This is a genomic window from Yersinia vastinensis, assembly GCF_902726565.1.
In the GTDB taxonomy this organism is placed as follows: Bacteria; Pseudomonadota; Gammaproteobacteria; order Enterobacterales; family Enterobacteriaceae; genus Yersinia; species Yersinia vastinensis.
Window position 1 is genome coordinate 111,434 of sequence record NZ_CACVAF010000005.1, and the last position, 57,671, is coordinate 169,104.

Sequence of the window (57,671 nt, forward strand, 5' to 3'; positions counted from 1 at the left end):
CAGCCAAGGAAGATTTTCGGCTAATTTTGGCCGGTGGTGAAGTCCGCACCCGAGATGGTGGGATTATTGGCGAAGCCACGCTAGATTTTATTTCTCAGTTCCGCCTTGATTACGGCATTCTCGGCATCAGCGGCATTGATATGGACGGCTCCCTGCTGGAGTTTGATTACCATGAAGTGCGCACCAAACGAGCGATTATCGAAAATTCTCGCTGTGTGATGTTAGTGACCGACCACTCCAAGTTTGGCCGTAATGCGATGGTGAATTTGGGGAATATGAATTTGATCGACTATTTGTTTACTGATCAATTGCCACCCGCCAGTGTGATGAAGATTATTGAGCAGCATGAAGTTCAATTAGAACTTTGCTGAAGCTTTAGTTTTCATATTAGTAAAGTTCAGATTATTGTTTCGGTTGATAATCGTTCAGTGGTCATCTTACTTTCATCACCTCAACCGAGCAGGAGGGCAAGCCGGCCCTCCTGCACCTGCGGCTTGCGCGAAATATTGCCCTACGGGTAAACCTCCTGCGTCTTTCGGGCTAACGAGCCAGCGCGATTCGCATCCATGCTCAAGCGCGCTTTTCGCGGGCGTCCATGCCCGCTCACTCTACCCTCCATCCTTGTCGGCAATATTCCTGATTGCGCTCAATATCAAAATCCAAAAACTAGGGTTTTGACCTTAATATTTAAAAGCACATTTGAGCAGCCGAGTGAAGAATGTAACCAGGGCAACCCGCCATGGACGGCGGGTTGAGGCGTCGTGAGCAGGGATGCGAATAAAGCCGTCCCGCCAGAGAAATGATGAATCGAGGGCACCCACGAAGTGGGCTAGCGATACGTGCGTAGGCGCGGGATTGTTAAGGGTGTGCGCTCACACACCCTTGACCGGTTGAGGCGGCGGAGATTAAGTGGACCATGAAGCTTTAACAACCGAACCGCTCACTAATCTCAATTCCAATTCCAATTCCAATTCCAATTCCAATTCCAATTCCAATTCCAATTCCAATTCCAATTCCAATTCCAATTCCCCCCACATCCTGATAACAAAACTGTTACCTCCATCACGGGAGAATGTTTTTTTTTGGTTAACTCTTGGCTTGTTTGTTGGTTTTTGATTACAATCATGAGCGAAAACGAACATTAAAGAGCTGTTTCGAACATCCGGAGGAAGTAAGCATGGAAACCAAAGACTTGATCGTGATCGGTGGTGGCATTAATGGTGCCGGCATCGCTGCGGACGCTGCAGGGCGTGGCCTGTCCGTTCTGCTGCTGGAAGCGCAAGACTTGGCCTGTGCTACGTCTTCCGCCAGCTCCAAACTTATCCACGGTGGCTTGCGCTATCTGGAACATTACGAATTCCGTCTGGTGAGCGAAGCGCTGGCCGAACGTGAAGTTTTGCTGAAACTGGCTCCCCATATAGCTTTCCCAATGCGCTTTCGCTTGCCTCATCAACCCCATCTGCGCCCGGCGTGGATGATTCGTACCGGTTTATTCTTGTACGATCACTTGGGTAAACGTACCAGTCTACCAGCCAGTAAAGGGCTGCGTTTTGGTCCTGAGTCAGTGTTGAAACCAGAACTCGTGCGCGGTTTCGAATATTCTGATTGCTGGGTGGATGATGCGCGTTTAGTGGTATTGAATGCTCAGGAAGTGGTCGAGCGTGGTGGTGAAGTGCGCACCCGTACCAAAGTGACCCGGGCATGGCGCGAGCAAGGCTTGTGGATGGTTGAAGCTGTTGATGTGAATACCGGCAAAACCTTTACTTGGCGTGCCAAAGGGCTAGTCAATGCTACCGGCCCATGGGTAAAACAGTTCTTCGATGATGGCCTGAAGCTGAAATCGCCTTATGGTATCCGCCTGATTAAAGGCAGCCATATTGTCGTTCCTCGGGTTCATAATCAGCCGCAAGCCTATATTCTGCAAAACGAAGACCACCGTATTGTTTTCGTTATCCCATGGTTGGATGAGTATTCCATCATCGGCACCACCGACGTGGAATACCACGGTGATCCTAAAGATGTGAAAATTGACGATCAAGAAATTGATTACTTGCTGAAAGTGTATAACGACCACTTTAAAAAACAGCTGGGCCGCGACGATATCGTCTGGACCTACTCAGGTGTTCGCCCGCTGTGTGATGATGAGTCAGATTCGCCGCAAGCCGTTACCCGCGACTACACGCTAGATGTCGCCGATGAAGGCGGCAAAGCACCGCTGCTGTCCGTGTTCGGTGGCAAACTGACCACTTACCGTAAACTGGCAGAACACGCATTGGAAAAACTGTCAGGTTACTATCCAAATGTCGGCCCAGCGTGGACGAAAACTGGCTCGTTACCGGGTGGTGATATCGGTGGCAACCGTGACAACTATACCGTGCAGTTGCGCCATCGTTATAACTGGTTACCTGAAGCTCTGGCGCGCCGCTATACCCGCACCTATGGTAGTCACAGCGAACTGATTTTAGCAGATGCCACCAGCCTCGAAAGTTTGGGCGAGCACTTTGGTCATGGTTTGTATGAGGCAGAATTGCGCTATTTGGTCGAAAAAGAGTGGGTAGTCGAGCTTGATGATGCCATTTGGCGTCGCACCAAACTGGGTATGGCCTTAGATGATGCGCAAAAACAGCGGATCGCGCAGTGGCTGGCAACAGTACAAGCGGAGAAACAGCAGACACTTTCGCTGGTTTCCTGATAATACCGCGTTTTCCCTCTCGTCAATGAAAACCCCCTCTCTGAGGGGGGGTTCTTTGTTAAAAAACCAATTTAATTACAATCGGATAGGTTTAATATGCCAAATTTCATCGGCATACTCTTCAATGGTTCGGTCTGAAGAGAAATATCCCATATTGGCAATATTGAGTAGTGTTTTGCGCGTCCATTCATCCGGATGGCGATAAAGCCTATCCACTTTCTCTTGGGTATCCACATAGCTGCGATAATCCGCCAGCAATTGATAGTGGTCCCCTAGATTAACGAGTGAATCAAACAAACTAGTATAGCGATTCGGTTCTTCGGGGCTAAAAGCACCTGTCGCAATTTGAGTCAATACCTGATGCAGCTCTGGGTCATCATCGTAATATTTCCGTGGGTTATAACCGTTGGCCCTCAGTGCTTCTACCTGCTCGGTGGTATTACCGAAGATAAAGATATTATCCTCACCCACGTGTTCGCGGATCTCAACATTCGCCCCATCCAAGGTGCCGATAGTCAACGCGCCATTGAGTGCAAACTTCATGTTACTGGTGCCAGAAGCCTCGGTTCCTGCCAGCGAGATCTGTTCAGAAAGATCAGCGGCAGGGATGATCAACTGCGCCAGACTGACGCTGTAGTTCGGGATAAACACCACTTTCAGTAAATTGTTAATCCGCGGATCATTGTTGATCACCTTGGCTACATCATTGATCAGCCGAATAATCTGTTTGGCATTGTAGTAAGCCGAAGCCGCTTTACCGGCAAAAATAACGACCCGTGGTACCCAGTTTTCATCAGGCGCTTCAAGAATGCGGTTGTAGCGGGTAATGACATGCAACACATTCAACAATTGCCGTTTGTACTCATGGATACGTTTGATCTGCACATCAAACAATGCTGCCGGATTCACCACGATATTCAGCTTTTCAGCAATATAAGCGGCCAGCTGTTTTTTGTTCTCTAACTTGGCTTTTTGCAGTGCCTGCAAGAAGCTCGGATAATCAAGATTCTTTTCCAGTTCGCTCAGTTGGTTCAAATTTGTCCGCCAGTTATGGCCAATACTCTCATCCAAAACTTTCGCTAGTGGTCGGTTAGCCAAGCCCAGCCAACGCCGTGGTGTAACTCCGTTGGTTTTATTGCAGAAACGATTAGGGAAAATGCGAGCAAAGTCAGCAAACAGCGACTGCACCATCAAGTCGGAGTGTAAGGCAGAGACACCATTGACTTTGTGGCTGGCAATCACCGCAAGCCACGCCATGCGCACTCGACGACCATTACTTTCATCAATAATGGATACCCGCGACAACAAGTCTGGCTCGTTTGGATACTGTTCCTGCACCAATTTGAGGAAATGATCATTGATATCAAAAATAATTTGTAGGTGTCGTGGCAGGATCTTACCAATCATATCGATTGGCCAGGTTTCCAGCGCTTCGCTCATCAGTGTGTGGTTGGTGTAAGAGAAAACCTGCTGCACCACATCCCAAGCATCCATCCAGGTAAACTTATGTTCATCAATGAGCAAACGCATCATTTCAGGGATAGAAAGCACCGGATGGGTATCGTTGAGGTGAATCGCAATCTTATCGGCCAAATTGTCAAACGTTTGGTGCATCGTCCAGTGGCGACTCAGAATATCCTGCACCGTCGCTGAGACTAAAAAGTACTCTTGCCGTAGGCGCAACTCACGCCCTGAGTAGGTCGAGTCATCGGGATACAATACCCGCGATACGTTTTCTGAATGGTTTTTATCTTCAACCGCGGCGAAATAGTCGCCCTGATTGAATTTACCCAGATTGATTTCGTTACTGGCCTGCGCAGACCATAAGCGCAGTGTATTTGTCGCATCGGTATCAAAACCGGGGATGATTTGGTCGTAAGCACAAGCAAGTATCTCTTCGGTTTCCAACCAACGAGTTTTGCTGCCCTCTTGCTGAATACGCCCACCAAAACGTACTTTATAGCGAGTATTGTGCCGTGGGAATTCCCAAGCATTGCCATATTCCAGCCAGTTATCTGGCGACTCCATCTGTTGGCCATTAACTATTTTCTGGCTAAACATGCCATATTCGTAGCGGATGCCGTAACCACGTCCCGGCAGGGCCAGTGTAGCCAGTGAGTCGAGAAAGCAGGCAGCCAAGCGCCCTAACCCACCATTGCCTAAGCCGGGGTCATTCTCCTCTTGTAGCAGCTCAGAAAAACTGAGACCCATTTCATCCAATGCCTGCTCGATATCTTCATAAATCCCCATCGATAACAGTGCATTAGAGAGTGTTCGCCCCAATAAAAATTCCATCGACAGGTAATAAACCTGCCGGACATCTTGTGATAATTGTGCACGGTTAGAACGCAGCCATCGTTCGACCATACGGTCTCGCACAGCAAATAAAGTCGCATTCAGCCAATCGTGCTGAGTCGCAATCGAAGGATCTTTGCCAACAATAAACATCAGTTTGTAGGCAATGGAGTGTTTCAGCGCATCCACACTGACAACGGGTGAGGTATAACTGAACGGTGATGTCATAGCGGTTTTCCCAATTCGTGGTTACAAGCCATCGTATTTCTAACCAACCAGCAATTAAAGACGCCGATAAAGTGACAGATACTCTGCCGCTGCTACTTGCCAACCAAAATCCAGCCCCATTGCATGGCGTTGAACATGGCGCCAATGTTTTGGCCGACTCCACAGTACAAAAGCACGGCGTATCGCCTGTACCAATGCCTGCGCATCGCATTCATCAAACACAAACCCCGAGGCGCTGCCATCCGCCAGATTTTCTAGCGCGCAGTCCACCACGGTATCTGCCAACCCGCCCGTACGCCGGACCAGTGGCAAAGTGCCATATTTCAAACCATATAATTGCGTTAACCCACAAGGTTCAAACCGGCTCGGCACCAGAATCACATCCGCACCGGCAATAATTCGGTGAGAAAATGCCTCGTGATAACCTATTTGTACCCCAACCTGACCGGAATAGTCTGCTGCTGCGGCCAAAAATGCCTCTTGTAGAATGGCGTCCCCAGCCCCCAAGACAGCCAGTTGACCGCCTAGTTTCAATAAATCAGGCAACGCCTCCAGCACTAAATCCAGCCCTTTCTGTGCCGTTAACCTACTCACGACAGCAAAAATAGGTTTCTTTTCCGTCACCTCCAACCCCATCGTGGTTTGTAGGTGCACTTTATTCACAGCTTTCTTTTGCAGGTTTTCTGCATCATAACGGGCATGCAGTAAAGCATCACTCTGCGGATCCCAAATATCACTATCTACACCGTTGAGGATACCCGTCAATCGTCCCTGATTGGCTCGTTCTTGCAGCAGCCCTTCCATACCGTAGCCAAAAGCTGGCTGTGTAATCTCCTTAGCGTAAGTCGGGCTGACGGTAGTGACATGATCAGCAAAGAATAGCCCAGCCTTCAGATAGGAAATTTGGCCATAAAACTCCAACCCGTACATTTGGAAGAATGCTGCGGGCAGTTGTAACTCAGCTAAATGTTTGGCTGAGAACAATCCTTGATAAGCCAAATTATGGACGGTAAATACCGATCGTGCAGGCCGCCCCCGTGCTGCCAGATATGCACAGGCCAGCCCCGCGTGCCAATCATGGGCGTGAACCACTTCTGGACGCCAGTAACCATCGAGTCCAGAAGCCAGCTCACAAGCCATCCACCCCAGCAATGCAAAGCGGCGATAGTTATCGGCGTAAGCATATAAAGATTGGTCGTGGTAGGGGCTACCTGCGCGATCGTAAAGACCCGGAGCATCAATCAGATAAATACCAATCCCTTGATAATGACCATAACGTAATGAAACACGCCCAGCAAAGGTATCTATCTCCCTGACCAACACGGTATCTGGAATACCTCGACGCAAGTCAGGGAAGCCCGGTAGCATAACCCTAACATCGGCCCCCTCAGCAATTTGAGCGGCAGGTAGAGCACCAACAACGTCAGCCAATCCACCTGTTTTCAGCAAGGGAAATAGCTCGGAACATACGTGTAAGACCCGCATTATCACTCCTGGTCATCCATCTGGTTTCACTCACTTCTCACTAAAAGTGACCCAAATGAGCGTTATTGTGGCAGCCAATTTAGATGCGGCCAGCGCACAAAACCCGGAGCGTACACGTGGTACGTGAAGATTTTTCGCACTGCCCAAGTTCAAAGTGGCAAATAAAATAGCCCTATTTTTCAGCCAATTTGGCTAGCATCTCGCGGGTCACTAATACCACCCCGCCCTCGGAACGATAAAAACGGGCGCTGTCTTCATCTGCGTTTTCCCCGATAACCATCCCCTCTGGAATGTGGCAAGCCCGGTCGATAATGCAACGACGCAAACGACATGAGCGCCCAATATGAACATCTGGCAGCAACACGGAAGAATCAATGGTGCAGAACGAATTCACCCGAACCCTCGGGAATAACACGGAATGCACCACAACCGAGCCGGAAACAATACAACCGCCGGACACCAGTGAGTTCATGGTCATACCGTGGCTGCCTGAACGATCCTGCACAAATTTAGCCGGAGGCAACGGCTCCATATGGGTGCGAATGGGCCAGGAACGGTCATACATATCCAGTTCAGGTGTCACCGAGGCTAAGTCAAGGTTAGTTCGCCAGTAAGCATCTAACGTCCCAACGTCACGCCAATAAGGTGGCAGCTCAGAGTTCGATGTGACACAGGAAAGATCAAACGGGTGGGCATAAGCGACGCGTTGTTCTGTGAGTTTCGGTATTAAATCTTTCCCAAAATCATGGGTAGACTCCGGGGTATTCCGGTCTTCTTCTAATAATTTGAACAGGTAGTCGGCATTGAAAACATAGATACCCATGCTCGCCAGCGCCGTATCTGGGCGGCCTGGCATTGCAGGAGGGTCATCAGGCTTTTCAAAGAAGGCGGTTATCTGGTAATCCTCATCAACTTCCATGACACCAAACTCAGTGGCCTCTTTAATTGGCACTGGAATACAAGCAACGGTGCATTGCGCCCCTTTCTCTACATGGTCAATGAGCATGCGCGAATAATCCATCTTGTAGATGTGATCACCGGCCAGAATGACAATATATTCCGCGTTATAGCGGCGAATAATATCCAGATTCTGGTAAACCGCATCTGCGGTGCCTCTGTACCACTGCTCAGAACTATTACGCTGCTGGGCAGGCAATAAATCAACAAACTCATTCATTTCCTCATTAAGAAATGACCAGCCACGTTGAATATGCTGAACCAGAGAATGAGACTGATACTGAGTAATCACCCCAATACGCCGAATACCAGAGTTCAGGCAATTAGACAGCGCAAAATCGATAATCCGGTATTTACCACCGAAATGTACCGCAGGTTTAGCCCTTTTATCGGTCAAGTCTTTTAGCCTTGTACCCCGCCCTCCCGCCAGAATCAGTGCCACAGATTTATTCGGTAATAATCTGGCTAACATCAGCGGATCTTTGTTTTCATACTTAACCATGACGACTCCTTAAAATTTCTGTGCGAGCACGCAAACGGCATAAGCAGGCCCGTTCCATACGGTTAACGGCTCTGTATGCTCTGACGGCTCAAAAGGAGGAACCACCACCCATTCCCCCACAGGTAAATGCATTTCACAGGGTTGGTCAGTTGCATTGATGACCAACAACCAGCGCCGAGATAACAGAATTTGTAGCTGCTTCTGACAACCCTGCTCCCAGGCCATATCACTCAGCGCTTGTCCTTGACTATCCAACCATTGCACATTGCCATCACCGTCTTCCCACCAAGTGTCTTTAATCAGAGCCGGAATTTGTTGGCGTAACCGAATAAGTTCAGCGGTAAACGCCGTTAATGAAGTATCCGCGCTGCCCCAGTCAAGCCAGGTGAGAATATTGTTCTGACAATACGCATTGTTGTTGCCTTGCTGGCTATGGCCATGCTCATCGCCTGCAAGCAACATCGGCGTTCCCTGTGAGAGTAGCAAGGTGGTCAGTAATGCCCGCTGACACGACTTACGTCGTTGCCAGATAGCTTCATCAGCCACCAAACCTTCACTACCAAAATTATTACTAAGATTGTTATCACTGCCATCACGATTTTCTTCACCGTTGATTTGGTTGTGTTTTTGGTTGAAACACAGCAGATCCTGCAAAGTAAAGCCGTCATGAGCGGTAATTTGGTTAATGCTGGCAGAAGGCAAACGCTCCCGCTGTTTAAACAAATTGCTTGATGCTGCAAAGTGCTGGGCAAAGACCCCTAAAGGTAAATCGCCCCGTAACCAGAAACGACGCATCGCATCGCGATACTGATCATTCCATTCGCTAAAACCAGCGGGGAATTGGCTCAATTGGTAACCTCCCCAGCCTATATCCCAAGGCTCCGCAATCATTTTGCAGGTACTGAGCCGCTCATCAGCGGCGAGAGCCGCAAAGAATGGCGCATGCTGATCGAAACCCGGTGTACGGCCCAGAACAGTGCCCAAATCAAAACGGAAACCATCGATATGACAGCTATCAACCCAATGACGTAAGCATTCAATGACCCACTGCATCACATAAGGCTGATTGAGCCGCAATGTATTGCCGCAGCCCGTCATGTTGTCGTAGTCACCCTCGGGAGTTAGCCAGTAGTAGCTGGCATTGTCGACCCCGCGCTGGCATAGAGTCGGACCAAAAACATCCAGCTCCGCACTGTGGTTGAACACCACATCGAGGATCACTTCAATACCCGCCTTATGCAGTGCCTTAACCGCATCCCGTAACTCTCGCAGAGGAGATATACCCTCACGGCCCGAGGCATAGTCAGGGTCAACAGCATAAGGAGCCAGCACGTTATAACCCCAATAATTACTCAGCCCCATCTTCTGCAACCGTGGCTCATCAACGTGAAATTGCACTGGCAGCAGTTCCAACGTCGTAATACCCAGCGTTTTCAAATAACGGATCATGGCCGGGTGGGCCAGAGCGGCATAAGTACCACGCAAGTCAGAGGGGATATCAGGATGCAGTCGGGTTAGACCGCGCACATGGGCTTCATAAATGACAGTATTGCCCCAAGGAATGACAGGCGAACGATCACCCTGCCAATCGTATTCCTCGTGAACCACAATACATTTAGGTACGACGGCAGCACTGTCTCGCTCATCAGGATGGTTAACCCCGCCATTCAAACTGGGGTCATCCCCTACTTTATGGTCTAGCGCATGAGCACAGGGGTCGATCAGTAACTTGTTAGGATTAAAACGGTGACCTTGTTGCGGGGAGAATGGCCCACTGACCCGGTAGCCATAACGCTGCCCCGGTTTCCCCCCCGGAAGATAGCCATGCCAAATATCCCCTGTACGAGCAGGTAACGGGATACGCAGCTCTTGATTGTTATCATCAAACAGGCACAGTTCAACTTGCTCAGCATTGGCTGAGAAGAGTGTGAAATTTATTCCAGTCCCATCAAAGTGAGCACCACTCGGAGTCGGAAAACCACTTGTCAAACGGACCATCCTACCCCTCCCGCAACAAATAAATTGTCGACAGAGGTGGCAATGTTAGCTGCAAAGAGTGCGCATGGTGATGGCTGGCTACAGGTTGGCTGTCAATCCCCCCCTGATTGCCCAAATTACTGCCGCAGTAAAACGCCGAGTCGGAATTGAGGACTTCACGATAATGCCCCTCATGTGGAATCCCCACACGGTACTCATAACGCGGAACAGGGGTAAAATTACTGATAGCAATCAGTTCCTGACCATTTGAATCTCTGCGCAGGAAGGCAAATACTGAGTTTTCATGGTCATCCACCACCAACCACTCAAAGCCCTCAGGCTGATAATCCAACTCATATAGTGGTGCATTTTTTTGATAACAATGGTTAAGGTCGCGCACCAGTCGTTGCACACCGGTATGCCAGCCATTCTCATCATCCAGCAGGTGCCAATCCAAGCTGGTATCGAAATTCCACTCACGACCCTGCGCAAATTCGCATCCCATAAACAGTAATTTCTTGCCCGGATGCGCCCACATAAAGGCGTAATAGGCACGCAGATTAGCAAACTTCTGCCATGCATCGCCCGGCATACGATCCAATATCGACCGTTTACCATGGACCACTTCATCGTGAGAAATCGGTAGAATAAAGTTCTCGGTATAGGCGTATAACATACCGAAAGTCATTAAATTATGGTGATATTTGCGGTGAACAGGGTCGCATTGCATGTAATTGAGCGTGTCGTGCATCCAGCCCATATTCCACTTGTAGTTGAAGCCTAATCCACCCGCATCGGGGGGTAATGTCACGCCTGGGAAATCGGTAGATTCCTCGGCCATAGTCACACCACCGGGGCGCTCAACACCAATAGTACGGTTGGTATAGCGCAGGAAAGCGATGGCCTCCAGATTTTCACGCCCGCCGTAGTAATTCGGCACCCATTGTCCTTCAGCACGGCTGTAATCGCGGTAAATCATTGAGGCGACAGCATCAATACGCAATGCATCAATACCGAAACGCTCCATCCAATAAAAAGCATTACCTGCCAGATAGTTACGAACTTCGTTGCGACCATAGTTATAAATTAGGGTATTCCAATCCTGATGATAGCCTTCACGCGGATCGGCATATTCATATAAGGCAGTGCCATCGAAAGTCGATAAGCCATGTTCATCACTGGGGAAATGACCGGGAACCCAGTCAAGAATGACGTTAATCCCTGCCTCATGGAATTTGGCGACGAAATCCTTGAAATCCTGCGGCGTACCAAAACGGCGGGTCGGAGCATACAGTCCCAGCGGTTGATAGCCCCAACTCCCATCAAAGGGATGCTCATTGATGGGCAATAATTCCACATGGGTAAAGCCCATGTATTTAACATACTCAACCAATTGGTCGGCTAATTCGCCGTAACTGAGCCAAAAGTTATTCTCAGTATGACGACGCCACGAGCCAAGATGCACTTCATAGATAGATACCGGGGAGCGTAAGTCATTGGCCTTTTGCCGCCGAGGGGTATTTGCCACCACATCGGGCAACGGGCTAATTAAAGATGCCGTTTCGGGCCGCATCTGAGCTTCAAACGCATAAGGGTCCGCCTTTAAGCGCACTTGTTCGTTACAGTCGATTATCTCAAACTTATAGAGCTGCCCCGCCTGAACACCGGGTAGGAATAGCTCCCAAATGCCGTTTTCACGTCGTAATCGCATCGGATGGCGGCGACCATCCCAAAAGTTAAATTCGCCAACCACAGATACCCGTTTGGCATTCGGCGCCCACACAGCAAAGCTAACCCCCTCAACACCGTCAAGACTCATCAAATGTGCGCCTAAACGTTCATAAGGGCGTAAATGAGTCCCTTCGGCTAGCAGCCAACTATCGATATCTTGCAATAATGTACCGAATCGGTAGGGATCTTCGATGATTTGTGTGCTTTCTTGCCAAGTCACGGCTAATTGATAGCGAAATAGGTTTTTACGGCGAGGGAGTTTAGCAATAAAAAAACCACGTGGGTCTTCTTGGGTAAACTGAGCAACATTTCGCCCATTTTTGGTGTCCACCAGCCAGACTTCTTTGGCATCAGGCAGTAACGCGCATACCCGTATACCTTGCGCAGTTTGGTGCATCCCTAACACGGAAAAAGGATCGGCATAATGGCCTGAAATAATTTGATTAATCACCTGACGGTCGGGAAGTACTGACATATCTTCTTCCTTCGATTAATAACATGATTTCATGACAAAATTTGAATAAAGGCCTCAAATTCTAACATTGAGATCATGCAATCCATTTAATGTATGAGACATGATCAAGGTCAATAAATGGATTTAATGCCTTAACCCGTTTTCTTGCTAAAAAGCGCACAGCCTTCAAACTTTTCTTTTCCAATCTATAAGCATAGTCAATGGATGGTAAAAAAATCGGCTTATGATTAATGAAATTTTTTCTCATGCAATTTGGTGAGAAAAGAGGCATTTGAGCTACATAAAAGGCACTGATATGAAGAAAATGTCTTTATGAGTCACGCCAAAAAAAGCGTAACTTGCCAAATGAAATGTACAAAACAAGAAACTGACACGATATTCGGCCCAGAGGGCTTTTTTCTTAAAAAAAGAGACGGGTTAACTTCTCCGCACTGAAATCTGGATACAATAGCAGCAGACATAAATAGTCATAATACTTACAGTGGTCATCTAACATGGGCGTGAGCCAGGTCGAACTGATTTTTTCCCTTTTACAACAGATGTGTGTGTATCTGGTTATTGCCTATCTGTTGAGTAAAACACCGCTTTTTATCCCCTTAATGCAGGTTACCATTAGGCTGCCCCACAAACTGGTGTGCTACCTCACGTTTTCCATGTTTTGTATCATGGGCACCTATTTTGGTTTGCATATTGAAGATTCGATCGCTAATACCCGCGCCATCGGTGCCGTATTGGGGGGGGTACTCGGCGGCCCTTCGGTCGGTTTTTTGGTGGGACTGACTGGTGGGTTGCACCGCTACTCTATGGGAGGAATGACCGCCACCGCCTGCATGTTATCCACCGTGGCTGAAGGGTTGTTAGGTGGGTTCCTGCACAGCTATTTGATTCGCAGAAATCGCCTTGACCTGTTATTCCAACCACTGGTCGTTGCGGGCATTACGTTGGTGGCTGAAGTTCTGCAAATGCTGATTATTTTGGCGGTTGCCCGCCCATTCACCGAAGCCGTCGAGCTGGTAGAAAACATTGCGTTGCCAATGATGATCACCAACACCATCGGTGCCGCCATGTTTATGCGCATCTTATTAGACCGAAGAGCTATTTTTGAAAAATACACTACCGCATTCTCTGCCAAAGCATTGCAAATTGCAGCACGAGCGGAGGGGCTACTTCGGCATGGGTTTGACCAGAAAAATAGCATGCGGGTGGCGCGCATTTTGTACGAAGAGCTGGGGGTTGGCGCAGTCGCTATTACCGATCGTGAAAAGTTACTGGCGTTTATCGGTACTGGCTCTGACCACCATAGAGTAGGGAGCGCAATCACTTCAGAGCATACTCACCGGGCGATTGAGCTAAATCAGGTCGTCTATGCCGACGGCAACGCCGTGCCCTATACCTGTTCAATTTCACCGACATGTAAACTGGGTTCTACCTTGGTTATCCCATTGCGGGGCGAAGAACATCGGGTCATTGGCAGCATCAAGTTATACGAGCCAAAAAGTAAATTATTCTCCAGCATTAACCGTACGTTAGGAGAAGGTATTGCTCACCTGCTGTCGGCGCAGATTTTGGCGGGCGAATTCGAACAACAGAAACAGCTGCTGGCCCAATCTGAAATCAAACTACTCCATGCTCAGGTCAACCCCCATTTCCTGTTTAATGCGCTCAATACATTGTCAGTGGTGATCCGCCGCAATCCAGACCATGCCCGCAAGCTGGTGTTATCCCTATCGACATTTTTCCGCAAGAATCTCAAGCGAAGCCATGATGTGGTCACATTGAGTGATGAAATCGAGCATGTGAATGCTTATCTGGAAATAGAAAAGGCGCGTTTTGCTGATCGTCTGAGTGTCGAAATGGCATTGCCAGACAACTTAATGGAGGCACGCTTGCCTGCATTTTCCCTCCAGCCTGTGGTTGAGAATGCCATTAAACACGGTATATCGCAGATGTTCAGCAATGGACAAATCAGGTTGCACGGCAAACTGGATAACAACGTGCTCGTACTGGAAGTTGAAGATAATGCGGGCTTATATCAGCCGCGACCTAATGGTGATGGGCTAGGCATGAACCTAGTAGATAGACGAATAAAGGTGCGTTACGGCAATGAATATGGTGTGACCGTCATAAGCAAGGCCGAGGAATTCACCCGCATCATTATTAAACTGCCGTTTATTACCGTGAATGAAAGTTAGCACTCACTTTCTCGGCTTATCTCGGCGAGTAATAATGCTCACCATGTTAAGCACGGCGGCTGATCGCTCATGCCGTCGCCATGCCAATGTAATTTTGGTTTTTAGCTGGTTGTCGTCAATTTCATGATAAGTCACGTTGTTGGCCTGAATAGCAGTCAGTGAACGAGGGACCAGAGTAAAACCGAATCCGGCAGCAACCATCCCGATTGCGGAGGCCATCTGTGGTGATTGTTGCCCTAATGTTGGCTGGAATCCGGCGCGGTAGCAGGCACTGATAATGGCATCAAACAGCCCGGGGCCAACTTCTCGCGGAAAAATAATCAGTTTTTCATACTGTAGCGCCTTCAGGTTAACTCTAGGGCAATCTTGTAGCGGATGGTGATGTGGCAGCACCAGCAGCATATCTTCCTCCTCCAGCACCTTACAGGTAAATTCATTGCTGGCATCACACGGCTGACGGATAAAGGCCACATCGATGTGCTCATTATGCAAATCATTCATTAAGACCGGCATCGTCTCTTCACAGGGCGACAATATCACCTCAGGGTATTTCTCCCGATATGCATGCAGTAACTGCAATACCAAGGGCTGAAAAGCGGTCGAACTGGCAAAACCGACCCGTAACTTACCTGTTTCCCCACGCGCGATACTTTTCGCCCGCTCTACTGCTTCGTCTGTGAGCATTAATATATGACAAGCATCTGCATAGAATGCTTTCCCCGCCGCGGTTAGTTCAACTCCACGCGTTAAGCGACGCAACAGCGGTGCCCCAATCTCCCGCTCTAATTTTTGAATTTGCTGACTTAATGGAGGCTGTGAGATACCCAACTTTTCAGCCGCCCGAGTGAAGTGACGGGCTGAAGCCACTGCAGCAAAATAGCGTAGATAACGTAGTTCCATATTTTTTCGATATCAAGAAAGTGAGCCTCCTATATTGGTACTTATGCTCTTTCAGCGTCAACCTTATATATAAATATAATTTATGTTATTGATGAAGAGAGAACAGTATGAATCCATCATTCGCACCACATTGTTCATGTACTCAAGAGGTTACTGACAGCTTTGCTAACTATAAAAAATGGCATCCCGAGTGCATTATTTACCAAACATCACTTATGAGCGCGTTGATAAGTGGGGTTTATGAAGGACATATCACGATGGCCGAATTGCTTAAACACGGTGATTTTGGATTAGGAACATTTAATAATCTTGATGGTGAATTGGTTGCATTAAACAGTAAAATTTACCAATTGCGTGCCGATGGCAGTGCTCAGTCAGCGCCGCCAGAACAGAAAACCCCTTTTGCGGTGATGACGTTTTTCCAACCAACAGAAAAACGCAGCTTCACGCATAAAATGAGCCGCAGCCAACTTCATAATGTCATTAATGACGTCGCCGAATCAGATAACTTGTTTTGTGCGCTACGCATTGATGGCATGTTCAACCATGTTGAAACTCGTACCGTCCCCTGCCAAAAACGCCCGTATAAACCTATGCTTGAGGCTATTGCCGAGCAACCTACATTTGAATTTGAGCGTCTCAGTGGCACCATCATCGGGTTTCGTAGCCCCAAATATACTCAAGGAATCAACGTTGCCGGCTATCACGAACATTTTATTACCGATGACCGCAGTGGCGGCGGCCACGTACTGGATTACCAACTCGAAAACGGCATGCTGACATTTGGCACCGTAACAAAATTGGTTATCGACCTGCCGCAGGACCCCGATTTTCTCCACGCAGACCTCTCTCCTCTAAATTTGAGTCATGTTATCCGCGCCGTAGAGAGTTAATAGGCTGTAATTATTTAATAAATAACGAGTTATAGCTAAATCTATAAAATAAAGGACGCAATATCATGAAGAGAGAATCCAATGTGCAGGTCTGGAAATGCGGTGCCGATCTGGTGGTTAATCATTTAGAGCAGCAAGGTGTGAAACAAGTCTTCGGTATCCCCGGCGCTAAAATTGATCGGATATTTGATTCACTGGAAGACTCCCGTATCAACACCATCGTGGTGCGTCACGAAGCCAATGCCGCATTTATGGCCGGGGCCGTAGGCCGCCTGACGGGCAAAGCCGGTGTCGCGCTGGTGACATCCGGACCGGGTTGTGCCAATCTGGTGACTGGGCTGGCGACGGCCACCTCAGAAGGGGACCCGGTAGTCGCATTAGGTGGTGCAGTCAAACGGGCCGACAGCTTGAAAATAACCCACCAAAGTATGGATACCGTGAGTATTTTCCGCCCAGTAACCAAATTGAGTGCAGAAGTAACCGCTTCTGCGGCGCTGTCTGAAGTGCTGGGCAATGCATTTCGCACTGCGGAATTTGGCAGACCGGGTGCCGCCTTCGTGAGTCTGCCACAAGATATTCTTAATAAACCCATCACCAGCCATGCACTAATCCATCAAACTTGCCCACAAAACGGCAGTGCCCCACGCGATGAAGTTATTGCTGCAGCGAGATTACTCAACCAAGCTAAAAATCCTATCTTGTTACTTGGATTGATGGCGAGCCAACCGGCAAATGCGCAAGCGATACGACGCTTTCTTCGTCACAGCAAAATACCGGTTACCAGCACTTATCAGGCCGCAGGGGTCGTTGAACAAACACATTTTGACCATTTTGCTGGGCGGGTCGGGTTATTTAATAATCAGGCAGGTGACAAGCTACTGCAACAAGCCGATTTAATTATCACCGTCGGATACAGTCCGGTGGAGTATGACCCAGCGCTATGGAATACCGGGCAGGCAACACTCATACATATAGATATTTTACCCGCCGAAATAGACATCGCTTATCAACCCGAAAAAGAGCTGCTGGGCAATATCGCCGCCACATTGGATGCATTGAATGAGCTGATCAACGGCCCATTAATTTTAACTCACCAAACACAGGCAATACTGGAAGATCGAGCACGCCAGCGCCTCGATTTGGCTAACCGGGCCAGCCACATGAGCGGCTTCGCTATCCACCCTCTTCGCCTGGTGCGAGCAATGCAGGATATCGTCAACCGTGACGTCACGCTTTGTGTCGATATGGGGAGTTTTCATATTTGGATTGCCCGCTATCTTTACAGCTTCCGTAGCCGCCAAATTCTAATGTCAAACGGCCAGCAAACGATGGGAGTTGCGCTGCCTTGGGCCATTGCTGCAGCACTTGTGAATCCACAGCAAAAAGTAGTGTCTGTCTCAGGAGATGGGGGTTTTATGCAATCGAGTATGGAACTGGAAACTGCCGTTCGGCTAAAAAGTAATGTGCTGCATATTATTTGGGTCGATAACGGCTACAACATGGTGGAAATTCAAGAACAGAAAAAATATCACCGACCATCAGGTGTCCATTTCGGCCCTATTGATTTCAAGATGTATGCAGAATCCTTTGGCGCAAAAGGCTTTGCCGTAGAATCCGCCGATGAACTCACTCATAAATTACATCTGGCGATGGATATACAAGGCCCTGCTGTCATCGCTATACCAGTAGATTATTCAGACAATTATCGTTTAATGGAAGAGATGAATATTAGTCAATTGCTATAAGTAGGTTCACTAAACAAAAAAGCCCTGACCATAAGATCAAGGCGTTATCATGCATTTGGGGAGATCTGATTACATTAGAATTCGCAGCATACGGCGCAGTGGTTCTGCCGCGCCCCATAACAACTGGTCGCCGACGGTAAAGGCTGAAAGGTACTCTGGCCCCATATTTAATTTACGTAGGCGGCCAACCGGTGTATTCAATGTACCAGTGACCGCTGCTGGCGTCAGTTCACGCATGCTCAGTTCGCGGTCGTTCGGAATAACGCGAACCCAATCATTATGAGTTGCCAGTAATTGCTCAATTTCTGGCAATGGTACGTCTTTTTTCAGCTTCAGTGTGAAGGCCTGGCTATGACAACGCAGTGCGCCGATACGGACACACAGACCATCAACCGGAATTACGCTACCGGTATTCAGAATTTTATTGGTCTCGGCTTGGCCTTTCCATTCTTCACGGCTCTGGCCGTTATCTAGCGCTTTGTCGATCCATGGAATCAAGCTACCAGCCAGCGGGACACCAAAATTATCGGTCGGTAAAGTGCCACTGCGGGTGGCCGCTGTCACTTTACGTTCAATATCCAAAATGGCAGAAGCGGGGTCTTGCAACTCTTTAGCCACACCCGCATGCAGCATGCCCATTTGGGTCAGTAATTCACGCATATGGCGCGCACCGCCACCGGATGCCGCTTGATAAGTTGCAACAGATGCCCACTCAACCAGATTATTGGCAAACAAACCACCCAATGACATTAGCATCAGGCTGACGGTACAGTTACCACCGGCAAATGTTTTGATACCGTGATCCAGCCCTTGCTGAATGACGTTGTGGTTAACCGGATCCAGAATAATAATCGCGTCATCCCGCATACGCAGAGAAGAAGCTGCGTCAATCCAATAACCTTGCCAGCCAGTTTCTCGCAGCTTTGGATAAATTTCGTTGGTATAATCTCCCCCCTGACAAGTGATGATAATATCCAATGCATTCAATGCATCAATATCATAGGCATCTTGTAACGTGCCTTGTTGCCCCGTGAAAGCGGGTGCAGCTTGACCGTGTTGAGAGGTAGAGAAAAAGACTGGGCGGATACCGTCAAAGTCGCGTTCTTCAATCATGCGTTGCATGAGGACTGAGCCGACCATACCGCGCCAGCCGATAAAACCAACGTTTTTCATGTTTACTGTCCTGCCTTGGAAGGTGACACCGATTAATGGATGTCTATCTTGCATCGCTGCACGTTATGTACGGCAAGCTGACGAACATAGACCGGATACCACCTTACAAAATATGGACAAAGTGGCAAGTTAAATTATTCGATACCAGAATGATTCAAAGCAATCTTCCTAATATGTGCCGTTGACTGGCTGGAAACGCCGGTCTTTTAGGGCCTTTTGAGGTAAAAATGACAGAGATGATCGCGGCAACTGTGTTGCTGTTTTTGATTATGGACCCGTTAGGAAACTTGCCGATTTTTATGTCGGTGCTCAAACATCTGGAGCCTAAACGGCGACGAGTGGTATTGATCCGCGAATTGCTGATTGCCCTGATATTGATGCTGATTTTCCTCTTCGCAGGTGAAAAGATTTTGGCATTTCTGAATCTGCGCACTGAAACCGTGTCGATTTCTGGCGGCATCATTTTGTTTTTAATCGCGATTAAGATGATTTTCCCCTCCCCCGAAAGCAATGTGACCGGGTTATCGGCTGGGGAAGAGCCTTTCTTGGTTCCCTTGGCCATCCCATTAGTGGCGGGTCCATCCATTCTTGCGACATTGATGTTGTTATCCCATCAGTATCCTAATCAGCTCAGTCATTTAGTACTGGCGTTGATGATTGCCTGGGGCTTATCCGCTGCTATTTTATTGATGTCGAATCTGTTTCTGCGCTTGCTTGGCAGTAAAGGCGTCAGTGCATTGGAGCGGTTAATGGGGTTAATTTTGGTCATGCTATCAACACAGATGTTTTTGGACGGCGTGCGAGCATATTTAATGAAGTGATTTGTACGGGGCGTTTGGGGGCGTGGCTTGGTGATCCCGTTCGGTTGATCATTGCCCATTAATGAACTTATCTCAGCCACTTCAACTGAGCAGGAAACTGGCCTGCTCAGTTGAAGCTCGGGAGTCAGCAAAGGGGCAGATCGATTTTCAATCGGAACCGATATCATGTAAACCAATCCCACTCACTAATCAATGACTCCCAATCACGAGCCATGTTGTCCCAATGCCAAAACACACCGCGCCACCACTTCATCAATATCTGCATCAATATCCACACAGATAACATCCGGCTCTTCTGAACCTGGCTCTTCGAGAGCGTCAAACTGGCTTTTCAGCAGATCGGTAGGCATGAAATGGCCTGCGCGGGCTTTTAGCCGTTCCATAATCACGTCAAAACTGCCTTTCAGGTATAAAAAAGCCATTTCCGGGTTGCCTTCACGCAGGCGATCGCGATAGCGACGCTTCAGTGCCGAACAGACAATAATTCCGGTTTCGTTCTTATGATTCAAACTGTAAGCCGCATCACTTAAGCGCTCTAACCATGGCATCCGATCTTCATCATTGAGCGGATGCCCACTGCCCATCTTCTGAATATTGGCACGGGGATGCAGGTCATCACCGTCAATAAATTTGGCATGAATTCGGCGAGCCACTGCTTCTCCCACGGTGGTTTTACCGCTACCCGATACGCCCATCACGATAATGCTACGTCCTGCCATAATTTTGATCTCTATCTCAGAATGGGAATTTACCGCTCTCTATGGTTCCGTATTTTACCATGTTACCGGTATCATGATACCGGTAACAAATGGAGATGTGACTGTTATCACAAAGGATAGAACATCACTATAGAACGCAATCGCGCAATCACGCTGGCCGGAAAAGGCTGACTGCAAACTAAAACTAAAAGCGATATATACCCTAAGTAAGCGGAGAAATACTATGCCATTAGTCATTGTCGCAGTTGGCGTTGCCATGCTGCTGTTACTGATGATTCGTTTCAAACTCAATGGGTTCATCTCCTTGATACTGGTCGCACTCGCGGTCGGCGTTATGCAAGGGATGCCCGTTGATAAAGTGGTCGGCTCAATCAAAGCTGGGGTCGGTGGAACACTGGGTAGCCTAGCGCTGATTATGGGCTTCGGGGCTATGCTCGGTAAATTACTGGCAGACTGCGGCGGCGCTCAACGAATCGCCACCACCCTAATTGATAAGTTTGGTAAAAAACACATTCAGTGGGCTGTGGTACTGACCGGTTTTACTGTCGGTTTTGCATTGTTCTATGAAGTTGGCTTCGTACTATTGTTGCCGCTGGTATTTAGCATCGCAGCTTCAGCCCGCATTCCCTTATTGTATGTCGGTGTCCCGATGGCCGCTGCGCTTTCGGTGACACATGGTTTCTTACCACCGCATCCCGGCCCTACTGCTATAGCGACCATTTTCCACGCTGATATGGGCAAGACCTTGCTATATGGGACGTTGCTGGCGATCCCAACAGTTATTCTGGCCGGCCCGGTATTTGCTCGCTTCTTGAAAGGCATTGATAAGCCAGTCCCTGAAGGGCTGTACAACCCAAAAACTTTCACCGATGAAGAGATGCCGAGCTTTGGGGTCAGTGTCAGCACTGCGTTGGTGCCCGTTATTTTGATGGCATTGCGAGCAGTGGCGGAAATGATTCTGCCCAAAGGCCACCCGATTCTCTCTTATGCCGAGTTCTTCGGCGACCCGGTAATTGCAACCCTGATTGCAGTGTTAATTGCCATTTTCACCTTTGGCTTAAACCGTGGCCGTTCAATGGAATCTGTCATGGATACCGTGACCGACTCCATAAAAATCATCGCGATGATGCTGTTGGTTATCGGGGGTGGCGGTGCTTTCAAGCAGGTATTAGTCGACAGTGGCGTTGACCACTATATTGCCAGCATGATGAATAGCAGCGGTCTATCACCAATTCTGATGGCATGGTCAATTGCAGCCGTGTTACGTATCGCTCTGGGTTCGGCGACAGTTGCCGCCATTACTGCCGGCGGTATCGTCGCACCGTTAATCGCCACCACAGGAGCCAGCCCTGAGTTGATGGTTATTGCTGTGGGTTCCGGTAGCGTGATTTTCTCTCACGTCAACGATCCGGGTTTCTGGCTGTTCAAGGAATACTTCAACCTGACGATTGTCGAAACCTTTAAGTCATGGTCGGTGTTGGAAACCATCATTTCAGTCTGCGGCTTAGTTGGCTGCTTGCTGTTAGCGACGGTGATTTAAATACTGCCGCCGGGGAGGATGGTGAAACCGACGTCAACCATCTTGGGTGTTACCACCTCTCCGCGCAACCGAGCCAGCAAGCGCTCAGCACCAATTTGCCCCATTCTTTCGCGCGGGGTCAGCACACTGGCCAGTTTCGGCACCATCGACTGGCCAATATCATGACCATGAAAACCGGCAATCGCCATATCATGTGGGATAGATAGCCCTTGACGCTGACACTCAAATACCGCGCCAATGGCCAAGTCATCATTAGTGCAGAAAATACTGTCAATCTGCGGGTAGCTCACCTGCGCTTCGCGTAATAACTCCGCGCCAGCAGAATAGGATGAGGAACGGCTGGTCATCACACTCATCGGCGTCAAGCCAGATTCACGCATCGCCTGTTCATAACCTTGTTGCTTGATAACCGTACGCTCATCCTGACGAGCGCCAAAATACACCACGAACTTATGGCCTTTAGCGATAATTTGCTGAGTCATCTGTCGTGCGGCTTCAAAGTTGTTAAAACCTACGGCCAAATCGATACAGGGCGAGGAGCAATCCATTAGCTCAATAACCGGAATACCCGCGACTTCAATCATTTTCAATGTCCGAGCCGTATGGTGGCGTTCGGAGAGGATCAAACCATCAATATTGTAGGAGAGTAGTGAAGTCAGCCGCTGCTCTTCACGCTCTTTCTGATAACCGTAATGCGCCAGCATTGTCTGATAGCCATGGGCATCAGTCACACTCTCGATACCGCGCAGCACCTCGGCAAAAACCTGATTGGTTAACGATGGGAGCAATACGCCAATAGCATGGCTCGTTGCATTAGAGAGGATGTCAGGGGCACGATTAGGAATATAACCAAGTTCATCTAGTGCCAGCGCAATTTTTTCCTGTAAAACCGCAGAAACTTGCTGTGGATTACGCAAATAGCGGCTGACCGTCATTTTAGTGACCCCAACCATATCAGCAACATCTTGTAGCACTGGCCTTTTTTTCTTCATTATCAATGAACTGAGGCTGAGTAAATGATGCGCTATTCTAGCAAAAAAAAGGGTATTACGCGACGCGCATACCCTTGTTTAGTTAACTTAAACAGGTGGCAAATCAAACAATAGGATTTCACTGTCTTCATCGGCATGAATAGAAAGTGCAGCTTCATCCCAGATAGCAAAGGCATCACTGGTACTTGCACGATGGCCATTGATGGACACGTTACCGCGCACGACCTGTATCCAGATGCGGCGCTCTGCCTGAATCTGATAAATGGACTGCTCTTCACGTTTCAACGCCCAGCGCCATAATGTCATGTCTTGGAACACTTTCAGCGAACCATCACGAGCATCTGGGGATAGCACCAGTTGCCGTCCTTGCGGGATATCAAACATCTGCTGCTCATAGCGAGGTTCTAAGCCAGTTTTATTCGGGATAATCCAAATCTGGTACAGATGCAACGGTTGGTCGTCTCGGCCATTATATTCTGAATGACGGATACCCGTACCCGCACTCATTATCTGGAATTCACCAGCATGAATCTGTTCTTTGTTACCCATGCTGTCTTGGTGTTCAACAGTACCAGACAACACATAAGTTAGAATTTCCATATCCTTATGTGGATGAGTTCCAAAACCCTGGCCGGCATCGATAACATCTTCGTTAATCACTCGCAGTGCTGAAAAACCCATAAATTCTGGATCATAGTAATCGGCGAATGAGAAGGTATGCCAGCTATCCAGCCAACCGTGATTAGCATGGCCACGTTCTTCTGCTTTGCGTAAATAAATCATGTTCAGTTCTCCTCAACGTTTTCTTTAGTCTAGATGTCGCTGGAGAATATGAAAGCGCAAAAAACTCACGCCTCTGTTCAAAAAATTCGACTGACTCATTAGTTAATAGACAAATGATTTGAATTTAAAGTCGTTAGAGAGAAAACCTGACCAACAGGGAAGCAAAGTGAGGGTTAACCAAGATAGGTAACAAAAAAATAAGCAAAAAAAAAGCCAGCACCCGGCTGGCTAAGTAAACACTGGAAGCAATGTGAGCAATGTCGTGCCTTCATAATGTGAACATCTACACTTTGATGGTCTCACCGGAAAGCACGACAATGATAATCATTATCACTCTCACTTGTAAAGTGTTTTTTTTCACCACTCGCAATATTCTTGACTCAGAGGGATAAATCGATATTTTATTAGGTAATTCAAACAGTAAGAGTAAGGGTATCTTTATGAAAAATGTCCAGATCCGCCATGTGGAAACCGCTGACTATCCGGCCTTACAGCAGTTATTTTCTCATCCGCAGGTATATCGCGACACATTACAGCTACCCCTACCATCTCAAGAGATGTGGGCCAAAAGAATTAAAGAACTGCCAGCAGGTATGCATAATCTGGTTGCATGTATTGATGAGAAAATCGTTGGCCAGCTCACTGTTGAAGCAAATCAACGCGCTCGCCGCCGCCATGTCGCCACTTTCGGCATTGCAGTGGATGCACATTGCTGTGGCAACGGTGTCGGCAGTGCGCTGATGGCAACAATGATAGATTTATGCGATAACTGGCTGAATATACAGCGTATTGAGTTGACTGTTTTTGTCGATAACGCCGCAGCAATCGCCCTGTATCATAAATTTGGATTTGAAATTGAAGGCACTAGCCCACGATTCGCTTTCCGAGACGGCCAGTTTGTTGATGCGTATCATATGGGTCGAGTCAAAATATCAGGCTAACCTGCAAGGGATGACATTACTATGTTATCCCTTGCAGCTTAAAGGGGCCGAACAGAGCGCTAAATACCCGCCGTTTCTTTAATATAGTGGCGAGCTTTTACTGCATATTCAAATGGGTTAGCAATAGCTGGGTCTTGTTCTGCTTCGACCACCATCCATCCTTGATAGCCTTTTTCATCCAGTAACTTGAACACTGGTCGGAAGTCGATAACACCATCACCGGGAACAGTAAACGTCCCCTTTTTCACACCATCAAGGAAGCTGAGTTTTTTCGCTTTAACTTCTGCGACCACCTCATCACGGACATCTTTAAGATGGACATGATTAATACGCGGTAAGTATTTCTCCAGAATAGCTAACATTGCCTGCTGACTGCCCTCAGAATAATAGGCGTGGCCGGTATCAAAAAGCAGATAAACATCATCATTAACCATACTCATATAACGATCAATTTCTTCGCTAGTTTGAATCCCTGTTCCCATATGGTGGTGCAAGCATACCTGCATCCCTTTTGTGACAGCAATTTTGGCTAACTCGTTATAACCATCGGCGACACGCTGCCATTCAATATCAGTAAAATAAGGTTTCTCTTCAAAGACCGCTTTTGTTGTTCCCTGAATACTTTTACTTTGCTCTGAACAACCAATGACTTTTGCTCCCATTTCATGGAGGAAATTCATATGATTAATAAATTCATCAATCGTTTTTGCGCGCTGATCATCGGCAAAAAAAGTACTGAACCAAGCATTACAAATCTGTATGCCACGTAGTTCAAGCATCGGCTTTAGTATTTTAGGGTCTCGTGGATATTTGCTGCCGACTTCACTACCGGTAAAACCAGCCAATGCCATTTCACTAATACATTGTTGGAAAGTATTTTCTTTACCTAAATCTGGCATATCGTCATTTGTCCAACCAATAGGAGCGATTGCCAACTTCACACGATCTTTATTCATAATAAACCTCTGCGATACATCTAATTTATACAGATGAATACAATTAAAAGGTGATTAATTGCCCGTCCTTTAATACGAAAATAATCTTGGCTTGAGAAATATATTTAAAATAGCGATAAAAATCAGATAACTATGCAGATTTACTTACCCAATAATTCACGTTCAATACGCTCACGGGTAGCAACAGCCTGATGCACCATTTTTTCTGGATAGCCAAAAAGAGAAGTTGCAATAATTGATTCACCACCCACTTTAAATGAGCGGCTGGCAAAATCCATATCGCGTAATGTTTGGAACAGAGTAGAGAAATCAACCTCCCCTTCACCAATCCCCACATGCTGATGAATAACAGCATCAACGCCAGGTGGGTTCACAATATAACGACAATGTTTGGTGTGATTCATGGTATCGGCGATTAATACATGTGAAAGGTCATCACCAGCATATTTCAGCATACTGGCCACATCTCCCTTACCTTTATCGTAGAAAAAAGTGTGGGGTACGCTATAGAGATATTTCACATTATCGCTGCGCAGTGATTTCACTAAATCGACAGTTTCATTATTCTCTTCGCAAAAATCCCATGGATGAGATTGAATTTCTATCCTAATACCTTCGCGTTCAATAATTGGTAACAACTCTTCCATTGAGCGATACCACATTTCCTCACAAACCTCAGGCTCGTTTGGATCACCAGACAGTTCGGTGTTAATAACGGATACACCCATTTCAACTGCAATCTCAATCATTCTCTTCCAGTTGGTCACTGCTGCTTGCCGCCGAGCTTCAAGTGGCCCCGCCCAGCGATATACCACAATGAAAGAGGATATTTCGACCCCAGTTTCTTTTAGTGCTTTCTTATATTCTGCAACCACTTCACGACCCGCTTTCGGGTGCTTATAAAACGGATTAAGCTGCGGATGTGGTGACTGCTCAATATAGTTGTATCCCCAATCCGCCACTTGGCGAACCATATTAGTGATACCAAGGTCTTTAATGACATCAACATCAAATGCAATCTTCATAGTGCTCCCGGTTTCACGTGAGATACGGGGAAAGTTCGAGACAAGCCCTATTCGTAACAAAATAGGGCGATGCGACAGCTCGACGGATGACGCACAGAAAATAGAATCTGATATTACTTGCTATAAAAGGATGGTCGTTGTGGCAAGCTAACTGGAACAATCGCACCACTTTCCTGCGCCGCAATGCAGGCATCGGCAGTCACCGCAGCAGCAAAGCCATCCCAAGCAGAAGGCCCTGTGAGTTTTTCAGCTAGAACATCATTGATAAAGGCTTGTAATTCGATATCGTAGGCGTCGATAAAACGATCCTTCCAATCGATGAGGATTTCATGTGATAGACGTGCTTCACTGCGCAGGAGTACTGAAGATGGCTCGGGTAATTTTGCTATGCCGATATCACCTACAACCTCGCATTGAATATCATAGCCGTATTGGCAATTCACAAAAATCTCTACATCAATACGTGTCCCTTTTGCCGTTTCAAATAACACAACTTGTGGGTCTCTCAAGTGCGCTTTGGCATGTTTAGCTTTGCGCGGGAAAACAACTTGGACAGAAACATAGTCATCATCCAGCAACCAACGCAATACATCAATTTCATGGATTAAGGTGTCAGTGATAGCCATACTCGTGGTGTAGTTATCCCCAACTCTTGGGTTTCTGTGAGCGCAATGCAGCATTAATGGTTCGCCAATCTTTCCACTAGTAATCACATCTTTTAATGCACGGTAACCTTGATCATAAGGGCGCATAAATCCAACTTGAACCAAGCGTTTACCTTGTGCCGCTTCTGCTTCTACAATGCGCTTACAACCCTCAGCAGTCACAGCTAATGGCTTTTCACAAAAAACGTATTTACCCGCAGCAATGGCCGCCAAAACAAACTCTTCATGGCTCGGCCCCCAAGAGGTGACTAATACTGCATCCACCTCTTTGGCATTTATGACTTCATAACCATCAGTGTAAATATGTGCTTCGATACCAAGGTCGCGAATAACTTTGGTAGCATGTTCACGGTTAATATCGGTTACAGCAACCACGCGGCTACCCTGCAAGACTTTGCTACAACGGCGAATATGATCCTGACCAATCGCGCCCGTTCCGATAACACCAATATTTAACGACATATTATTTTCCTCATGAAGTTTCAGTTTGCAGGTAATACCTGCTCGTTTTACGACTTCACATCTAGATCAAATACAATTAGCGTTAGTAATCACGGGCTTTGGCAATGTTTTGCTCTAATACCCGAACCACTGCGTCCGTCCTTTCATTCTCAGAAACCTGAGCAACCCCGACCCGCCACCAGCTCAGGTACTTATGCACCATGGTTTTCGGCAGGACTTTTATGTCGATTAGGGTTGAAATCGTCTGCAAACGGGCATCGGCCAATGCATCGATAAGTTGCTGTTCAGTGGAAACACGATATGTTTTACAACCATAGGCGGCTGCCAACATAGCAAAGTCTACCGGGACAAAATCACCATCTAATTGGCCAGTTTCTGGGTTACGGAAACGGAACTCAGTGGCATAACTGTCCATGCCATGTTCCATTTGGAGATTGTTGATACAGCCATTGGTCATATTGTCGAATAATACGACATTAATCTTGCAGCGCTCTTGAATGGATGTAACCAGCTCAGAATGCAGCATCATAAAGGCACCATCACCGACTAACGAATAGACTTCACGGCTAGGCTCTGCCAGCTTCACACCTAATGCAGCACTAACTTCATAACCCATGCACGAATAGCCGTACTCAACGTGATAGCCATTACTCCCTTTTGTGCGCCAAACCCTCTGTAAATCTCCTGGTAAGCTGCCTGCCGCTGCAACAATGACGGCATCTTGAGGTAATTGATTATTGAGCACGCCAAGCACTTGGCTTTGTGTCAAGAAAGAGCCTGTTTTATTGATGAATTCAGCAAACACTTTCTCGCGGTCTAAATGGTCATTAATTTCAGGGATGAAATCATCAGCATGATATTCCACCTGATAAACTCGTTGAGTCTCAGCGAGTTGTTCAGCCCGCATTCGGGCTATTTCACCGCCCCAGCCCGCATGATAGCCAGTATTACCCAGTTGTTGATGCAATGCTGATAATGCTTCACGCGCATCAGCCAGCAATTGCAAGCCGTCTAATTTACCAGCATCAAAAGCGCTGACATTAATATTCAGAAATGCAACATCCGGGTTCTGGAATAACCACTTAGACGACGTAGTAAAATCGGTGTAACGCGTGCCGACACCAATCACCAAGTCAGCCTGTTTTGCCAAGGTGTTAGCCGCCAGACACCCTGTTTCGCCAATGCCACCGAGATTAAGTTCATGTTCAGAGCTAATCGTACCTTTGCCCGCTTGTGTTTCTACCCACGGTAAACCAAAACATTCAGCAAATCGCTGTAACGCCTGACCGGCTTGTGAGTATTTTACTCCACCACCACACACCAGAATGGGCCTACGTTTTGAAGTAATCAAAGCGATGGCATCCGCAAGCATTACAGCACTGGCGGGGCGTCTATCAAGATGATGGATGCGCTTATTGAAAAAATAATCAGGATAATCATAGGCTTCAGCCTGAACATCTTGTGGTAAACACAGCGTCACCGCTCCTGTTTCAGCAGGATCTGTCAGTACCCGCATCGCATTAATACAAGCACTCATCAGTTGCTCTGGCCGTGTAATACGATCCCAATATTTACTGACCGGTTTGAATGCATCATTGGTGCTAATACTCAGATCATGAGATTGTTCAATCTGTTGCAGCACAGGATCTGGCTGGCGTGATGCAAATACATCACCAGGAAGTAAGAGTAACGGGATTCGGTTAGCTGTTGCAGTCGCGGCAGCGGTAACCATATTGGCACTACCTGGCCCGACAGATGATGTACAAGCATAGATTTGCTGGCGCAGCTTTTGTTTAGCGAAACCGGTAGCAGCATGGGCCATTCCTTGTTCATTTCGCCCCTGATGAACCACTAATTCACCACAATCTTGTTCCAGAGCCTGCCCAACCCCGAGTACGTTACCATGGCCAAAAATAGCAAAAATACCTTTGATAAATTTGATTTCCTGACCATCAACCAGCAGGAATTGATTGTCCAAAAACCGGACTAATGCCTGTGCCGTGGTTAGCCGAATCTTATTCATTTATCCATCCTTTGCTTTATTTGCGCGACCATGGTGGCTGAGATACTTCCAGCCTCTGAGGATACGTCTGCCGAAGAGAAGAAGCTGACTTGATGACTTCCACTATGTTGACGGCTGTTAAGTGAAACATAGCAGGGATTATAAACAAATATTTTTTTCATAAAATAACATTACAGAAGAAACATTTCATTCTGCGATGAGGATCAAATAATCAGGTAAACATTGAAACTATAAAGCCGACGTTTGTTACTCTCTGACGGCATCAATTAAAATCAATAAGGTATAGTCATAATCAATTGATAATATTATATATATATGACTTATTATCACGAATATACCTACCTCTAAAAGCCACCAACAGTTAGCCCAGTTCATTAATGTAAGTCTCATTTAGAGCCGTGATATCAGGCTTTTAGCCATGTCACATAACCGGGAAATAAATTTCATTTAATATTGAGTTTGAAATATTTATTCCTCATACTGGTTTCAGAAACGTGATTACAGCGGTCATTGTCGGGGTTTGCATTAATACAGAAGGAAATGGGGATGGGTACACAACACAAAGTGCTGGATGTCATATGTATCGGGCGAATTGCCGTCGATTTTTATGGGCAACAGATTGGTTCCCGGCTGGAAGATACCAGTACATTCGCCAAATATTTGGGCGGTTCGTCGGGTAATGTTGCTTATGGAACGGCGATTCAAGGCTTGAAGTCAGGGATGTTGGCACGTGTGGGTGATGAGCATATGGGCCGTTTCCTACGTGAAGAATTACAACGTGTTGGGGCTGATACCCGTTTCCTTATTACTGATAAACAACGCCTGACTGCTTTGGTGATTCTGGGTATTAAAGATCAAGAGACTTTCCCACTGATCTTTTACCGTGAAAACTGTGCGGATATGGCACTGACACCGGACGATATTAACGAATCCTATATCGCGTCATCACGCGCACTGGCTATCACTGGCACCCATCTTTCTCACCCGAATACACGCGCAGCGGTACTCAAAGCATTGGAATATGCACATAAGCATGGTTTACGAACAGCTCTGGATATCGATTACCGCCCAGTATTATGGGGCTTAACCTCCCTTGGTGACGGTGAAACACGTTTCATTGAATCAGAAAAAGTCACTCAGGAATTGCAGGAGGTTCTGCATCATTTCAATTTAATTGTTGGTACCGAAGAAGAATTCCATATTGCCGGAGGCAGTACAGACACACTAAAGGCCTTACAGAATGTGCGCAAAGCAACACAGGCAACACTCGTCTGCAAGCGCGGAGCGCAAGGCTGCTCAGTATTTGAAGGAGAAATCCCCAGCAGTTGGGAGTTAGTCAAATTGCATTCCGGTGTGCGTGTTGAGGTTCTCAATGTCTTGGGGGCGGGTGATGCATTTATGTCTGGCCTGCTGCGCGGTTACCTTAATGATGAAAGCTGGGAACAAGCCTGCCGCTACGCCAATGCTTGTGGCGCACTGGTTGTTTCGCGACATGGCTGTGCACCGGCCATGCCAACCAAGATTGAATTAGATGATTATCTCTGTCGTGAAAATTGGGTCCCACGCCCTGACCGTGATGCTCGACTCAACCATTTGCATCGAGTGACCACTCGCAAACAACAGTGGCCAGAACTTTGTGTGTTTGCTTTTGATCACCGTAAACAACTCGCTGACATGGCTCGTGACGCAGGTGTGAGCGAGGACAGAATCCCTAAACTTAAAACATTACTGCTGCAAGCAGCACAGCAGGCCGCCCAAGAGTCTGGGCTGGAACATAAAAGTGGTATTCTGGCAGATACGACTTATGGTCAGGAAGCACTCAACGCTATTACGGGCCAAGGGTGGTGGATAGGCCGACCAATTGAACTGCCAAGCTCAAGGCCATTACGGCTCGAACATGGCAATATTGGTTCCCAACTTATTGATTGGCCGCTAGAACATGTTGTGAAATGTTTGGTTTTTTATCACCCCAAAGACAGTGCAGAGCTGCGCCAACAGCAAGATGAACTCATTCTTGATGTTTACCATGCTTGCTGTAAATCAGGGCATGAATTGCTGTTGGAAGTGATTTTACCTGAAGATAATAAAGATAAAGATGAACGCTATTATATTGAAACTATGGCACATTTTTATCAGCTAGGTATTCAACCAGACTGGTGGAAGCTACCACCTCTCAGTGCTGAAAACTGGCAACAGGTAGGGCAGTTAATTGAAACTCAAGACCCTTATTGCCGAGGTGTGTTAATTCTTGGCTTAGACTCTCCAGAAGCAATATTAAAAGCAGGTTTTGCCGCAGCAGCACAGGCCCCGTGGGTTAAAGGTTTTGCCGTTGGCAGAACTATCTTTGGACAGTCATCCCGCCATTGGCTACAAGGCGAGTTGGATGATGCCGAGCTTATCTCACAAGTGAAACAAAATTATCAAACACTAATAAGTTATTGGCGGGACTATCGCCCCGTTCTCTGAGCTTGAAATTACTATAATGGCGCTAACGTGGGGACACGCTAGCGCCATTATGCTGCTATCTGCGCTGTTCATTCCGTATTAACCTGAAAAAACCCTGATTTTTGTCAAACTTCATAAACTAATGTCTTTAGGTTACAAGCATTTCCTTTAATATGCCTTTGTGGACTGATTCAAGTCGCAATGAAATAAAAGCAAATACCAATATCAGTAAATGAAATTTTCCAACCACCTGTTAGAATATCTGACAGACATACCCAAAGAACTTGAAATCGCAGGTCAGTTGCAAGCGGTCCATCCCTACAAGCTTACCTCGGTAGGAAATTTGGATGATTGAACTTAGTAGACAACCCTGCAACTTCAAGTACGAAGGGGATAACCTTGAATTTTCCTCTGCCGTGGGCCGAATGGATGAATAACCCAACTCAACTTTCATTGTTACAAGACCAAATTCGTCATCGTTATGAGACATTAAGCAAGCGTTTAAAACAGGTTGCTCGTTATATCTTAGATAACAGTAATAGCATTGCATTTGATACGGTTGCATCTATTGCAGCACAAGCCAGCGTACCACCTTCAACCTTAATTCGGTTTGCAAATGCCTTTGGTTTCAGTGGGTTTAATGAAATGAAACAGGTATTCCGTCAGCATCTGATGGAAGAAACTGTGAACTATACTGAGCGTGCGCGGCTATTCCGTCAAACATCGACCGATGGCAACACTGCGCCAGAAAAACCGGCTGAAATATTGAATGTATTTACGATGGTAAATGCACAAGCACTGCAACAACTAGCAGTACAAACCAGTGCCGAGCAATTAGATAGAGCAGTTGAGTTGTTGAATAACGCTGAAAATATCTATGTGATTGGTCTACGCCGCTCTTTCAGTGTGGCATCCTATTTGACCTATGCATTGCGTCACCTGGAACGGCGCGCTTTCTTGATTGATGGGCTAGGAGGAATGTTCGCTGAACAATTAAGCATGGTGAAACCTAAAGATGTGGTTATTGCCATAAGCTACTCACCTTATGCCCAAGAAGCATTAGAGCTGGTAGAATTAGGTGCAAAAAGTGGCGCACAACAAATTGCCATTACAGACAGCCAAGTCAGCCCATTAGCAGCATTTAGCGATGTCTGTTTTGTGGTGCGAGAAGCGCAGGTCGACGGGTTCCGCTCACAGGTTGCATCCATGTGCCTGGCACAAACACTGGCGGTTTCATTAGCACTGAATAACGCAAAAGAGTAAATCAGTAGAGAGGTTATCTGGGACGTCTGTTTATACCCCAAAGATCCGCAGAATGGGTAGGATCTCGCCTACCCATTTAATTTATGATCTGGCCAATCCTTGCAAAGGAATAGTCTATTTCTTATTTACTGGATATTGATCACCATTGATCCAAGCATGATCCTTTTCCCAAGTAAATTTCCATAGCCGCACCGGTCCAGCCATAACATTCAAATAATAACTATCATAACCTGCCAATGTAGCCACAGGGTGGTAACCCTTTGGTACTTTCACCACATCACGGTTATAAACTGGCATACATTCGTCCAATGAGCGATCGTCGGTATACACACGCTGCATGCAAAAACCTTGCTCTGGATTCAACCGGTGATAATAGGTTTCTTCCAGATAAGTTTCATCGGTGGCATTTTCCTGATCATGTTTGTGGCTTGGGTATGAGCTAGTATTTCCTTCATCAGTATAAACTTCAACCACCAGCAAACTGTCCGCAGGCTCATTATCAGGCAGAATATTATGTACTAAGCGCTGGTTACAGCCCTTACCTCGCCGCTCCACACCCACATCTGCTGGAGTTATGAGACGGGAAGGTAAATGACCATGGCCAGGAGCGCGACAAACAGCCAACTCTATATCAGTCTCAGCTACAATTTTTACATGGTCATGATGTGGTACATAAACAGAATAAGGTGGTATTCGTTCAAACGGACTCATGCGTTTGCCAATATGTGGATACTCAGCACGCTGTGTTGAAACTGAAGCAATCCCAGCAACTAATACCAGACAGAGTTCATTATCAGCACTGTCCAGATCCAGCTTTTTTCCAGCGGCAAGGTGGTAGACATCAAATCCAACAAAACGCCAGCCTGCATTCTCTGGTGAAATATGTTGAATACGCCCATTCGCATCTGGTGCCTGACATTTGGCAAGCAGTGAAGACATGATGATTCTCCTGTTAACAACATGAAATAGCTCGAACAAACACCTTATAGTCGCATTAACCCAACGTCGGCATGCTGTATTCTGAAACTGTTTGCTGACCCGTTGGCCAGCGGGCGGTGGTTGTCTTCATGCGCGTGTAAAAACGCACGCCATCTGTGCCGTGGACATTTAATGCACCGAATACAGACCGCTTCCAACCGCCAAAACTATGAAATGCCATCGGGACTGGAACCGGAACATTCACACCAACCATCCCGGCCTGAACTTCATGAACAAACTGCCGGGCAAAGTGACCGCTACTGGTGAAAATGGCACTCCCGTTACCAAATTCATGACTATTTACAGTACTAATGGCTGTTTGATAATCAGGAACTCTGACAATACCTAGCACCGGCCCAAAGATCTCTTCTTGATAAATCTTCATCTCCGGAGTGACATGGTCAAACAACGTGCCGCCTACATAGTATCCTTGCTCATGACCAGCGACTTTATAATTACGACCATCTGTGATTAACGTCGCACCTTCTTTAACACCTTGATCAATATACCCAAGGACTTTTTTCTGATGGGCGGCTGAAATTAATGGCCCCATTTCATTTTCTTCCCCACCTTGCTGCAAGCCAGGGCCGACACGTAAGCGAGCAATAAGTGGTTTGAGTTTTTCAATTAATTTATCTGCGGTGCTATCACCAACAACAACCGCGATTGGCAGAGCCATACAGCGTTCACCCGCAGAGCCAAATGCCCCCCCCATCAATGCATTTACAGTCGCATCGAGATCAGCATCTGGCATAATAATTGCCTGGTTTTTAGCCGCGCCAAAGGCTTGAACTCGCTTACCATGAGCACTGGCGGTGGTATAAATATGCTCGGCAACGGTAGAGGACCCAACAAAACTCACGGCTTGAATTCGTGGGTCAGTACAAAGTTGAGCAGCGCTTTCATTTGAGCAGTGAACAACATTGAACACACCATCAGGTAGACCAGCTTCAGTCAGTAACTCAGCCAGACGTACTGAAGCTGAAGGGTCCAATGCTGGCGGCTTCAAAATGAAAGTATTGCCACAGGTTAATGCGACTGGAAACATCCACATCGGCACCATAGCAGGGAAGTTAAATGGCGTGATCCCCGCAACGACACCCAAAGGTTGCATCATTGAAAAGCTATCAACCCCGGTGCCAACATCTGCGGAATACTCACCTTTCAATAAGTGCGGGATACCGCAGGCAAACTCAACCACCTCCAACCCACGGGTAATTTCACCCAAGGCGTCGGAATAAACTTTACCGTGCTCACGAACAATTAATTCCGCCAGTTCATCGCGGTGCTGTTCAATAAGTGCTTTGAAATTGAACATAATACGGGCGCGACGCAAAGGGGTTGTCCGTGACCAATCAGCGAAGGCCTCATGAGCAACTCCGATAGCCTGATGCACTTCCTCAGCCGTACTTTGCGTTACCTGGCCTTCAACCAGACCAGTGGCTGGATTATGAATATCGGCAGTCTGGTGGCTGGAGCTCAGACAGTTTTTCCCGCCAATAAAGTTACTCACAATTTTCATGCTTCACCCTCTTTTTAACAGCGGCTATCGCAAGGGTCATTAAAAATGGCTAGTGCCAGACACCTAACGGACCATGCGCTCAATCAGTAAAGGCTATCTTGTGGTAGAGCCAAGATAGCCCGCAAGGCGACCAGCCGCCAGAAAGGCGAAAAACCAGCCGATATGCAGACTCTATTCTATTGAAAAAAAAGTTTCAAATAACTTTCTTTAGAAATTTTATTTTGTGCGATGTATCGCAAGTTCCTGTAAGGTGCCAGCAAGGCGACCAAAATATTCAGAACGCTTACGCATTACACCCATCCAACTGCATTTTCTAGATTTTCCATCCTAAATAAACTGCTAAAGTAAAAAATATAAGTGTCGCCACTCAGATTCCTGTCGCCTTAGATCGCCTTTGCAAGGGTTTTTATTACTCGATATTTGAGCTGAATCGAAAAATTAATATTTCGTTATTTAATAAAAATGAAATGAATGTTCTTATTCAATCAAGTATGCACGTTACTTCAATCCAACTCTTGCTCCTGCTTATTCCTCACAACAGGTCAATGCAGCAGGCTGGCGACAAAGGACACTAAACGGAGTTTTTATGGCATATCAACAGAAAAGGAATACCGGCTATGTGTTACGGATCTGCGGCATCGCCGCTCTCGGTGGCATCTTGTTCGGCTACGACACCGCTGTCATCTCCGGTGCGATAGATTCACTGAAAAGTTACTTTCACCTCAGTCCGGCAGAAACGGGCTGGGCAGTATCCAATGTGGTTATCGGTTGTATCATCGGGGCTTTTATCTCTGGCCCAATTGCTGGCCGTTGGGGGCGCAAAAAAGCCCTAATGTTGGCTGCAGCACTCTTTACCATCTCTGCTATTGGTGCCGCGCTGGCAACAACTTTCACTGTATTTGTTATCTATCGAATTATCGGTGGATTGGCTGTTGGATTGGCCTCGACGGTTTCGCCAATGTATATGTCTGAGGTTTCACCTAAAAATATGCGTGGGCGAGCACTGAGCATGCAGCAATTTGCCATTGTATTCGGCCAGATCGTGATTTTTTACGTTAACTATAAAATTGCCAGCCAAGCAACCGAACTATGGCTTATTGAATATGGTTGGCGTTGGATGATTGGCTCAGCTGTTATTCCCTGCGCACTATTTTGTATCTTTGTTTTCTTTATCCCTGAATCACCGCGTTGGTGTGTCATGGTCGGTCGAGAGGAACAGGCACTTGCCATGCTCACCAAGGTGTCCAATGCCAATCATGCCCAGAATGTACTGAACGAGATAAAAGAATCACTGGCACAAGATAGGCAACAACATAAGAACCGGTTGAACTATGGCGATTACAGAGTTCGCTTCATTATTTTTGTCGGCTGCATGTTGGCGATGCTGCAACAAGTGACCGGCGTTAACGTCATGATGTACTACGCTCCTGTCGTACTGAAAGTCGTCACCGGTAATATGCAAGAGGCATTATTCCAAACTATCTGGCTCGGTGTGCTTCAACTGGTCGGTTCCGTTATCGGTGCAATACTGATGGATCGCATGGGGCGCTTACCACTGATGCGTTTTGGGACTATCGGTACCATCCTTGGGTTACTGATAACCTCCTTCGCGCTCTACAACCAATCAACCGGATATCTGGCGCTATTTGGCATGCTGTTCTTTATGATTTTCTATGCACTCTCTTGGGGGGTCGGGACTTGGGTACTGATTTCTGAAATATTCCCCAATCGTATGCGGGCGCAGGGCATGAGTATTGCCGTTGGTTGTATGTGGGTCGCCAACTTCGCTGTTTCACAAAGCTTCCCGATGATGAATGACCAGCCTTACCTTTCATCTCAATTCCACGGTGCCTTCCCAATGTGGATTTTCGCTATTTGCTGCTTGTTTAGCTATTGGTTTATCTGCCGCTTTGTTCCTGAAACCAAAGGTGTGGCATTGGAGCATATGGAAGAGGCTATGCTGGCAAAAAGAGCAAAACAACCCTTACCCACAGCTATGCCGGTAACCCCCGGCAGGAGCAAATAACATGTCTATTGCCCAAAATCGTTTCTGCATTAATCGCAAAATCGCTCCCAATTTAAGTATTGAAAACTTCTTTCGTCTGGTTAAAAAGTGCGGATTAAATAAGGTAGAACTCCGCAATGACATGGCGAGTGGAAAGGTAACGGATGAGTTGACCACTGCACAACTTAATGCTCTGGCCGGTGAATACGAAATTGAAATTGTCACTATCAACGCACTGCAATATTTCAATTTGCCTGAGTACAGTTCTGCACTGCAGCAAGAAGCAGAAAACATGCTGAAACTGGCGCAAGCAATTCACTGCCAAGGGATTATTTTGTGTCCAAACTGTAGTGCCAGTGACCGGCGCTCAGTCGAGCAAAAAGAGCAAGACACGCTGAATGCGTTGTTGCTGCTCGCACCACTGTTTAAAAAATATCAGGTGACCGGACTGGTGGAACCTTTGGGTTTTGGTATCAGTTCATTACGTTCTCATCTGCTCACGCAATCGATCATTCGCAAGTCAGCCGCCCCTTACAAAATGGTGTTAGATACCTTCCACTACTATCTGAGTGATATTGCTCAAGCCGAGTTTGATGCGCATATCGATGTTAACACCATTGGTTTAGTACATCTTTCTGGTGTTGAAGAAACCCGTTTAAAATCTACACTGACGGATGAAGATCGCATCATGCTAAGTGAGCAAGATAAACTTAACAGTAAGCAGCAAGTTATGAATCTTGAGCGGCTGGGTTATCAAGGAATATATGCCTTCGAACCCTTTTCTTCACAGTTGAATACCTGGTCAGAAGCCGATATTGAAAGAGAGGTACGCAAGAGTATTGCTTATCTACGAAATGAATAAGTCGCCCTAATAGGTACAATTTAGCGCTTTATATTGGAATTTAAAATGTGTCATCGGGATACCTACTGACTCAGGCATCCCGAAATCGGCTGGATAACATGTCTATTTTCGCCGTTCCTTACCCTCTCACAGGCTATTGAGTTCGTCGACCACACCCTCTAACAACCAGACTCGCGATACCAGAGAAAGTAATCAGAGCAACGACCCCCGTCCATCCCATTTTTTCCAACATCAGGCTACCTAAAGCAGAGCCAACAGCCATCCCAACAAATACACCGGTAAATAATAATGCATTGAGTCGACTACGAGCGGCAGGTTCCAAGCCATAAATAATGGTTTGATGTGCTACCAATGTGGCTTGAACCCCAAAATCAAAACCAATTGCACTAACAACAATAAGCCCTATTTGAAGTTGGAACGGTAACAAAGGTAAAAGAAACAGAGAAGCAAATGACAGTGTTGCCAGACCTGCACCAATCAGCGTCACGACTTGTGGCCCACGGCGATCTGCCAGTGTTCCCGCTAATGGTGCAGCTAGGGCACCCGCAGCACCCGCAAGACCAAATGCCCCCGCCACAGCACTGCCCAGATGATAAGTATCCTGTAACATCACAGCCAGAGTTGACCAGAAAGCACTAAACCCTACAGATAATAATCCCTGTGATAACGCAGCTCGACGTAACTCTTTAAACTGAAGCCATAGATGACTCATTGAAGCGAACAATGCGGGATAACTCAGTGTCGAGGTCGCAGGAACTCGTGGCAAGCGGCGCCATATCACAAGAGTGATTAAAATAACGGACAGCGCAGCCCCGATATACAGTGATCGCCAACCGAAGTATTCAGCAACAAATCCACTTAATACTCGTGACAGCAAAATTCCCAGCAGTAAACCCGTCATCACCGTTCCGACCGTTTTTCCCCTTTGTGCTGCTGAAGCCAACGTAGCAGAAGCCGGAACAATGTCCTGAGCCATCGTTGCCGAAATACCAATAACAAAGCTGGTGACTAATAGGCCACTCATACCCGGAACAAAACCGCTAAACAGCAATGCTGCTGTCAGCAAAATACCTTTCAATAGAATGATAATTCGGCGGTCATGACGATCACCCAGTGGAGCAAGTAATAATATGCCCAACGCATAACCAATTTGGGTCAGTGTCGGTATCATACCTACCGCGCCAACACGGGCATGCAAATCAGAACCCATGACACCCAGCAGCGGCTGGCTGTAATAAATTGATGCGACGCTAAGACCTGCACCGGTTGCCAACATCAGAACTGTTCGACCTGTAAGGGCCTGTTCAGGACTTGCGGTGTGGGTTGATGTGGATTGGATGACTGACATGATGGCTACCTGTAATGATATTGAGGCTGTATTTTTACGCGCTCGGATGCATCTTGGTAGTCGCACAGAGAGTAAAACTGTTATACGCTTGACGTATGAAAGAATCTAATTTAGCAAGCATTGATCGTATAGAATTAATGCAAACATTTATTCGTATCGTTGAGGCGGGGAGCTTATCCGCAGCAGCCATTCGTCTGGGAACAAGCCAACCAACCATTAGCCGCCGGTTACAAACACTGGAGCGTCTGCTTGGTTTGAAATTATTGCAACGTACCACGCATATTATGAAATTGACGGATGATGGCGAACGTTGCTTTGCCCATGCCAAAGAATTGGTTAAGAGCTGGGATGCAATGGCGGATGATTTGCGTAGTGCAACAGATGAACCTAGAGGGTTGCTGCGGGTGTTGGTTCCGCATGCTTTCGGGCAAGACCAGTTAATCCAACCACTTAAGGACTATCTGTATCGCTACCCAAAAATGTCAGTTGAGTGGATGCTAAACGATCGCCGCCCAGATTTTATTGCTGAAGGTATTGATTGTGCCATTCAAGTCGGTGCAGTAACCGACCCTTCGGTAGTTGCTATCCTGCTAGCTGAAGTACCACGTATCGTGGTCGCTGCACCTGAGTTATTAGGCAATCACCCCTTGCCCACTCACCCTGAGCAATTACAAAATTTTCGCTGGATTGCATTAAATTCGTTCTACCGCAATGAAGTTGTTCTGAGCCATAAAACGAACGGTGAGATTCAGCGTTTTTCAATTGAGCCGCAATTGAGTACTGACAGCCTGTATGCGTTACGCAACGCCGCATTGGCGGGGGTAGGTGCGGGAATTGCCTCAACATGGGTAATAAGCGATGACCTTACCCAAGGGCGATTAGTTCATCTGGCGCCAAACTGGCACGGGTTACCTTTACCCATCTATTTAGTTTATCCACACGCCAGTTTTTATCCTGCCAGATTACGCGCATTCCTCGATATTATGCGTCAAGCCATGCCAAGTTTGGCGGGAACACAACTTCCAAGTAAGAAATCCAAAGATATTGTAAAGTAGCAGGGCAATCAAATAAATCAGGGAGCTAAATGCCCCCTGATAAGATGACGATAAAAATACAATGGTATTTAAGATACAAAAAAATAAATATTAGCTAACGATGCTGTCCACTTTCTCAGCAAAGTCTTTCATACAATCGGCCATATATTGCTGAGTGACTTTTGTCACTTTTTCATAGTTGTTTGCTTGCCATTGCTCCAGCGGAGCTTTAATTGGTTTAGGTTCACAGGTGAAATACATTCCGCTTTTTTGCCAAGTCTCTTTATTTTTACTTAGACTAGTGGCATAACGTAATTCATAGTTAGTTTCTGAACCGGATAAATTCTCATACATTAGTAACCAGACACTTGGGCGTATTTCTATTTTTTCCATATAAAGATGTTTAGGTTTACCCGCCAGCCCTTTCTTTACTTCCGCTTCAATATTTGGCATGAAATAACCAATGCTTGGGTTACTTAAAACAACTATTTTCGTGCCTCTTAGTTCCTCTTTAGTAAACGTACCACCTGAAGCACTACCCGCAAATGCCTGAGCAACAAAAGTGACAACAGATAGACCCACAGCGGCAGCGGTATCCGCACGTGTCACTAGGCGCAATGAGGTATCCGTAGCATGGCTGCCACCTGTCTCCAGCTTGTTATATGCAGAGATGGGTATTTCTGCGCCATTTTCACCACGAATGGCTTTCTTTTCGACTTCAGTATCATAAGGCTGTTTACCAGCACAACCTGATAACAATATAGACACCAATATAAGACAAAGAGATTTAGAGTATTTCACCATATAGTCCTTTAGATAGTCACTTAAATAAAAGTAAGCCAATATAGAATGCTTAACGATGTGTTTTATTAGAGAGAAGTTAACTCAATGTTATATATTGCTGTGTACATAAATATTTCAAGGCAAGATAAATTCATGCATAAGCTACCGATCATATCATCATCTTAGGAAATTTATTAAAGTAAAAAATATTTCATGCGGAAAATACAATTGGTAAAATTAATACTGTCATTAAGCCAAATTGGTTAGATAAAAAAATATTTTTTTGGTTAGTGTGAGATAAAATTATTTAATATGGGTTATTATTAACAAGTAAGGGATATTTCTATATAGAGAAATGCTTCACTCCAGCGTATTTTTTATGGCGCGATGAGAGGGTTCTCTTTAACTCAATCAGCTCGATTAATTGTCTTCCTGATTTAGGCGTGTCTATATGATAAAACCACTAAGGCTGACACTGCGGCTCTACTCTGTCAGATGCCATCTCAGACAATAACCATACTGAAAAATCCCGCATAGCGGCAGTTTCTGTGCGAGATTGTAGGCGAGTCAGCCAATATCCGCCCAAGCTAATCGTCGTGCTAAAAGGCTGGATGATACGTTCGCTGAGTAGTAGATGCGAAAACATGGACGGCGGAGCCAGAGCAACACCTATTTCTGCTTGCGCAGCTTCCAGCATACTCACCGACGAGTCGAACACCATGATTTGTTGAGAAGGTGAAGGTATGCATCCTCCAGCAGCAGTGAACCATGCTGACCATTCATCGCGCCGATAAGAGCGGAGCAGCGTAAATTTTTGCAGGTCATTAGGCTGGCGTAAATTTGCCGCAAATGAAGGCGCGCACAGAGGAGCCAATGGTGCATCGCACAAATATTGTGACTCGGTATCATGCCAAGCACCATTGCCATAACGAATAGCATAATCTAGCCCTTCAGCCACGACATCAACACGGTTGTTATGCGTAGAAAGTAATATATCCACATGTGGATAGCGCTGTTGAAAATTCCGCAGGCGGGCTAATAAGTAGCCGGTTGCAAACGTCCCAACAACACCCACCCTAACTTTTTCACGCATCACTCCAGCAGAAAAACGGTCTAGCGTGTCAGCGATACGATCGAAGGAATCATTAAGGATTGGTAGCAGGTTCTCACCTTCTGTTGTTAACACTAATCCGCGTGAAATCCGAATAAAGAGGCGACAATTGAGACGTTGCTCCAGCGCTTTGACCTGCTGGCTGATGGCTGCATGGGTGACATTTAATTCGATAGCAGCCTTAGTAAAACTTAACTGTCTGGCCGCAGCCTCGAAGGCACGAAGTGAATTTAAAGGAATATAACTGCGCACCATAGGCTCATCTGTTAGATTTTCTATTATCAAGTATCAAATATAATCGATTGTTATCCATAGTCAATCATCGCAAAATCTGCCGCACAAAAGGAGCCACACTGCTTGTCGTTTATCAATCTATGGAAGATTTACCCATGCTGAAAAAATCTATAATCAATACTTTAGTCTTTACCACCATCGCAACTTCTCCACTTTATGCCACGGCACAAACCATACTGACGGAGCAACAGGTCGCGGCTATCGTCAATAAAACTCTTAAGCCGTTGCTCGAACAACAGAATATACCCGGAATGGCTGTCGCTGTTTTTTATGACGGCAAGCCGCAGTTTTTTAACTATGGTGTAGCGGATATAAAAGCCGGTATTCCAGTGACTAAAAATACACTGTTTGAACTTGGCTCGGTCAGTAAGACCTTTACCGGAATAGCCGGGGAATATGCCGCGCAAACCGGCATCATGAATCTTAATGATCCAGTGACAGAATATGCCCCTGAGCTAACGGGGAGCCAGTGGCAAGGTGTGAAAATGTTGCATCTTGCAACGTACACCGCGGGAGGGCTTCCTCTTCAACTGCCCGATTCGGTGACAGACCAAAAATCGCTGTGGCAATATTATCAGCAATGGCAACCACAGTGGGCGCCAGGTGTAATGCGAAATTACTCCAATGCCAGCATCGGTTTATTCGGTGCGTTGGCGGTGAAAAAAAGCCAATTAACATTCGAAAACTACATGAAAGAGTCTGTGTTCCAGCCATTAAAACTGACACATACTTTTATCACTGTCCCTGAATCGATGCAGTCAAACTATGCGTGGGGATATAAGGATGGTCAGCCAGTACGTGTCACCTTGGGCATGCTGGGTGAGGAGGCCTACGGGGTAAAATCCACCACGAAAGATATGGTGAGATTTATGCAGGCCAATATGGAGCCAAACAATCTACCGACCGAAAACGATAAGTTAAAGAAAGCAATAGTCGCAGCTCAATCTCGCTATTTCCAAGCAGGGGATCTGTTCCAAGGATTGGGATGGGAAATGTATAACTGGCCTATCAATCCACAAACAGTCATTGCCGACAGTGGTAATGATATCGCGTTAAAACCGCGTAAAGTGGAGGAATTATTACCACCGCAACCAGCAACACCGGCATCCTGGGTTCATAAGACCGGTGCGACCAATGGTTTTGGCGCCTATATTGTTTTCATCCCGCAGGAGAAGATTGGCATAGTGATGCTAGCTAACAAAAACTACCCTAATCCTGTGCGCGTACAAGCGGCCTATAATATTCTTCAGGCGCTGCGTTAAGAGTCATGCTGCATTATTGCCTCTTAGTCTGATAAATCGGACTAAGAGGCTTTATTTCAACTATCGAAGTCGTTTTATTATTGCACCTGCTTCGCCGCTAATGCCTGAGCACAGGCCCAGCCAGAGCTCCAAGCCCACTGGAAATTGTACCCTCCCAACCAACCGGTGACATCAACCACCTCGCCAATAAAGTACAGACCAGGCACTTTATGGGCCTCCATAGTCTTAGAGGATAACTCTTGGGTATCTACACCACCGATGGTGACTTCAGCCGTACGGTAGCCTTCAGTCCCATTGGGTTGCACACGCCACTGTTGAAGATTGGCGACCAGTGCTGCTTGTTGTGGCGCATTTAATTGCTTTAGCGTGACATCTGGCAGTTGCTCCAGAGTTTGCAGACATTCAACCAACCGTTTAGGGAGCAGTTGAGCTAAGGTGTTTTTCAGCGTCTGATTTGGATGCACTTGTCGCTCATTGTTCAGGAAAGCATCTAAATCAGTATCAGGAAGTAAGTTGATGCTTACATACTCTCCAGCCTGCCAATAGCTTGAAAGTTGCAAAATTGCAGGGCCAGAAAGTCCCCGATGAGTGAATAAAATACTCTCGCGGAAACTCACACTATTTTCTGCGGTAACTACGGCGGGCACAGAAACACCGGAAAGGGTTTGCAGATGCTCCAATAGGGGTTTATGCAAAGTGAAAGGCACCAATGCCGCGCGGGTCGGCAATACTTTTAAACCAAACTGCTCGGCCAGCTTATAACCAAACGGTGAAGCGCCCAATCCAGGCATAGACAGCCCACCAGAGGCCACTACAAGTGAGTTAGTACTCACTTTCAAATCGTTAATCTGGAGCAGGAAACCACTCTCATTTTTTTCGACCGACAGAACATCACTGCGCAGTCGAATGGTCACTTGCCCCAATTCGCACTCTTTTAACAGCAACTCGACAACTTGTTGCGCCGAATCGTCGCAAAATAATTGCCCCAGCGTTTTCTCATGCCAAGCGATACCATAACGATTCATCAGATCGATGAAATCCCACTGGGTATAACGCGCCAAAGCAGATTTACAAAAATGAGGGTTTTGTGACAGGTAGGCGGCAGGTTCTACAAACATATTGGTAAAGTTGCAGCGGCCACCACCGGACATCAGAATCTTACGTCCTGCTTTCTTGCCGTTATCCACCAGCAACACCCGGCACCCTGCTTGCCCCGCCTGCGCCGCACAAAATAGCCCCGCAGCACCCGCACCTATCACTACCACATCAAACTGTTCCACTCTGAGCCTCACTGAGTCAGAAAATCATTGCTGCAAAATTGCCCGCTTTTAGTCGGTTTGCGTATTATTGAGTTCATTCGACCGACAAATTTGCGGCGGAAGATTGTAAGTCGCCCATCGACAGGAAGCCATAGTAAGAAAATGTCTCATACGGTAAAACTAAGTAACCTGCTGATATAACATGCATATGTTGTATAAAAAGATGAATTCATCTGCGGTCATGTCAAAAAAAGGTCATATTTTCCTTTTCCCCACCCCCCATTGTCACTGATAATGCGCCGCGTTCATGTCCACAAACTGGCGTAACGCTTATGCTACATCTTTTCGCTGGCCTGGATTTCCATACCGGCCTAATGTTAGTTCTTGCTTTGTTGTTCGTGCTGTTTTACGAAGCCATCAATGGTTTTCATGATACAGCCAATGCGGTTGCGACCGTAATTTATACCCGTGCCATGCGTTCACAAGTGGCTGTCGTGATGGCAGGGGTGTTTAACTTCCTCGGCGTGATGCTGGGCGGTTTGAGCGTGGCGTATGCCATTGTTCACCTATTGCCTACTGATCTGCTGTTAAACGTCAGTTCGGCACATGGGTTGGCCATGGTCTTCTCTATGCTACTGGCCGCGATTATCTGGAATTTGGGCACTTGGTATTTTGGTATCCCAGCTTCCAGTTCACATACGCTGATTGGTGCAATCATCGGTATTGGTTTAACCAATGCATTAATGACCAGTACATCTGTAGTCGATGCACTGAACGTTCCTAAGATGATTCAAATCTTCCTGTCATTAATCTTATCCCCGATTGTGGGTCTGGTTATTGCAGGGCTGATGGTGTTCCTGCTACGTCGTTACTGGAACGGGACCAAGAAGCAGCAACGTATTCACCTGACACCTGCTGAACGTGAAAAGAAAGACGGTAAACGTAAACCGCCATTCTGGACTCGTACTGCTCTGATCCTATCGGCTATTGGCGTGAGTTTCTCTCACGGCGCTAACGATGGTCAGAAAGGGATTGGCTTGATCATGCTGGTATTAATCGGTGTGGCTCCAGCCGGGTTTGTCGTGAATATGAGTGCTACAGGCTATGATATTGCCCGCACCCGCGATGCAGTGACTCATCTGCAACAATATTATCAACAGCATGTTGAGGTATTACCTCATGCTGTTGCGCTCAAGCCTCTGGTGCCGACACCGGAAACATTGCCGAATACACCAGTACAGTTCCACTGTGATAGCTCACGCGCCATGATAGCCATTGAGCAAGCACAAACACTGCTGGCTAATCTGCAAAGCTATGACGACCTGACAGTTGATCAACGCAGCCATATGCGTCGCTTGCTGATGTGTGTTGCCGAAACCGCAGGTACAGTGGCTAAACTGCCAGAAACCAGTGCGCAAGACCGTCGTTTCCTCAACAATCTACGTACAGATTTGTTGGAAACCGTGGAATACGCACCGACCTGGATTATCGTTGCCGTCGCTCTGGCCCTCTCTTTGGGAACCATGGTTGGCTGGAAACGTGTTGCGGTCACTATCGGTGAGAAAATCGGTAAGAAAGGCATGACCTACGCACAAGGGGTTTCTGCTCAGATGACTGCCGCAGTGTCTATCGGTATTGCCAGTTATACCGGTATGCCAGTATCGACCACACAAGTGCTCTCTTCAGCTGTTGCCGGGACCATGCTGGTTGATGGCGGCGGTGTGCAGAGTAAGACGGTGAAGAACATTATGTTGGCGTGGGTATTAACCTTGCCAATCTCTATTCTTCTTTCCGGCGGGTTGTATTGGATAGCGTTGAAGTTTATCTAAACCGAGCGAATGGATAGTTGTCACAGTGCGCCTTGGTGCAGTGCTGTGATGATACTGAAAGGTCATCGAGCCGGACGGTAAGCGTAAATAAAGGCGGCCTTATTAGGTCGCCTTTTTAGATTTTTTTATGCCAAAAGTTCATACTAATACCACAGCATTAAGCCCACCAGACTGACCACGACTAAACCACATAATGCGCTGGTCAGGATAAATTGCCCACGTAGCCTCTCGCAGCGGCGAATAAACTCCGGATCATGATGATCAAGATAACGTTGAGCAAAGATATAACCGACTAATCTAATTTGCTTGCTCGGCTGACCGTGGGAGGTAAAAAAACCACCGCCATCAACATACTGATACAGCAACGGGTCGCAACCACGTAAGACCACTAACAAAGCACGTAGTGATGAGTAATAACGTGCCATATTAATCACACATACCACACACAAAGCCCAAAAAAGCGCGACGGTACTGATCATAATCATCCTCCCAGCGATATCACACGCATTAAGGCCAGTTGCCTGTTCCTTTTGCGCCATCGCTCACTCTAGCCGATACAAACACCCCCAGGGCATCAAAAGCCACCCCCTATCGTTCGCTTTTTGACGGTGGCTCGATGCGTTTTCGCGCGACACACTATCCGAACGTGTAGGACTCCCTCTATGAGTGTAGGAAATGAAATGAAAAATAGCCTGATAATCTCTAAATTAAGCCTTATCTCGCCGCGGTTAAGAACCGATGAGTACTAACTTATATTTAATCTCATTTGTTGGAGATGGCGTTTAATCCACACAGAGATTGTCTAAATATTAATCTTTCTTAACTAACACCCATAGATTCGACAGCCGCTTTTTATAAGCTATATTTGCATCACAAATATGAAATTCCATTCATCGGGATGATTTATCGGCGCTATACTTAATGTAATGATCTGCTTTAAATTCAATCAATCTGGCGGTGTACCAAGGTAATGAGTGGTAGAGTTTGACTCTTCCTTGGTGTAAAAATAGAGACGCTGATTTTAGTGATCATCATCAAAACAGTGTGTTGTGATCCGTGAAACACTTCAGTTAGGGGTCATAATGCTACAATGTCGATATAGCGTTAGCACCCGTTCAACAGGTTGAATGTTTGCTTACCCATTAATTAACATTATGGAAGGAGTTTACTTATGGCTTACAAACACATTCTGATTGCGGTTGACCTATCTCCGGAAAGTAAGGTGTTGGTAGAAAAAGCGGTCTCCATGGCCAGACCGTACAATGCCAAAGTTTCCTTGATCCATGTTGATGTTAACTACTCAGATCTCTATACCGGCCTGATTGACGTTAATCTTGGCGATATGCAAAAACGCATTTCTGAAGAAACTCATAATGCGTTGACTGAGCTGTCACAAAACGCAGGCTACCCTATTGAGCAAACGCTAAGTGGTAGTGGTGATTTGGGGCAGGTCTTGGTTGATGCCATTAAGAAATATGATATGGACTTGGTATTATGCGGCCATCATCAGGATTTCTGGAGTAAGTTGATGTCTTCAGCGCGCCAGTTAATCAATACCGTACATGTCGATATGCTCATCGTGCCACTGCGTGATGAGGACGATAACGAAGATAATTAAAACTTTCCGATGCTGATTCTCTCCTAAACGCCCGCATATGCGGGCGTTTTTATTGCATTTCCTTGTATCTGCCCGACAACACTCTGTTGTTAATAAGCACACTAAGTTTCGTCAAAAATCCCTTGCTGTCTGAATATAAAGCGATGATATAGTCAAGGATGCACAACATCGTCTCCTCACAGTTTTAATAATAATAATTCGTAGGGAGAGTCTTAATTGGTACAAGGAATTATTAGTGATGAATGGTTTAACCTCTCTGGAGTCGTTTTTAGAATCTTTACAACAACGTGATGCCAACCAACCAGAATATCTCCAAGCTGTACGTGAAGTTTTTACCTCACTTTGGCCCTTTCTGGAACAGAACCCACATTACCGTGAACAAAGCTTACTGGAACGTTTAGTCGAACCAGAGCGCGTTATTCAATTCCGTGTGGCTTGGACTGATGATCAAGGAAAAGTTCAGGTTAACCGAGCATGGCGCGTTCAATTTAACTCTGCGATTGGCCCTTATAAGGGTGGGATGCGTTTTCACCCCTCAGTAAACTTATCAATTCTTAAGTTCCTCGGTTTTGAGCAGACATTTAAAAATGCGCTGACAACATTGCCAATGGGCGGTGGTAAAGGCGGTTCTGATTTTAATCCGAAAGGAAAAAGTCAGGCTGAAGTCATGCGTTTTTGCCAAGCCTTGATGACTGAGCTTTACCGTCATCTTGGCCCAGATACCGATGTTCCTGCGGGAGACATTGGTGTTGGCGGCCGTGAAGTGGCCTTTATGTCCGGTATGATGAAGAAACTGTCTAATAACACGGCTTGCGTCTTCACCGGTAAAGGTCTTTCTTTCGGCGGCAGCCTCATTCGCCCGGAAGCAACCGGTTACGGTTTAGTTTATTTCACTGATGCCATGCTAAAACGCCACGGTTTAGGTTTTGAGGGCAGAAAAGTCTCTGTTTCTGGCGCGGGTAACGTTGCTCAATATACTATCGAAAAAGCCATGGAGCTGGGCGCTCGCGTCATTACGGCTTCTGATTCTGGCGGCACAGTGGTGGATGAAGCCGGCTTTACACCGGAAAAATTAGCCCATCTGGCTGACATTAAAAATAAACGTTATGGTCGCATCGAAGACTATGCTCGCGAACGTAATCTGGTTTATTTGGCCAACCAACAGCCATGGAATGTGCCCGTTGATATCGCTTTGCCTTGTGCAACACAAAATGAGCTGGATTTACCTGCCGCTCGCCAGTTGATTGCGAATGGAGTGAAAGCCGTTGCCGAAGGCGCGAATATGCCGACGACAATTCAAGCGACAGATGCTTTCCTGGAAGCTGGCGTGCTGTTCGCTCCGGGTAAAGCAGCCAATGCTGGCGGCGTTGCCACATCCGGTCTGGAAATGGCACAGAATGCGGCTCGTCTGAGCTGGAAGTCAGAAAAAGTTGATGTCCGTCTGCACCACATTATGTTGGATATTCACCAGTCTTGTGTTGAACATGGTGGTGAAGGTAAGCAAACGCATTATGTGCACGGTGCCAATATTGCCGCCTTTGTTAAAGTGGCAGATGCCATGCTGGCCCAAGGTGTGCTGTAAATAATCCTTATTCCCATATTCTTTGCGAAGGTAATACAAAAAGAATATGGGATATTTATTTTTATCATTAACCCTACGAATGTTTTATTTAATTTCATATTAATTCTACCTGCTCATTTAGGATAATGCTTATTTAATTAATAAGCACTATTAGTAATATCCTCAGTCGCATTACTCTTTTTCTAAATAGCCTGTTTTACTTATCAAAAGGTTTTCATAACCAAGGATCGGACAATGACAGACAGTTATAAATCATATGAAAAAAATATAATTTCTAAAGAAAAATTGAAAATAGATAATATTAGTAAGATAACCTCTCGCTATACATGGAAAAATAACACTGAAGATAGTAAAATCATCACACTTCTTTATTCATTTAGTCAAGGTTACACATTATGGGAAGCGGATACTCAAAAACAACAAAATGCGCCCCTATTCTTATTTAATGAAAAGCAGATTACCCAAGCTAAAGCTGCGATGCAAAGCTATGCAGACATCGCTAACATTCAATTTATTCAAGCCTCGGAAAACCATTCAGCCAATCTATTATTTTTAAATTATGAACAGCAAAATAGCCCTATTTCTGGCTATGCTTATTATCCCAACAATGGAAGCTTCAGCCCAATATGGATTAATTACGCTAAAAACGGTGCGACCAATCCCACAAAAATAAACTACGGTGGGCATGTCATTGCTCACGAAATCGGTCATTCTTTGGGGCTGGCACATACCCATGCTCCTTATGGCTATACGCAGCAAGCCAGTGTGATGAGCTATTTGTCGGAGAAATATTCTGGTGCTGATTACCGCTGGAACTATCCATCAACACCGCAGATATTGGATATCGCCACTGTCCAATATCTCTATGGTGCTAATCTCCACACACGGACGGGCAATACCATTTATGGTTTTAACTCCAATAGCGAGCGGGCGTATTTCACCGCACATGATGCCAATGACGTATTGATATTTTGCGTATGGGATGCCGGTGGTATTGATACATTTGATTTCTCCGGTTATTCGCAAAATCAAAAAATCAATATGAATGCACTCAGTTTTTCTGATATTGGTGGATTAAAGGGAAATATCTCAATTGCTGCTGATGTCATCATTGAAAATGCCATCGGCGGCAGAGGTGATGATGAAATTAGAGGTAACAGTGCAGATAATAGACTGGCTGGCGGACTCGGTGCTGACCAACTCTGGGGGGGAGAAGGAAATAATACTTTTGTCTATCTTAATGATAGTGATTCTTTAACAACCTCTGCCGATACCATTCATGATTTTAAAGCAGACAAAGATAAAATTGATTTATCGCCCTTTCTTTCTAAAGAGAGTGATATGCATTTGGTCGATAGATTTACCTTTAAAGGGATTAATGAGCGTGTAGAAATCATGCAGATATTTGATGAAGAGACCGATATGACATATTTGCTGATTGATCTTAATGATTACGAATATGAAAACGATATGCTGATAAACCTCACGGGGAAGCATCAATTGTCATCAAATAATTTTATTGCCAGCCCAATATTCGCTGCATAAAGTTTATACCCGCCATACTTCAAGCTCACGCTGAAATATGGCGGGTAGACCATCGTAGTTGTATTAAGAAAGAGGGGGATAAATATCAAAACGATGGCTTTTCGTCGTCACCGCGGCCTGCGCTGCCACACCTGCCAGAGGTTCAGCATAGTCGGGGCGTTTAACCACCACTCGCTTGGTTGCCAAAGCCCGCGCCGGAGCCAGTAAACCATCGGCATCCTCATCTGCACCCACTAACGATTGGAACACGCGCATTTCCTTTTTCACCAGTGCACTTTTTTGCCGGTGCGGGTACATAGGGTCGAGGTAAACGACTTCAGGCCGAGGCTCAATCTCCACCAGCGCGGTCAAACTCGAAGCATGCAATAACGTTAATCGCTCGCGTAGCCAAGGACCAATTTCAGCATCCTGATACCCTCGACGCAAACCATCTTCCAGCAATGCAGCCACCACCGGATTACGCTCCAACATTTGCACATGGCAACCCAGCGCCGCCAGTACAAAAGCATCACGGCCCAAACCAGCGGTCGCATCGACAACCCGCGGCAGGTAGCCTTTTTTGATACCTACCGCTTTGGCGACCGCTTCACCACGCCCGCCGCCAAATTTACGGCGATGAGCCAGTGTGCCGGAGACAAAATCAACATAGATCCCACCGAGTTTCGACTCATCTCGCTTGCGCAGTTCAAGGCGCTCAGGAGTGAGTACCAGCGCCATTATCGCTTGCTCGTCAGACACCAAACGCCAGCGTTCTGCCAGAATAGACAAGGCGCCGGGATCGGCGCCTGATTCAGACAATAAACAAATACTTATCTGTGACACATTCTAGCCCTTAATACCGTAATGGCGCAGCATAGCATCCAACTGCGGCTCACGGCCACGGAAGCGCTTGAACAGCGTCATTGGCTCCTCAGAACCACCTTGAGACAGGATATTATCGAGGAAGGACTGCCCGGTTGCCGCATTGAAGATCCCTTCTTCTTCAAAGCGCGAGAAAGCATCGGCAGAGAGCACTTCCGCCCACAGGTAGCTGTAATAACCCGCCGCGTAACCACCGGCAAAGATATGGCTAAAGGCATGTGGGAAACGGCCCCAAGTGGGTGATGGCACAACAGCGACCTGTTTTTTCACTTCATACAAGATCGGTAGGATCTGCGCGCCCGTCAACGGATCGAACTCATAATGCATACGGAAATCGAACAGACCGAACTCCAGTTGGCGCAGAATAAACAGCGCCGCCTGATAGTTTTTCGCAGCCAGCAACTTATCTAACATCTCTTGCGGCAATGGCTCATGGGTTTCGTAATGGCCCGAAATGAAAGCCAGCGCTTGTGGCTCCCAACACCAGTTTTCCATAAATTGGCTCGGTAACTCGACCGCATCCCACGGCACACCATTGATACCAGAAACACCCGCAGTATCAATTTTGGTCAGCATATGATGCAAGCCGTGGCCAAATTCATGGAATAACGTGGTCACTTCGTTATGGGTAAACAGCGCCGGTTTACCGCCAACTGGCCCATTAAAGTTGCAGGTTAGATAGGCTACTGGTTTTTGTAATTGGCCATTGGCCAAACGCAAGCTGCCGACGCAATCATCCATCCAAGCACCGCCACGTTTATGTTCACGGGCGTACAAATCCAGATAGAAGCTACCGCGCAATTCACCACTGGCATCAAATAGATCGAAGAAACGCACATCTGGATGCCAAGTATCCACATCATGGCGCTCTTTGGCGGTAATACCGTAAATACGTTTAACCACCTCGAACAGCCCTTCAACAACACGCTGTTCCGGGAAGTAAGGCCGCAATTGTTCATCACTAATGGAGAACAAATGCTGCTTTTGTTTCTCGGAATAATAAGTGATATCCCAAGCGGCTAGCTCACTGACGCCATAATGCTTTTCAGCAAAAGCACGTAACTGGGCCAGCTCTTCTTCTGCTTGCGGGCGAGCGCGTTTTGCCAAATCATTTAAGAAGCCCAGCACCTGTTGTGGGCTTTCTGCCATCTTGGTTGCCAGCGATTTATCCGCATAACTATTAAAACCAAGTAACTGTGCCAATTCATGACGTAAGGTCAGAATTTCGGCCATGATTTCGCTGTTATCCCATTTGCCAGCATTTGGCCCCTGATCAGAGGCACGGGTCGCAAAAGCACGATACATCTCTTCACGCAATTGGGCATTATCGGCATACGTCAGCACCGGAAGATAACTTGGCATATCCAGTGTCAGTAACCAGCCCTCTTGCTCTTTGGCTTCGGCCATGGCTTTGGCGGCTGCCAGTGCACTTTCTGGCAACCCTTTCAGTTGCTCAACGTCAGTAATCAGCTTGCTCCAACCCATCGTGGCATCAAGCACGTTATTGCTGTAAGTCGAACCTAGCTCAGACAGGCGGGCAACAATTTCGCCATAACGTTTTTGCTGTTCGGGTTCCAGACCGATACCGGATAACTGGAAATCACGCAGAGCATTTTCTACCGCTTTGCGCTGAGGAGCCGTCAAGGCATCAAACCCCGGCCCTTCTTTCAGGCTGACATAAGCCTGATACAAACCTTTATGCTGCCCGACCCATGTGCCGTATTCAGAGAGCAGTGGCAGACTTTGCTCATATGCCTCGCGCAGTTCCGGGCTGTTTTTCACGGAGTTCAAATGCCCAATAGGCGACCAAATGCGAGACAAACGGTCATCGGATTCAGCCAATGGCTGGCATAAATTATCCCACGTAAAAGGGCCTGGCTGGGCAACTACCCGCTCCACCGCTTGACGGCATTCATCCAGAGCGGATTTCACCGCCGGCACGATATCTTCAGGGCGAATAGCAGAAAATGGCGGCAGGGAGAACGGGGTCAACAGCGGGTTTGTCATAGGGCAGTCCTGATTATTTTAAGTTTCAATAAGGTTTTGAATGTCAGCCAGAACAGCGCTGGCTACAAAGAATAAATGACGAATAAGTTATTAACATGAGGTCTGCCAGCACGAAAATCAATGGCTGACAGGTTAATCAAAAACCTCAACCAACTTAAATTGCTCAAAGACCAGTAGCATATCAGGAGAAAAATCCCCTGCTCGCTCAAAAAATGCCTGATGCCCTTGCTGCCAGTACGTTAGGCTTTTATCACCCTCGCCTTCTTTGGCAGCCATTTCTGCGCTGACATCGCAATAACGAACCAGTGTTAGGCTAACAGTTCTGATCACGCAGACCGGCTCATTTCGGCCATTAAGAATGACGTTGTAATCACCAATACCCGGCGAAACCTCTGACTTATAAGCATGATACGAGCCGCAAGTCGCTGTTTTAGCCCCACTGATAACCAGTTGTGCCAGTTCATCAGCCATTTCAGGGCTATCACCAAATGGCCAGTGCAAGGCGTCAGGGTATCGTTCGGCGAGAGTCTTTTTATTCATTATTTTATCCATTCATTTTTACATCCATGGTCGCAAGGCGAAGTATTTGCCACAAATCAATGCTTTTCACTTTTTATCCACCAGACAGTTTATACTAGTTGCCATAATGTGCTGGCTACGGTCTCTGACTGGGATGTTTATTGCATCCACGCAGACAAAGCATGGTCACAATCCACAGTATATACTCTCATTAACTTGATGATTTATATCAGAATATCAATTGGTTAAAATAAAATGTTAAGTTACCGCCATAGCTTTCACGCCGGCAACCACGCCGACGTTCTTAAACACACGGTTCAAAGCTTGATTATTGAGTCTTTGAAAGAAAAAGAAAAACCGTTCCTTTATTTGGACACTCATGCGGGTGCAGGTCGCTATCAGTTAAGTGGCGAACACGCCGAACGCACGGGTGAATACCTTGAAGGTATCGGCCAGCTGTGGCAACGCGATGACTTACCTGCTGATTTAGCTCCGTATATGAGTGCTATCAACTACTTTAACCGTGGTGATAAGTTGCGTTATTACCCTGGCTCACCGTTGATTGCACGCCACTTATTGCGTGAATACGACAAAATTCATTTGACGGAGCTGCACCCTAGCGATTTCCCATTATTGCGTAATGAATTTGCCAAAGATGAGCGTGCAAAAGTACAACGAGCTGATGGTTATCAACAACTTAAATCACAATTACCGCCACCATCACGCCGGGGTTTTATCCTGATTGACCCACCGTATGAAATGAAAACCGACTATCAGGATGTAGTGAAAGGGATTCAGGAAGGTTATAAACGTTTTGCAACTGGCACCTATGCTTTATGGTATCCAGTAGTCCTACGTCAGCAAATCAAACGGTTATTACGTGATCTGGAAGCCACCGGCATCCGCCGTATTTTGCAAATTGAACTGGCCGTGCGCCCAGACAGTGACCAGCACGGTATGACGGCCTCAGGCATGATTGTGATTAACCCGCCGTGGAAACTTGAACAGCAAATGAATACCCTGCTGCCATGGCTACACAAAGCACTCGTGCCTTCAGGCCATGGTCATACATTAGTGAAGTGGGTAGTCCCTGAGTAAATAGTGCCTATACCCAATAGATTTCGAGTTGCCGTAGGTGGTAACTGAATGAACTCAACGCGTTGAGATAACTCAATGGATTGGGTCAATGATAGCAGCCAACAACCCTACGGCTTGAAAGATGTCGGGTATCAATCAATTGGTCACGTGAATCAGAGCAATTGATGCAACCTTTGCGACAAAATGCTGGCAAGGGTTAAACTCTTAGGCAATTTTTAAACGATTCTTGATGGAAACGACCCTGATGACTAAACATTACGATTATCTAGCAATT

General features: G+C 46.6%; 44 protein-coding genes (2 of these 44 running past the window's edge). 20 read left to right on the forward strand and 24 right to left on the reverse strand.

All coding sequences use genetic code 11. The features are described 5' to 3' along the window. Window positions 1-371 carry the end of a DeoR/GlpR family transcriptional regulator gene (locus HUZ92_RS09255; RefSeq protein WP_050099532.1) on the forward strand. The gene continues 388 nt to the left of window position 1, outside the view, so the window shows 371 of its 759 coding nt (coding positions 389-759); its start codon lies beyond the left edge, outside the window; it ends in the stop codon at window positions 369-371. 806 nt (window positions 372-1,177) lie between these two features. After that, window positions 1,178-2,692 (forward strand): glycerol-3-phosphate dehydrogenase, encoded by a 1,515-nt coding sequence (gene glpD / locus HUZ92_RS09260; RefSeq protein ID WP_128451423.1) that lies wholly within the window; start codon window positions 1,178-1,180, stop codon window positions 2,690-2,692. Window positions 2,693-2,767: 75 nt separating this feature from the next. Here glpD and glgP read toward each other — a convergent pair whose 3' ends face one another. From glgP to glgB, 5 genes are all read right to left on the reverse strand, one after another. Then, window positions 2,768-5,215 (reverse strand): glycogen phosphorylase, encoded by a 2,448-nt coding sequence (gene glgP, locus HUZ92_RS09265; RefSeq protein WP_050099530.1) that lies wholly within the window; start codon window positions 5,213-5,215, stop codon window positions 2,768-2,770. Window positions 5,216-5,269: 54 nt separating this feature from the next. Then, the gene (glgA, locus tag HUZ92_RS09270) at window positions 5,270-6,700 is read right to left on the reverse strand and encodes a glycogen synthase GlgA (protein ID WP_050140015.1); all 1,431 of its coding nucleotides are present in this window, start codon (window positions 6,698-6,700) and stop codon (window positions 5,270-5,272) included. Window positions 6,701-6,872: 172 nt separating this feature from the next. After that, window positions 6,873-8,159 carry a glucose-1-phosphate adenylyltransferase gene (gene glgC, locus HUZ92_RS09275; protein WP_050099528.1) on the reverse strand — a complete coding sequence of 429 codons (1,287 nt, stop codon included), beginning with the start codon at window positions 8,157-8,159 and terminating at the stop codon, window positions 6,873-6,875. Window positions 8,160-8,168: 9 nt separating this feature from the next. Then, window positions 8,169-10,157: a glycogen debranching protein GlgX gene (gene glgX, locus HUZ92_RS09280; protein ID WP_050295728.1), complete on the reverse strand. Its 1,989-nt coding sequence runs from the start codon at window positions 10,155-10,157 to the stop codon at window positions 8,169-8,171. Between the two features lies 1 nt (window position 10,158). Beyond that, complete coding sequence (gene glgB, locus HUZ92_RS09285; RefSeq protein ID WP_145579499.1) at window positions 10,159-12,342, reverse strand: 1,4-alpha-glucan branching protein GlgB; 2,184 nt, start codon at window positions 12,340-12,342, stop codon at window positions 10,159-10,161. Between the two features lie 494 nt (window positions 12,343-12,836). Between glgB and HUZ92_RS09290 the strand changes: the two genes are divergently transcribed. After that, window positions 12,837-14,534: a sensor histidine kinase gene (locus tag HUZ92_RS09290; RefSeq protein WP_050099525.1), complete on the forward strand. Its 1,698-nt coding sequence runs from the start codon at window positions 12,837-12,839 to the stop codon at window positions 14,532-14,534. A gap of 3 nt (window positions 14,535-14,537) precedes the next feature. Here the strand turns inward: HUZ92_RS09290 and HUZ92_RS09295 are convergent, their stop codons facing one another. After that, the gene (locus HUZ92_RS09295) at window positions 14,538-15,434 is read right to left on the reverse strand and encodes a LysR family transcriptional regulator (RefSeq protein WP_050140018.1); all 897 of its coding nucleotides are present in this window, start codon (window positions 15,432-15,434) and stop codon (window positions 14,538-14,540) included. A 107-nt stretch (window positions 15,435-15,541) separates the two neighbouring features. Between HUZ92_RS09295 and budA the strand changes: the two genes are divergently transcribed. Both budA and alsS read left to right on the forward strand, forming a co-directional pair. Further along, entirely contained in the window at window positions 15,542-16,327 is a 786-nt protein-coding gene (gene budA / locus HUZ92_RS09300; protein ID WP_050140019.1) for an acetolactate decarboxylase, read from the forward strand. A 65-nt stretch (window positions 16,328-16,392) separates the two neighbouring features. Further along, complete coding sequence (gene alsS, locus HUZ92_RS09305) at window positions 16,393-18,072, forward strand: acetolactate synthase AlsS (protein ID WP_050099522.1); 1,680 nt, start codon at window positions 16,393-16,395, stop codon at window positions 18,070-18,072. A gap of 69 nt (window positions 18,073-18,141) precedes the next feature. Here alsS and asd read toward each other — a convergent pair whose 3' ends face one another. Further along, on the reverse strand, window positions 18,142-19,245 hold the full coding sequence (gene asd, locus HUZ92_RS09310) for an aspartate-semialdehyde dehydrogenase (RefSeq protein ID WP_050099521.1): 1,104 nt from the start codon (window positions 19,243-19,245) through the stop codon (window positions 18,142-18,144). 227 nt (window positions 19,246-19,472) lie between these two features. On the opposite strand from asd, the gene HUZ92_RS09315 reads away from it, so the two are divergent. Then, window positions 19,473-20,066 carry a YhgN family NAAT transporter gene (locus HUZ92_RS09315; protein ID WP_032911111.1) on the forward strand — a complete coding sequence of 198 codons (594 nt, stop codon included), beginning with the start codon at window positions 19,473-19,475 and terminating at the stop codon, window positions 20,064-20,066. A 203-nt stretch (window positions 20,067-20,269) separates the two neighbouring features. Here the strand turns inward: HUZ92_RS09315 and HUZ92_RS09320 are convergent, their stop codons facing one another. Beyond that, a complete protein-coding gene (locus HUZ92_RS09320) occupies window positions 20,270-20,785 on the reverse strand; it encodes a gluconokinase (protein WP_050099520.1) in 516 nt (171 codons plus the stop codon). 223 nt (window positions 20,786-21,008) lie between these two features. Here HUZ92_RS09320 and gntT point away from each other — a divergent pair, with 223 nt between their 5' ends. Beyond that, window positions 21,009-22,325: a gluconate transporter gene (gene gntT / locus HUZ92_RS09325; RefSeq protein ID WP_050099519.1), complete on the forward strand. Its 1,317-nt coding sequence runs from the start codon at window positions 21,009-21,011 to the stop codon at window positions 22,323-22,325. Here gntT and gntR read toward each other — a convergent pair. Together gntR and HUZ92_RS09335 are read right to left on the reverse strand one after the other, a co-directional pair. Next, on the reverse strand, window positions 22,322-23,317 hold the full coding sequence (gntR, locus tag HUZ92_RS09330; protein ID WP_050140021.1) for a gluconate operon transcriptional repressor GntR: 996 nt from the start codon (window positions 23,315-23,317) through the stop codon (window positions 22,322-22,324). The genes gntT and gntR overlap by 4 nt on opposite strands. A gap of 87 nt (window positions 23,318-23,404) precedes the next feature. After that, window positions 23,405-24,100: a pirin family protein gene (locus tag HUZ92_RS09335; protein ID WP_050099517.1), complete on the reverse strand. Its 696-nt coding sequence runs from the start codon at window positions 24,098-24,100 to the stop codon at window positions 23,405-23,407. A 440-nt stretch (window positions 24,101-24,540) separates the two neighbouring features. Here HUZ92_RS09335 and HUZ92_RS09340 point away from each other — a divergent pair, with 440 nt between their 5' ends. Beyond that, entirely contained in the window at window positions 24,541-25,041 is a 501-nt protein-coding gene (locus HUZ92_RS09340) for a GNAT family N-acetyltransferase (protein WP_050099516.1), read from the forward strand. Between the two features lie 59 nt (window positions 25,042-25,100). On the opposite strand, the gene iolE is transcribed toward HUZ92_RS09340, so the two are convergent. From iolE to iolD, 4 genes are all read right to left on the reverse strand, one after another. Further along, window positions 25,101-25,997, reverse strand: a complete 897-nt coding sequence (gene iolE, locus HUZ92_RS09345; RefSeq protein ID WP_050099515.1) for a myo-inosose-2 dehydratase — start codon at window positions 25,995-25,997, stop codon at window positions 25,101-25,103. Between the two features lie 140 nt (window positions 25,998-26,137). Further along, complete coding sequence (locus HUZ92_RS09350) at window positions 26,138-27,022, reverse strand: sugar phosphate isomerase/epimerase family protein (protein WP_050099514.1); 885 nt, start codon at window positions 27,020-27,022, stop codon at window positions 26,138-26,140. 113 nt (window positions 27,023-27,135) lie between these two features. Continuing rightward, window positions 27,136-28,149 (reverse strand): Gfo/Idh/MocA family protein, encoded by a 1,014-nt coding sequence (locus HUZ92_RS09355; protein WP_145579500.1) that lies wholly within the window; start codon window positions 28,147-28,149, stop codon window positions 27,136-27,138. 82 nt (window positions 28,150-28,231) lie between these two features. Further along, window positions 28,232-30,172, reverse strand: coding sequence for a 3D-(3,5/4)-trihydroxycyclohexane-1,2-dione acylhydrolase (decyclizing) (gene iolD, locus HUZ92_RS09360; protein WP_050140023.1), 1,941 nt, complete (start codon window positions 30,170-30,172; stop codon window positions 28,232-28,234). A gap of 546 nt (window positions 30,173-30,718) precedes the next feature. On the opposite strand from iolD, the gene HUZ92_RS09365 reads away from it, so the two are divergent. Together HUZ92_RS09365 and HUZ92_RS09370 are read left to right on the forward strand one after the other, a co-directional pair. Next, window positions 30,719-32,638 carry a bifunctional 5-dehydro-2-deoxygluconokinase/5-dehydro-2-deoxyphosphogluconate aldolase gene (locus HUZ92_RS09365; protein ID WP_174846814.1) on the forward strand — a complete coding sequence of 640 codons (1,920 nt, stop codon included), beginning with the start codon at window positions 30,719-30,721 and terminating at the stop codon, window positions 32,636-32,638. A gap of 408 nt (window positions 32,639-33,046) precedes the next feature. Then, entirely contained in the window at window positions 33,047-33,880 is an 834-nt protein-coding gene (locus HUZ92_RS09370) for a MurR/RpiR family transcriptional regulator (protein ID WP_004707148.1), read from the forward strand. Window positions 33,881-33,994: 114 nt separating this feature from the next. Here HUZ92_RS09370 and iolB read toward each other — a convergent pair whose 3' ends face one another. Both iolB and HUZ92_RS09380 read right to left on the reverse strand, forming a co-directional pair. Beyond that, window positions 33,995-34,819 carry a 5-deoxy-glucuronate isomerase gene (gene iolB / locus HUZ92_RS09375; protein WP_050295712.1) on the reverse strand — a complete coding sequence of 275 codons (825 nt, stop codon included), beginning with the start codon at window positions 34,817-34,819 and terminating at the stop codon, window positions 33,995-33,997. Between the two features lie 55 nt (window positions 34,820-34,874). Continuing rightward, window positions 34,875-36,380, reverse strand: coding sequence for a CoA-acylating methylmalonate-semialdehyde dehydrogenase (locus HUZ92_RS09380; RefSeq protein WP_050140025.1), 1,506 nt, complete (start codon window positions 36,378-36,380; stop codon window positions 34,875-34,877). Between the two features lie 586 nt (window positions 36,381-36,966). Between HUZ92_RS09380 and HUZ92_RS09385 the strand changes: the two genes are divergently transcribed. Next, the gene (locus HUZ92_RS09385; RefSeq protein WP_050099508.1) at window positions 36,967-38,406 is read left to right on the forward strand and encodes a sugar porter family MFS transporter; all 1,440 of its coding nucleotides are present in this window, start codon (window positions 36,967-36,969) and stop codon (window positions 38,404-38,406) included. Between the two features lies 1 nt (window position 38,407). Further along, window positions 38,408-39,247, forward strand: a complete 840-nt coding sequence (locus HUZ92_RS09390; RefSeq protein ID WP_050140026.1) for a TIM barrel protein — start codon at window positions 38,408-38,410, stop codon at window positions 39,245-39,247. Window positions 39,248-39,380: 133 nt separating this feature from the next. On the opposite strand, the gene HUZ92_RS09395 is transcribed toward HUZ92_RS09390, so the two are convergent. Continuing rightward, complete coding sequence (locus tag HUZ92_RS09395; RefSeq protein ID WP_050295705.1) at window positions 39,381-40,595, reverse strand: MFS transporter; 1,215 nt, start codon at window positions 40,593-40,595, stop codon at window positions 39,381-39,383. A 95-nt stretch (window positions 40,596-40,690) separates the two neighbouring features. Here HUZ92_RS09395 and HUZ92_RS09400 point away from each other — a divergent pair, with 95 nt between their 5' ends. Next, window positions 40,691-41,650, forward strand: a complete 960-nt coding sequence (locus HUZ92_RS09400) for a LysR family transcriptional regulator (RefSeq protein ID WP_050099505.1) — start codon at window positions 40,691-40,693, stop codon at window positions 41,648-41,650. A gap of 90 nt (window positions 41,651-41,740) precedes the next feature. Here HUZ92_RS09400 and HUZ92_RS09405 read toward each other — a convergent pair whose 3' ends face one another. Beyond that, window positions 41,741-42,430 carry a hypothetical protein gene (locus HUZ92_RS09405; protein ID WP_050099622.1) on the reverse strand — a complete coding sequence of 230 codons (690 nt, stop codon included), beginning with the start codon at window positions 42,428-42,430 and terminating at the stop codon, window positions 41,741-41,743. Between the two features lie 445 nt (window positions 42,431-42,875). Then, on the reverse strand, window positions 42,876-43,778 hold the full coding sequence (gene ampR / locus HUZ92_RS09410; RefSeq protein WP_050099504.1) for a LysR family transcriptional regulator AmpR: 903 nt from the start codon (window positions 43,776-43,778) through the stop codon (window positions 42,876-42,878). Window positions 43,779-43,912: 134 nt separating this feature from the next. On the opposite strand from ampR, the gene ampC reads away from it, so the two are divergent. After that, window positions 43,913-45,079, forward strand: coding sequence for a class C beta-lactamase (ampC, locus tag HUZ92_RS09415; protein WP_145579501.1), 1,167 nt, complete (start codon window positions 43,913-43,915; stop codon window positions 45,077-45,079). A gap of 77 nt (window positions 45,080-45,156) precedes the next feature. On the opposite strand, the gene HUZ92_RS09420 is transcribed toward ampC, so the two are convergent. After that, window positions 45,157-46,359, reverse strand: a complete 1,203-nt coding sequence (locus tag HUZ92_RS09420) for a BaiN/RdsA family NAD(P)/FAD-dependent oxidoreductase (protein WP_145579502.1) — start codon at window positions 46,357-46,359, stop codon at window positions 45,157-45,159. Window positions 46,360-46,670: 311 nt separating this feature from the next. Here HUZ92_RS09420 and pitA point away from each other — a divergent pair, with 311 nt between their 5' ends. Continuing rightward, complete coding sequence (gene pitA / locus HUZ92_RS09425; RefSeq protein ID WP_050099501.1) at window positions 46,671-48,167, forward strand: inorganic phosphate transporter PitA; 1,497 nt, start codon at window positions 46,671-46,673, stop codon at window positions 48,165-48,167. A 143-nt stretch (window positions 48,168-48,310) separates the two neighbouring features. Here pitA and uspB read toward each other — a convergent pair whose 3' ends face one another. Continuing rightward, window positions 48,311-48,646: a universal stress protein UspB gene (uspB, locus tag HUZ92_RS09430; protein ID WP_005187112.1), complete on the reverse strand. Its 336-nt coding sequence runs from the start codon at window positions 48,644-48,646 to the stop codon at window positions 48,311-48,313. Between the two features lie 692 nt (window positions 48,647-49,338). Here uspB and uspA point away from each other — a divergent pair. The 3 genes from uspA to HUZ92_RS09445 all read left to right on the forward strand — a co-directional run bounded on the left by uspA (window position 49,339) and on the right by HUZ92_RS09445 (window position 52,912). Next, window positions 49,339-49,785: a universal stress protein UspA gene (gene uspA / locus HUZ92_RS09435; protein ID WP_050099500.1), complete on the forward strand. Its 447-nt coding sequence runs from the start codon at window positions 49,339-49,341 to the stop codon at window positions 49,783-49,785. A gap of 238 nt (window positions 49,786-50,023) precedes the next feature. Further along, window positions 50,024-51,367: an NADP-specific glutamate dehydrogenase gene (gene gdhA, locus HUZ92_RS09440; protein WP_050099499.1), complete on the forward strand. Its 1,344-nt coding sequence runs from the start codon at window positions 50,024-50,026 to the stop codon at window positions 51,365-51,367. Window positions 51,368-51,601: 234 nt separating this feature from the next. Further along, a complete protein-coding gene (locus HUZ92_RS09445; protein WP_145579503.1) occupies window positions 51,602-52,912 on the forward strand; it encodes a M57 family metalloprotease in 1,311 nt (436 codons plus the stop codon). A 63-nt stretch (window positions 52,913-52,975) separates the two neighbouring features. Here the strand turns inward: HUZ92_RS09445 and rsmJ are convergent, their stop codons facing one another. From rsmJ to HUZ92_RS09460, 3 genes are all read right to left on the reverse strand, one after another. Beyond that, the gene (gene rsmJ, locus HUZ92_RS09450) at window positions 52,976-53,734 is read right to left on the reverse strand and encodes a 16S rRNA (guanine(1516)-N(2))-methyltransferase RsmJ (protein WP_145579504.1); all 759 of its coding nucleotides are present in this window, start codon (window positions 53,732-53,734) and stop codon (window positions 52,976-52,978) included. Window positions 53,735-53,737: 3 nt separating this feature from the next. After that, window positions 53,738-55,780, reverse strand: coding sequence for an oligopeptidase A (prlC, locus tag HUZ92_RS09455; RefSeq protein WP_050140032.1), 2,043 nt, complete (start codon window positions 55,778-55,780; stop codon window positions 53,738-53,740). A gap of 132 nt (window positions 55,781-55,912) precedes the next feature. After that, a complete protein-coding gene (locus HUZ92_RS09460; RefSeq protein WP_050295697.1) occupies window positions 55,913-56,320 on the reverse strand; it encodes an ASCH domain-containing protein in 408 nt (135 codons plus the stop codon). 234 nt (window positions 56,321-56,554) lie between these two features. Here HUZ92_RS09460 and HUZ92_RS09465 point away from each other — a divergent pair, with 234 nt between their 5' ends. Then, window positions 56,555-57,397 carry a 23S rRNA (adenine(2030)-N(6))-methyltransferase RlmJ gene (locus HUZ92_RS09465; RefSeq protein WP_050140033.1) on the forward strand — a complete coding sequence of 281 codons (843 nt, stop codon included), beginning with the start codon at window positions 56,555-56,557 and terminating at the stop codon, window positions 57,395-57,397. 244 nt (window positions 57,398-57,641) lie between these two features. Beyond that, window positions 57,642-57,671, forward strand: partial view of a glutathione-disulfide reductase gene (gene gorA / locus HUZ92_RS09470; RefSeq protein WP_050099493.1) — the 5' end (the start) only. 1,323 nt of this gene lie beyond the right edge of the window; 30 of the gene's 1,353 nt are visible here — the first part of the coding sequence; the start codon lies at window positions 57,642-57,644; its stop codon lies off the right edge, out of view.

Bases quoted from the DNA above. Each gene is read 5' to 3' on its own strand.
- glpD (WP_128451423.1), top strand. From the start codon at position 1,178: ATGGAAACCAAAGACTTGATCGTGATCGGTGGTGGCATTAATGGTGCC.
- glgP (WP_050099530.1), bottom strand. From the start codon at position 5,215: ATGACATCACCGTTCAGTTATACCTCACCCGTTGTCAGTGTGGATGCG.
- glgA (WP_050140015.1), bottom strand. From the start codon at position 6,700: ATGCGGGTCTTACACGTATGTTCCGAGCTATTTCCCTTGCTGAAAACA.
- glgC (WP_050099528.1), bottom strand. From the start codon at position 8,159: ATGGTTAAGTATGAAAACAAAGATCCGCTGATGTTAGCCAGATTATTA.
- glgX (WP_050295728.1), bottom strand. From the start codon at position 10,157: ATGGTCCGTTTGACAAGTGGTTTTCCGACTCCGAGTGGTGCTCACTTT.
- glgB (WP_145579499.1), bottom strand. From the start codon at position 12,342: ATGTCAGTACTTCCCGACCGTCAGGTGATTAATCAAATTATTTCAGGC.
- HUZ92_RS09290 (WP_050099525.1), top strand. From the start codon at position 12,837: ATGGGCGTGAGCCAGGTCGAACTGATTTTTTCCCTTTTACAACAGATG.
- HUZ92_RS09295 (WP_050140018.1), bottom strand. From the start codon at position 15,434: ATGGAACTACGTTATCTACGCTATTTTGCTGCAGTGGCTTCAGCCCGT.
- budA (WP_050140019.1), top strand. From the start codon at position 15,542: ATGAATCCATCATTCGCACCACATTGTTCATGTACTCAAGAGGTTACT.
- alsS (WP_050099522.1), top strand. From the start codon at position 16,393: ATGAAGAGAGAATCCAATGTGCAGGTCTGGAAATGCGGTGCCGATCTG.
- asd (WP_050099521.1), bottom strand. From the start codon at position 19,245: ATGAAAAACGTTGGTTTTATCGGCTGGCGCGGTATGGTCGGCTCAGTC.
- HUZ92_RS09315 (WP_032911111.1), top strand. From the start codon at position 19,473: ATGACAGAGATGATCGCGGCAACTGTGTTGCTGTTTTTGATTATGGAC.
- HUZ92_RS09320 (WP_050099520.1), bottom strand. From the start codon at position 20,785: ATGGCAGGACGTAGCATTATCGTGATGGGCGTATCGGGTAGCGGTAAA.
- gntT (WP_050099519.1), top strand. From the start codon at position 21,009: ATGCCATTAGTCATTGTCGCAGTTGGCGTTGCCATGCTGCTGTTACTG.
- gntR (WP_050140021.1), bottom strand. From the start codon at position 23,317: ATGAAGAAAAAAAGGCCAGTGCTACAAGATGTTGCTGATATGGTTGGG.
- HUZ92_RS09335 (WP_050099517.1), bottom strand. From the start codon at position 24,100: ATGATTTATTTACGCAAAGCAGAAGAACGTGGCCATGCTAATCACGGT.
- HUZ92_RS09340 (WP_050099516.1), top strand. From the start codon at position 24,541: ATGAAAAATGTCCAGATCCGCCATGTGGAAACCGCTGACTATCCGGCC.
- iolE (WP_050099515.1), bottom strand. From the start codon at position 25,997: ATGAATAAAGATCGTGTGAAGTTGGCAATCGCTCCTATTGGTTGGACA.
- HUZ92_RS09350 (WP_050099514.1), bottom strand. From the start codon at position 27,022: ATGAAGATTGCATTTGATGTTGATGTCATTAAAGACCTTGGTATCACT.
- HUZ92_RS09355 (WP_145579500.1), bottom strand. From the start codon at position 28,149: ATGTCGTTAAATATTGGTGTTATCGGAACGGGCGCGATTGGTCAGGAT.
- iolD (WP_050140023.1), bottom strand. From the start codon at position 30,172: ATGAATAAGATTCGGCTAACCACGGCACAGGCATTAGTCCGGTTTTTG.
- HUZ92_RS09365 (WP_174846814.1), top strand. From the start codon at position 30,719: ATGGGTACACAACACAAAGTGCTGGATGTCATATGTATCGGGCGAATT.
- HUZ92_RS09370 (WP_004707148.1), top strand. From the start codon at position 33,047: ATGAATAACCCAACTCAACTTTCATTGTTACAAGACCAAATTCGTCAT.
- iolB (WP_050295712.1), bottom strand. From the start codon at position 34,819: ATGTCTTCACTGCTTGCCAAATGTCAGGCACCAGATGCGAATGGGCGT.
- HUZ92_RS09380 (WP_050140025.1), bottom strand. From the start codon at position 36,380: ATGAAAATTGTGAGTAACTTTATTGGCGGGAAAAACTGTCTGAGCTCC.
- HUZ92_RS09385 (WP_050099508.1), top strand. From the start codon at position 36,967: ATGGCATATCAACAGAAAAGGAATACCGGCTATGTGTTACGGATCTGC.
- HUZ92_RS09390 (WP_050140026.1), top strand. From the start codon at position 38,408: ATGTCTATTGCCCAAAATCGTTTCTGCATTAATCGCAAAATCGCTCCC.
- HUZ92_RS09395 (WP_050295705.1), bottom strand. From the start codon at position 40,595: ATGTCAGTCATCCAATCCACATCAACCCACACCGCAAGTCCTGAACAG.
- HUZ92_RS09400 (WP_050099505.1), top strand. From the start codon at position 40,691: ATGAAAGAATCTAATTTAGCAAGCATTGATCGTATAGAATTAATGCAA.
- ampR (WP_050099504.1), bottom strand. From the start codon at position 43,778: ATGGTGCGCAGTTATATTCCTTTAAATTCACTTCGTGCCTTCGAGGCT.
- ampC (WP_145579501.1), top strand. From the start codon at position 43,913: ATGCTGAAAAAATCTATAATCAATACTTTAGTCTTTACCACCATCGCA.
- pitA (WP_050099501.1), top strand. From the start codon at position 46,671: ATGCTACATCTTTTCGCTGGCCTGGATTTCCATACCGGCCTAATGTTA.
- uspB (WP_005187112.1), bottom strand. From the start codon at position 48,646: ATGATCAGTACCGTCGCGCTTTTTTGGGCTTTGTGTGTGGTATGTGTG.
- uspA (WP_050099500.1), top strand. From the start codon at position 49,339: ATGGCTTACAAACACATTCTGATTGCGGTTGACCTATCTCCGGAAAGT.
- gdhA (WP_050099499.1), top strand. From the start codon at position 50,024: ATGAATGGTTTAACCTCTCTGGAGTCGTTTTTAGAATCTTTACAACAA.
- HUZ92_RS09445 (WP_145579503.1), top strand. From the start codon at position 51,602: ATGACAGACAGTTATAAATCATATGAAAAAAATATAATTTCTAAAGAA.
- prlC (WP_050140032.1), bottom strand. From the start codon at position 55,780: ATGACAAACCCGCTGTTGACCCCGTTCTCCCTGCCGCCATTTTCTGCT.
- HUZ92_RS09460 (WP_050295697.1), bottom strand. From the start codon at position 56,320: ATGAATAAAAAGACTCTCGCCGAACGATACCCTGACGCCTTGCACTGG.
- HUZ92_RS09465 (WP_050140033.1), top strand. From the start codon at position 56,555: ATGTTAAGTTACCGCCATAGCTTTCACGCCGGCAACCACGCCGACGTT.